The 57,671-nt window shown below is 74.0% G+C and carries 41 protein-coding genes and 1 riboswitch; of the genes, 9 read left to right on the forward strand and 32 right to left on the reverse strand.

Translation table 11 applies throughout. The annotated features are described in order from the left end of the window. Positions 1 to 198: 198 nt before the first annotated feature. The 4 genes from ACH4PU_RS28930 to ACH4PU_RS28945 all read right to left on the reverse strand — a co-directional run bounded on the left by ACH4PU_RS28930 (position 199) and on the right by ACH4PU_RS28945 (position 5,250). Positions 199 to 927, reverse strand: coding sequence for a GntR family transcriptional regulator (locus tag ACH4PU_RS28930; protein ID WP_398278246.1), 729 nt, complete (start codon positions 925 to 927; stop codon positions 199 to 201). 324 nt (positions 928 to 1,251) lie between these two features. Continuing rightward, on the reverse strand, positions 1,252 to 2,058 hold the full coding sequence (locus ACH4PU_RS28935) for a M23 family metallopeptidase (RefSeq protein ID WP_398278249.1): 807 nt from the start codon (positions 2,056 to 2,058) through the stop codon (positions 1,252 to 1,254). A gap of 13 nt (positions 2,059 to 2,071) precedes the next feature. Beyond that, a riboswitch (cyclic di-AMP (ydaO/yuaA leader) is annotated at positions 2,072 to 2,228 on the reverse strand. 224 nt (positions 2,229 to 2,452) lie between these two features. Further along, positions 2,453 to 3,820 carry a M16 family metallopeptidase gene (locus ACH4PU_RS28940; protein WP_398278401.1) on the reverse strand — a complete coding sequence of 456 codons (1,368 nt, stop codon included), beginning with the start codon at positions 3,818 to 3,820 and terminating at the stop codon, positions 2,453 to 2,455. A 44-nt stretch (positions 3,821 to 3,864) separates the two neighbouring features. Beyond that, positions 3,865 to 5,250 (reverse strand): M16 family metallopeptidase, encoded by a 1,386-nt coding sequence (locus ACH4PU_RS28945; RefSeq protein ID WP_398278404.1) that lies wholly within the window; start codon positions 5,248 to 5,250, stop codon positions 3,865 to 3,867. A gap of 262 nt (positions 5,251 to 5,512) precedes the next feature. On the opposite strand from ACH4PU_RS28945, the gene ACH4PU_RS28950 reads away from it, so the two are divergent. Beyond that, the gene (locus tag ACH4PU_RS28950; protein ID WP_398278252.1) at positions 5,513 to 7,972 is read left to right on the forward strand and encodes a DNA topoisomerase (ATP-hydrolyzing) subunit A; all 2,460 of its coding nucleotides are present in this window, start codon (positions 5,513 to 5,515) and stop codon (positions 7,970 to 7,972) included. 34 nt (positions 7,973 to 8,006) lie between these two features. Here the strand turns inward: ACH4PU_RS28950 and ACH4PU_RS28955 are convergent, their stop codons facing one another. After that, complete coding sequence (locus ACH4PU_RS28955; RefSeq protein ID WP_398278255.1) at positions 8,007 to 9,041, reverse strand: CobW family GTP-binding protein; 1,035 nt, start codon at positions 9,039 to 9,041, stop codon at positions 8,007 to 8,009. Positions 9,042 to 9,196: 155 nt separating this feature from the next. Between ACH4PU_RS28955 and ACH4PU_RS28960 the strand changes: the two genes are divergently transcribed. Next, positions 9,197 to 10,102, forward strand: coding sequence for a sucrase ferredoxin (locus ACH4PU_RS28960; protein WP_398278258.1), 906 nt, complete (start codon positions 9,197 to 9,199; stop codon positions 10,100 to 10,102). A gap of 157 nt (positions 10,103 to 10,259) precedes the next feature. Further along, positions 10,260 to 10,937, forward strand: a complete 678-nt coding sequence (locus tag ACH4PU_RS28965; protein WP_398278261.1) for a response regulator — start codon at positions 10,260 to 10,262, stop codon at positions 10,935 to 10,937. 38 nt (positions 10,938 to 10,975) lie between these two features. On the opposite strand, the gene ACH4PU_RS28970 is transcribed toward ACH4PU_RS28965, so the two are convergent. From ACH4PU_RS28970 to ACH4PU_RS28985, 4 genes are all read right to left on the reverse strand, one after another. Beyond that, on the reverse strand, positions 10,976 to 11,746 hold the full coding sequence (locus tag ACH4PU_RS28970) for a response regulator (RefSeq protein WP_398278264.1): 771 nt from the start codon (positions 11,744 to 11,746) through the stop codon (positions 10,976 to 10,978). Positions 11,747 to 11,807: 61 nt separating this feature from the next. After that, positions 11,808 to 12,971: a sensor histidine kinase gene (locus tag ACH4PU_RS28975; protein WP_398278407.1), complete on the reverse strand. Its 1,164-nt coding sequence runs from the start codon at positions 12,969 to 12,971 to the stop codon at positions 11,808 to 11,810. Positions 12,972 to 13,044: 73 nt separating this feature from the next. Then, positions 13,045 to 13,533, reverse strand: a complete 489-nt coding sequence (locus ACH4PU_RS28980) for a DUF1453 domain-containing protein (RefSeq protein WP_398278267.1) — start codon at positions 13,531 to 13,533, stop codon at positions 13,045 to 13,047. A gap of 165 nt (positions 13,534 to 13,698) precedes the next feature. Next, the gene (locus ACH4PU_RS28985) at positions 13,699 to 15,819 is read right to left on the reverse strand and encodes a type IIA DNA topoisomerase subunit B (RefSeq protein ID WP_398278270.1); all 2,121 of its coding nucleotides are present in this window, start codon (positions 15,817 to 15,819) and stop codon (positions 13,699 to 13,701) included. Positions 15,820 to 16,265: 446 nt separating this feature from the next. On the opposite strand from ACH4PU_RS28985, the gene ACH4PU_RS28990 reads away from it, so the two are divergent. Then, positions 16,266 to 16,496, forward strand: coding sequence for a hypothetical protein (locus ACH4PU_RS28990; RefSeq protein ID WP_004949045.1), 231 nt, complete (start codon positions 16,266 to 16,268; stop codon positions 16,494 to 16,496). Between the two features lie 148 nt (positions 16,497 to 16,644). On the opposite strand, the gene ACH4PU_RS28995 is transcribed toward ACH4PU_RS28990, so the two are convergent. The 7 genes from ACH4PU_RS28995 to ACH4PU_RS29025 form a co-directional block, all read right to left on the reverse strand. Continuing rightward, entirely contained in the window at positions 16,645 to 17,517 is an 873-nt protein-coding gene (locus tag ACH4PU_RS28995; RefSeq protein WP_398278274.1) for a S1 family peptidase, read from the reverse strand. Positions 17,518 to 17,697: 180 nt separating this feature from the next. After that, positions 17,698 to 19,248 carry an RNA polymerase sigma factor gene (locus ACH4PU_RS29000; RefSeq protein ID WP_398278277.1) on the reverse strand — a complete coding sequence of 517 codons (1,551 nt, stop codon included), beginning with the start codon at positions 19,246 to 19,248 and terminating at the stop codon, positions 17,698 to 17,700. Between the two features lie 423 nt (positions 19,249 to 19,671). Next, positions 19,672 to 20,610 carry a FadR/GntR family transcriptional regulator gene (locus tag ACH4PU_RS29005; protein WP_398278280.1) on the reverse strand — a complete coding sequence of 313 codons (939 nt, stop codon included), beginning with the start codon at positions 20,608 to 20,610 and terminating at the stop codon, positions 19,672 to 19,674. Between the two features lie 264 nt (positions 20,611 to 20,874). Beyond that, positions 20,875 to 22,668, reverse strand: coding sequence for an ATP-binding cassette domain-containing protein (locus ACH4PU_RS29010; RefSeq protein WP_398278283.1), 1,794 nt, complete (start codon positions 22,666 to 22,668; stop codon positions 20,875 to 20,877). Between the two features lie 162 nt (positions 22,669 to 22,830). Then, the gene (locus tag ACH4PU_RS29015) at positions 22,831 to 23,592 is read right to left on the reverse strand and encodes an NUDIX domain-containing protein (protein WP_004949054.1); all 762 of its coding nucleotides are present in this window, start codon (positions 23,590 to 23,592) and stop codon (positions 22,831 to 22,833) included. Positions 23,593 to 23,702: 110 nt separating this feature from the next. After that, positions 23,703 to 25,742 carry a glycogen debranching N-terminal domain-containing protein gene (locus ACH4PU_RS29020; RefSeq protein WP_398278288.1) on the reverse strand — a complete coding sequence of 680 codons (2,040 nt, stop codon included), beginning with the start codon at positions 25,740 to 25,742 and terminating at the stop codon, positions 23,703 to 23,705. Between the two features lie 121 nt (positions 25,743 to 25,863). Continuing rightward, positions 25,864 to 27,264 carry a DUF4192 domain-containing protein gene (locus tag ACH4PU_RS29025; protein ID WP_398278291.1) on the reverse strand — a complete coding sequence of 467 codons (1,401 nt, stop codon included), beginning with the start codon at positions 27,262 to 27,264 and terminating at the stop codon, positions 25,864 to 25,866. 140 nt (positions 27,265 to 27,404) lie between these two features. On the opposite strand from ACH4PU_RS29025, the gene ACH4PU_RS29030 reads away from it, so the two are divergent. Further along, on the forward strand, positions 27,405 to 29,570 hold the full coding sequence (locus tag ACH4PU_RS29030) for a RecQ family ATP-dependent DNA helicase (protein WP_398278294.1): 2,166 nt from the start codon (positions 27,405 to 27,407) through the stop codon (positions 29,568 to 29,570). A 212-nt stretch (positions 29,571 to 29,782) separates the two neighbouring features. Continuing rightward, a complete protein-coding gene (locus tag ACH4PU_RS29035) occupies positions 29,783 to 30,361 on the forward strand; it encodes a hypothetical protein (protein WP_398278297.1) in 579 nt (192 codons plus the stop codon). 66 nt (positions 30,362 to 30,427) lie between these two features. On the opposite strand, the gene ACH4PU_RS29040 is transcribed toward ACH4PU_RS29035, so the two are convergent. The 5 genes from ACH4PU_RS29040 to abc-f all read right to left on the reverse strand — a co-directional run bounded on the left by ACH4PU_RS29040 (position 30,428) and on the right by abc-f (position 35,138). After that, a complete protein-coding gene (locus ACH4PU_RS29040; RefSeq protein ID WP_398278300.1) occupies positions 30,428 to 31,009 on the reverse strand; it encodes a hypothetical protein in 582 nt (193 codons plus the stop codon). A 57-nt stretch (positions 31,010 to 31,066) separates the two neighbouring features. Next, complete coding sequence (locus ACH4PU_RS29045) at positions 31,067 to 31,795, reverse strand: ribonuclease HII (RefSeq protein ID WP_398278303.1); 729 nt, start codon at positions 31,793 to 31,795, stop codon at positions 31,067 to 31,069. 112 nt (positions 31,796 to 31,907) lie between these two features. Then, entirely contained in the window at positions 31,908 to 32,804 is an 897-nt protein-coding gene (locus tag ACH4PU_RS29050) for an ADP-ribosylglycohydrolase family protein (protein WP_398278306.1), read from the reverse strand. A gap of 11 nt (positions 32,805 to 32,815) precedes the next feature. After that, positions 32,816 to 33,475: a histidine phosphatase family protein gene (locus tag ACH4PU_RS29055; RefSeq protein ID WP_398278309.1), complete on the reverse strand. Its 660-nt coding sequence runs from the start codon at positions 33,473 to 33,475 to the stop codon at positions 32,816 to 32,818. Positions 33,476 to 33,521: 46 nt separating this feature from the next. Then, positions 33,522 to 35,138 carry a ribosomal protection-like ABC-F family protein gene (gene abc-f, locus ACH4PU_RS29060; protein ID WP_398278312.1) on the reverse strand — a complete coding sequence of 539 codons (1,617 nt, stop codon included), beginning with the start codon at positions 35,136 to 35,138 and terminating at the stop codon, positions 33,522 to 33,524. Between the two features lie 101 nt (positions 35,139 to 35,239). Between abc-f and ACH4PU_RS29065 the strand changes: the two genes are divergently transcribed. Continuing rightward, positions 35,240 to 35,926 (forward strand): TetR/AcrR family transcriptional regulator, encoded by a 687-nt coding sequence (locus tag ACH4PU_RS29065; RefSeq protein WP_398278315.1) that lies wholly within the window; start codon positions 35,240 to 35,242, stop codon positions 35,924 to 35,926. A gap of 22 nt (positions 35,927 to 35,948) precedes the next feature. Here ACH4PU_RS29065 and ACH4PU_RS29070 read toward each other — a convergent pair whose 3' ends face one another. The 4 genes from ACH4PU_RS29070 to nrdR all read right to left on the reverse strand — a co-directional run bounded on the left by ACH4PU_RS29070 (position 35,949) and on the right by nrdR (position 41,750). Continuing rightward, positions 35,949 to 36,554 carry a YdbC family protein gene (locus ACH4PU_RS29070; RefSeq protein WP_398278318.1) on the reverse strand — a complete coding sequence of 202 codons (606 nt, stop codon included), beginning with the start codon at positions 36,552 to 36,554 and terminating at the stop codon, positions 35,949 to 35,951. 368 nt (positions 36,555 to 36,922) lie between these two features. Then, entirely contained in the window at positions 36,923 to 37,531 is a 609-nt protein-coding gene (locus tag ACH4PU_RS29075; protein ID WP_398278410.1) for a DNA-binding response regulator, read from the reverse strand. Between the two features lie 675 nt (positions 37,532 to 38,206). Beyond that, complete coding sequence (locus tag ACH4PU_RS29080) at positions 38,207 to 41,077, reverse strand: vitamin B12-dependent ribonucleotide reductase (RefSeq protein ID WP_398278321.1); 2,871 nt, start codon at positions 41,075 to 41,077, stop codon at positions 38,207 to 38,209. 118 nt (positions 41,078 to 41,195) lie between these two features. Further along, on the reverse strand, positions 41,196 to 41,750 hold the full coding sequence (gene nrdR / locus ACH4PU_RS29085) for a transcriptional regulator NrdR (protein WP_185943331.1): 555 nt from the start codon (positions 41,748 to 41,750) through the stop codon (positions 41,196 to 41,198). 923 nt (positions 41,751 to 42,673) lie between these two features. On the opposite strand from nrdR, the gene lexA reads away from it, so the two are divergent. After that, the gene (gene lexA, locus ACH4PU_RS29090) at positions 42,674 to 43,459 is read left to right on the forward strand and encodes a transcriptional repressor LexA (protein ID WP_398278325.1); all 786 of its coding nucleotides are present in this window, start codon (positions 42,674 to 42,676) and stop codon (positions 43,457 to 43,459) included. 183 nt (positions 43,460 to 43,642) lie between these two features. Here lexA and ACH4PU_RS29095 read toward each other — a convergent pair whose 3' ends face one another. The 3 genes from ACH4PU_RS29095 to ACH4PU_RS29105 all read right to left on the reverse strand — a co-directional run bounded on the left by ACH4PU_RS29095 (position 43,643) and on the right by ACH4PU_RS29105 (position 49,616). Then, positions 43,643 to 45,655, reverse strand: a complete 2,013-nt coding sequence (locus ACH4PU_RS29095; RefSeq protein ID WP_398278328.1) for an ATP-dependent DNA helicase — start codon at positions 45,653 to 45,655, stop codon at positions 43,643 to 43,645. 97 nt (positions 45,656 to 45,752) lie between these two features. Continuing rightward, positions 45,753 to 47,747, reverse strand: a complete 1,995-nt coding sequence (locus ACH4PU_RS29100; protein WP_398278331.1) for an IucA/IucC family protein — start codon at positions 47,745 to 47,747, stop codon at positions 45,753 to 45,755. Positions 47,748 to 47,768: 21 nt separating this feature from the next. Then, the gene (locus ACH4PU_RS29105) at positions 47,769 to 49,616 is read right to left on the reverse strand and encodes an aminotransferase class III-fold pyridoxal phosphate-dependent enzyme (protein ID WP_398278334.1); all 1,848 of its coding nucleotides are present in this window, start codon (positions 49,614 to 49,616) and stop codon (positions 47,769 to 47,771) included. A gap of 287 nt (positions 49,617 to 49,903) precedes the next feature. Between ACH4PU_RS29105 and ACH4PU_RS29110 the strand changes: the two genes are divergently transcribed. Beyond that, the gene (locus ACH4PU_RS29110) at positions 49,904 to 51,112 is read left to right on the forward strand and encodes a trypsin-like serine peptidase (protein WP_398278337.1); all 1,209 of its coding nucleotides are present in this window, start codon (positions 49,904 to 49,906) and stop codon (positions 51,110 to 51,112) included. 69 nt (positions 51,113 to 51,181) lie between these two features. On the opposite strand, the gene hflX is transcribed toward ACH4PU_RS29110, so the two are convergent. The 4 genes from hflX to dapF form a co-directional block, all read right to left on the reverse strand. Further along, positions 51,182 to 52,678 (reverse strand): GTPase HflX, encoded by a 1,497-nt coding sequence (gene hflX, locus ACH4PU_RS29115; RefSeq protein WP_398278340.1) that lies wholly within the window; start codon positions 52,676 to 52,678, stop codon positions 51,182 to 51,184. Positions 52,679 to 52,829: 151 nt separating this feature from the next. Further along, positions 52,830 to 54,296: a M1 family metallopeptidase gene (locus tag ACH4PU_RS29120; protein WP_398278343.1), complete on the reverse strand. Its 1,467-nt coding sequence runs from the start codon at positions 54,294 to 54,296 to the stop codon at positions 52,830 to 52,832. A 105-nt stretch (positions 54,297 to 54,401) separates the two neighbouring features. Beyond that, entirely contained in the window at positions 54,402 to 56,549 is a 2,148-nt protein-coding gene (locus tag ACH4PU_RS29125; protein ID WP_398278346.1) for a RelA/SpoT family protein, read from the reverse strand. A 180-nt stretch (positions 56,550 to 56,729) separates the two neighbouring features. Continuing rightward, on the reverse strand, positions 56,730 to 57,614 hold the full coding sequence (gene dapF, locus ACH4PU_RS29130) for a diaminopimelate epimerase (protein ID WP_398278349.1): 885 nt from the start codon (positions 57,612 to 57,614) through the stop codon (positions 56,730 to 56,732). Between the last annotated feature and the right edge of the window lie 57 nt (positions 57,615 to 57,671).

A 57,671-nucleotide genomic window follows, 5' to 3' on the forward strand; every position in this document is an offset into this window, starting at 1 on the left:
TCCCCCTGCTGCCCCGGCGGCGGGGGGGGGGGGGCGGGGGGCCCGGCGCGGGGGGGGGGGCGCGGGGGGGGGGGGGGGGCCGCCCCCCCCCCCCCACGGCCCCGTTCGCGCGTTTCACCTCGCGCGCATTCCGGCCGGAAAGCACCGGGCGTTCCGCGCGGGGGAATTCACCGCCGGCTCCGGAATACCGGACGGCCGTCACATTCCGGCGCCCGCCGTGTGAACGGCGCGTTTCCGAACGCCGGCCGAGGGCGCGGAAGAAGCCGGCACCGGCCGCCAGAACCGGAATTCCCCGGGGGCCCGTCCGGCCCGTCCGGCGGCGATGTCCCGGGCACGCCCCGCGTCCCTCCTGACCACCGCGTCGACCAGCGCGGCGTGCGTCTCCCAGGTCTCCACGGGCCGGGCGGGCGGCTCGGGCGCGTACATCCAGGCGATCTTGCGCCGCACCTGGGTGAGCAGCGCGCCCAGGCTGGGGCTGCCGGACGCCTGGGCGAGCGTCTCGTCGAACCAGTCGCCCAGCGGGCACAGCTCGCCCGGCTGCCCGGCGCGGGCGCGCTCCCGGCCCAGCCGGACCAGTCCGCGCAGCACCTTCAGGTGCGCCTCGGTCCGCCGCTGCGCGGCCCGGGCGGCCCCCAGCGGCTCCAGCAGCGCCCGCACCTCCAGCAGGTCGGCCGCCTCCTGCTCGGTCGGCTCGGCGACGCAGGCGCCCGCGTGCCGGCGCGTGGTCACGAAGCCCTCGGAGGCCAGGGTGCGGAGCGCCTCCCGGACCGGGACGCGCGAGACGCCGTACCGGCGGGCGAGCAGTTCCTCGATGAGCCGGCTGCCGGGCGGGAAGGCGCCGGAGACGATGTCGTCGCGGATGGCCGTGCACACCGCCTGCGCGGAAACGCGGCGGCTCTCGGGAACCGCTTCGGTCCCGCCGTTCACAAACGTCCCCGCATTGGACGGACCTCCGGATCGACCCCGACGCGGCCTCGCGTAAAAGCGACGGTCCGCGGGCGAGGGACGCTTCTTCAGGATTCGCTCGACTCTATGGCAATCCCGCGCGGATTCCGATGGCCGCCGGAAGACCATGGAAATGATTTGGCCAAGCGGAGCGCACGGAGCCGAGTGGAGCGCACGGAGCCGAGTGAAGAGAGCGGGGCCGAGTGGAGAGAGCGGGAAAGCTTCGCCGCCTCCGGACGGCCGAAAGCCCCGCCGCGGACGCGTGGTCCGGGCGGGGCTCGGCGGAAGAAAAGGGGACGGCCGCGGTCAGATGGCGACGCCGTGGGCGCGCAGGTACGCGACCGGGTCGATGTCCGAGCCGTAGGTGGGCGCCGTGCGGGCCTCGAAGTGCAGGTGCGGGCCGGTGACGTTGCCGGTGGAGCCGGAGAGGCCGATCTGCTGGCCGGGGGTGACGGTCTGGCCCACGCTGACGCCGATCGACGAGAGGTGGCCGTACTGGGTGTACGTGCCGTCGTTGTGCTTGATGACGATGTTGTTGCCGTAGGCGCCGCCGTTGCCGGCCTCGACGACGGTGCCGGCACCCACGGCGTGAACGCTGGTGCCCTCCTCGGCGTGGAAGTCGACGCCGGTGTGGCTGCCGGAGGACCACAGGCCGCTGGAGGCGTGGTACTGGGTGGAGACGAAGGAACCGTCGATCGGCATCACGAAGGTGTTGAGGCGCTTGCGCTCCTCCTCGCGGGCCGCGCGCGCCTTCTCGGCACGCTCGGCCTCGGCCTTGCGCTTGGCCTCGTCGGCGCGCTTCTTGACCAGGGCGGCCTGCGCCTTGGCGGCGTCCTCGGCCTTCTGGGTGGCGGCGTCCTGCTCGGCGACGCCGCGCTGCATCTGGGCCTGCTCGTCCACGCTGTCGGCCACGTGGTCGGAGATGACGACGGCCTGGGTGAGGCCGGTGTCCTGCACGCGGGGCGCCTCCTCCGGAGAGGCGGCGAAGGCCGGAGCGGCGACACCGGCGACGACGCCCGCGGCGCTCAGGGTGGCTATGCCGGCGACGTTGGCGCCGACTCGCACGGCACGGCTCGGACGACGGTGCTTCCCGGTGGCACGGGTGAACGCCATGGTTGCGGCTGTTCCTTTCCTTCCCTCTCGCCTACCGGGTTAGCTGACGGGTTCGGAGCAGGAAGGTCTCCTACGGTTCCCTCCGGAGAGGGACCCGATTCACCCCAGGGAACATGTGGTTCCCCGGCTCCCCTGGCTCGCGCCGTACGGGGACTCGGCGATGGCTGCCCGGGGCCGCGGTTGCGGCTCCGATCCGACGGGCTGCCGCCATGAAGCTAATCGTCGTCAGATTCGAACGGCAAACGGAACCCCGTTTTAGTGACGCACGCCACAGAAGGATGGTGCAACCGCTCCTATAAATCGGGCATAACGGAGGCGCGTGGCCCCCGAAGGGCCCACGCGCCTCTCCGCCCCCGCGCGTGCGCCGGGGCGCATGCGGAGGCTTGAGCTTCCGTCAGGCGGAAACGACCGTCACCTCGCCGATGCCAAGCGCCCGGACGGGCTCGGCGATCTCCGCGGCGTCCCCGACCAGCACGGTGACCAGGCGGTCGGCCGGGAAGGCGTTCACGACGGCCGCGGTGGCCTCCACCGTCCCGGTCTGCGCGAGGCGTTCGTACATCCGGGCCTGGAAGTCGTCCGGGAGGTACTGCTCGACCTGGTCGGCCAGCGTGCCCGCGACGGCCGCCGCCGTCTCGTACTTGAGCGGCGCGACACCCACCAGGTTCTGCACGGCGACGTCGCGCTCGGCGTCCGTCAGCCCCTCGGCGGCGAGGGTGCGCAGCACCGTCCACAGGTCCGCCAGCGCCGGACCGGTGTTGGGGGTGTCCACGGAGCCGCTGATGGCGAGCATCGCGATGCCGGTGCCGTCGGGGGCGGAGCGCAGCACCTGGCCGAACGAGCGGACGCCGTAGGTGTAGCCCTTTTCCTCGCGCAGCACGCGGTCCAGACGGGAGGTCAGCGTGCCGCCGAGGCAGTACGTGCCGAGCACCTGGGCGGGCCAGACGCTGTCGTGCCGGTCGGCGCCGACGCGGCCGATGAGCAGCTGCGTCTGGACGGCGCCCGGGCGGTCCACGATGACGACGCGGCCGGTGTCGTCGGCGGAGACGGGCGGGACGGGCCGGGGCTCGGCCGGGGAGCCCGTCCAGGCGCCGAGAGTGTCGGCCAGGGCCTGGTCCAGGTCGACGCCGGTCAGGTCGCCCACGATCACCGCAGTGGCGGTGGCCGGGCGGACGTGCGCCTCGTAGAAGGCCCGTACGGAGGCGGCGTCGATGCGCTCGACGGTCTCCTCCGTGCCCTGCCGGGGCCGGGACATCCGCGAGTCGGCCGGGAAGAGCTCGGCGGAGAGCGCCATGGCGGCCCGGCGGGCCGGGTTGGCGAGCTCGTGCGGGATCTCGTCCAGGCGGTTGCGGACGAGGCGCTCGACCTCGTTGTCGGGGAAGGCCGGGGCGCGCAGGGCGTCGGCGAGCAGGCCCAGCGCCTTGACCAGCCGGGAGGCGGGGACCTCCAGGGAGAGCCGTACGCCGGGGTGGTCGGCGTGGGCGTCCAGGGTGGCGCCGCAGCGCTCCAGTTCGGCCGTGAAGTCCTCGGCGCTGAGCTTGTCCGTGCCCTCGGAGAAGGCGCGGGCCATGATCGTGGCCACGCCCTCCAGGCCGGCCGGCTCGGCCTCCAGCGGCGCGGCGAGGCTGACCTCGACGGCGACGACCTGCTGGCCGGGGCGGTGGCAGCGCAGCACGGTCAGGCCGTTGGGCAGCCGGTCGCGGCCGGGGGCCGGGAAGTTCCACGGGGTGGCCGTGCCCGGCAGGGGCTGCGGGTGGAACTGCATGGTGGGTCCGGCGGTGCCGGTGGCGCCCACGACTGCGGCTTCGCTCACTGGGCCGTCTCCTCTTCCTGTACGTCGGCTTCCTGCGCCATGGCGCCCTCGGTGGCGCCTGTCTCGTCGGCGCCCGCGGTCTGGGGCCCGGTCGGCTCGTAGACGAGCACCGCGCGGTTGTCGGGGCGCAGCCGCGCCTGGGCGACGGCCCGCACCTCCTCCGGCGTGACCTCCAGGACCCGCTGGACCGCGGTCAGGGCGAGCTGCGGGTCGCCGAAGAGGACGGCGAAGCGGCAGAGTTCGTCGGCGCGTCCGCTGACCGTGGCCAGCCGGTCCAGCCATTCGCGCTCCAGCTGGGCCTGGGCGCGCTCCATCTCCTGGGCGGTGGGCCCCTCCAGCGCGAAGCGGGCCAGCTCCTCGTCGACGGCCGTCTCGATGTCCGCGACCTCGGCGCCGGCGGACGCCTTGACGTCCAGCCAGCCCAGTGAGGGGGCGCCCGCGAGGCGCAGCATGCCGAAGCCCGCCGCGACCGCGGTGCGGTCGTGCCGGACGAGGCGGTTGTGCAGCCGCGAGGACTCACCGCCGCCGAGTACGGTCAGTGCCAGGTCGGCGGCGTCCGCCTCCCGGGTGCCGTCGTGCGGGAGCCGGTAGGCGGCCATCAGGGCACGCGAGGGCACCTCCTCGCGGACCACCTGGCGGAGCTGCTCGCCGACGACGTCGGGCAGGGCGCCGTCGCGCGGCGGCTGCTTGCGGTCGTGGGCGGGGATGGACCCGAAGTACTTCTCGATCCAGGCCAGCGTCCGCTCGGAATCGATGTCGCCGACCACGGCGAGGACGGCGTTGCCGGGCGCGTAGTACGTGCGGAAGAACTCCCGCGCGTCCTCCAGGGAGGTGGCGTCCAGGTCGGCCATCGAGCCGATGGGCGTGTGGTGGTAGGGGTGGCCCTCGGGGTAGACCATCGCCGTCAGCCGCTCGAACGCGGTGCCGTAGGGCACGTTGTCGTACCGCTGGCGGCGCTCGTTCTTGACGACGTCGCGCTGGTTCTCCATGGACTCGTCGTCGAGCGCGGTGAGCAGCGAGCCCATCCGGTCGGCTTCCAGCCACAGCGCCAGCTCCAGCTGGTGGGCGGGCATGGTCTCGAAGTAGTTGGTCCGCTCGAAGCTGGTGGTGCCGTTGAGCGAGCCGCCGGCGCCCTGCACCAGCTCGAAATGGCCGTTGCCCTTCACCTGCGCCGAGCCCTGGAACATCAGGTGCTCGAAGAGGTGGGCGAGGCCGGTGCGGCCCTTGACCTCGTGGCGCGAGCCGACGTCGTACCAGAGGCAGACTGCCGCGACCGGGGTCAGGTGGTCCTCCGAGAGCACCACTCGCAAGCCGTTGGCCAGGCGGTGCTCGGTCGCTGTCAGGCCGCCGGTGCCGGCCTGTTGCGCGGCCGTGTGACCCATGGGCATGTACGTCCCTTCGATCGCTCGATATCTCGCTGCATCCCGCGCCGCGGTTACCCGCCCGCGGCGCCCGCGACGACTCGCGTGATGAACACTGCTGTCACTGTATGCAAGCGCACCGACATCCGGCGAAGTTCCCGGGGCCTCCCCAACGACAACGCGGTGCTCGCGGACGGGTCGCGGTCGGCGTTGTCAGTGGGGAGGTCCACAATGGTCGGCGTCAGTCCGCCCCCGGCAATCGACCGAAGGAGCCGCAGCCGCGATGGCCCGCCGCAGCACGAAGACCCCGCCGCCGGAAGAGTTCGAGGAGCGCATCCTCGACATCGACGTCGTCGACGAGATGCAGGGCTCCTTCCTCGAGTACGCCTACTCCGTCATCTACTCCCGCGCCCTGCCCGACGCCCGCGACGGCCTGAAGCCGGTGCAGCGCCGCATCCTCTTCCAGATGAACGAGATGGGCCTCCGGCCGGAGCGCGGCTACGTGAAGTGCGCGCGCGTGGTCGGCGAGGTGATGGGCAAGCTGCACCCGCACGGTGACGCCTCCATCTACGACGCGCTGGTGCGCATGGCGCAGCCGTTCTCCATGCGCGTGCCGTTGGTCGACGGGCACGGCAACTTCGGCTCGCTGGGCAACGACGACCCGCCGGCCGCCATGCGGTACACCGAGGCCCGGATGGCGTCCGCGACCTCGCTGATGACGGAGTCGATCGACGAGGACACCGTCGACTTCGCGGCCAACTACGACGGCAGCGAGCAGGAGCCGGCCGCGCTGCCGGCCGCCTACCCGAACCTGCTGGTCAACGGCGCCACGGGCATCGCGGTCGGCATGGCGACGAACATGCCGCCGCACAACCTGGGCGAGGTGATCGCCGCCGCCCGGCACCTGATCCGGCATCCGAACGCCGACCTCGACACCCTGATGAGGTACGTCCCCGGCCCCGATCTGCCCACGGGCGGCCGGATCGTCGGGCTGAGCGGCATCCGGGACGCGTACGAGACGGGCCGCGGCACCTTCAAGATCCGCGCCACCGTCTCCGTCGAGAACGTGACGGCCCGCCGCAAGGGCCTGGTGGTGACCGAGCTGCCGTTCGCGGTCGGCCCGGAGAAGGTCATCTCCAAGATCAAGGATCTGGTCGGCGCGAAGAAGCTCCAGGGCATCGCCGATGTGAAGGACCTCACGGACCGGGCGCACGGCCTGCGGCTGGTCATCGAGATCAAGAACGGCTTCAACCCCGAGGCCGTGCTGGAGCAGCTCTACAAGCTGACCCCGATGGAGGAGTCCTTCGGCATCAACAACGTCGCGCTGGTGGACGGCCAGCCGCTGACGCTGGGCCTGAAGGAGCTGCTGGAGGTCTACGTCGACCACCGCTTCGAGGTGGTCCGGCGGCGCAGCGAGTTCCGGCGCGGCAAGCGGCGCGACCGGCTTCACCTGGTCGAGGGTCTGCTGGTGGCGCTCGTTGACATCGACGAGGTCATCAGAATCATCCGATCGAGCGACAACGCCGCGGCGGCGAAGGCGTCACTCGTCGAGCGCTTCTCCCTCTCCGAGGTGCAGACGCAGTACATCCTCGACACCCCGTTGCGCCGGCTGACCAAGTTCGACCGGATCGAGCTGGAGGACGAGCGGACCAGGCTGACCTCGGAGATCGAGGAGCTGACGAAGATCCTCGAGTCCGACGCCGAGCTGCGCAAGCTCGTCTCCTCAGAACTGGCTGACGTCGCCAAGAAGTTCGCCACCGACCGGCGCACGGTCCTGCTGGAGTCGGCGGGCGCCACGGCGTCGGCGGTGCCGCTCCAGGTCGCCGACGACCCGTGCCGGGTGCTGCTCTCCTCGACCGGCCTGATGGCCCGCACCGCCACCGGCGAGCCGTTCGCGCCGGGCGCGGGCGAGACCAAGCGCGTGAAGCACGACGTGATCGTCTCGGCGGTGCCCGCCACCGCGCTGGGCGAGGTCGGCGTGGTGACCTCGGCCGGGCGGCTGCTGCGGGTGCGGGTGATCGACCTGCCGCAGCTGCCGGAGACGGCCGCGGCGCCCAACCTGGCCGGCGGCGCGCCCCTGTCGGAGTTCCTGTCGCTGGCGGACGACGAGCGGGTGGTCTGCCTGACCACGCTGGACGAGTCCTCGCCCGGCCTCGCCATCGGCACGGAGCAGGGCGTCGTCAAGCGCGTGGTCCCCGACTACCCGGCCAACAAGGACGAGCTGGAGGTCATCTCCCTCAAGGCCGGCGACCGCGTCGTGGGCGCGGCCGAGCTGCGGACCGGCGACGAGGACCTGGTCTTCATCACCGACGACGCCCAGCTGCTGCGCTACCAGGCCGGGCAGGTGCGTCCGCAGGGCCGCCCCGCGGGCGGCATGGCGGGCGTCAAGCTGTCCTCCGGGGCCAAGGTGATCTCCTTCACCGCCGTCGACCCGGCGGAGGACGCCGCGGTCTTCACGGTGGCCGGGGCCGCGGGCGGCCTGCCCGGCGCGGCCTCCGAGGGGACGGCGAAGCTGACGCCGTTCGACCAGTACCCGCGCAAGGGCCGGGCCACCGGCGGCGTGCGCTGCCAGCGGTTCCTCAAGGGCGAGGACTGCCTGGTCCTGGCCTGGGCGGGCGCCGCTCCGGCCCGCGCCGCCACGGCCAACGGCACGCCCGCGGCCCTGCCGGAGCCCGACCCGCGCCGCGACGGGTCGGGCACGCCGCTGGCCAAGCCGGTGGCGGTGGTGGCCGGACCGGTGTGATCCGGCCGGGCGCCCGGGGCCGACCCTCGCGGGATCAGCCCTGGGTGTACCGCAGGACGCCCCACATGCTGTGGTCATCGGCGTCCTGCGGTGCCGTGTGCCGGCAGGCGTCCAGCCCGGCCCGGAGGACGCCGCCGTCGACACCCCTGCCGATCATGACGAGTTGAGTGAGGCGGGGCTCCGACCGCGCCCAGGGCGACCGGTACATCCGCAGGAAGTCCCCGACCGCGTGCAGGGCGAACTTCTGCCGGTGCCCGGGCACCCCGAAGTACACGAACCCCTTGATCCGGTAGAGCCCTTCCGGCCTGCGGTCCAGGAACTCCATGAAACGGCGGGGGTGCAGGGGGTCCTCGGAGACGAACTCGACGCTCTCGTACGCCGCGTGCAGGTGCCCGTCGTGCCCGTGGTCGTGCTCCTCGTGGGCCAGGTCCTCGAAGGAGAGCTGCCGGATGGACTCCAGGCGGTCCTCGCGCGGCTTGCGGTCGAAGAGCAGCTCGGGATCGACCCGGCCGTGCGAGGAGGCGACGACGGGGGTGCCGGGCGCCAGCCCGGCGAGGACCGCTTCGAGCTCCTCCCGCTCGGCGTCGGTCACCCGGTCCGTCTTGTTGAGCACCACCAGGTCCGCGATGCCCAGGTGCCGGTCGAGCTCGGGGTGCCGCGCCCGGGTCCGGCCGAACTCGGCGGCGTCCACCACTTCGACCAGACCGCCGTAGACGATGCTCTCGTTGTCGCTGGCCAGGATCATCCGGACCAGCTCCTCCGGCTCGGCCAGCCCGCTGGCCTCGATGACGATGACGTCGATCCGGGCCGCCGGGCGGGCCAGGCGTTCCAGGAAGCCGTCCAGCTCGCTGGTGTCGACCGCGCAGCACAGGCAGCCGTTGCCGAGCGAGACCATGGAGTCCACCTGGCCGGCCACGCTCAGGGCGTCGATCTCGATGCTGCCGAAGTCGTTGACCACCACACCGATCCGGCTGCCGCCACTGTGTGCGAGCAGATGGTTGAGCAGCGTGGTCTTGCCCGAGCCGAGGAAACCCGCGAGCACGATGACGGGGATCTGTCGTCTGGCCACCCGAGCGCCTTTCCGTCGTCTTTCCGTCGTCTCCCCGTCGCCGGCCGGAGAACACGGCGGGCCCCTGCGCCCCGCCCGCCCCAGGATATGGTCGTACCGGACGCCGGGGCCGACCGGGCGCGCAGTGCCCTCCGGCCCAGGTTAGGCTCACCTATGTGAGCACGTGCGCCACCGCCTCCCGACTGCTGACCGAGCCCCTGGCCGGTACCGCCGTCACCGCCCCTACCTGGCTGCTGATCGAACAGCCCGGCCCCTGGGGAGCCAAGGCCCTCACCGCCAGTCGCCTCGACCCCGCCGTCGGCCGGGTCCTGGAGGAGGCGGCCGCGGGTACGGGCGTCCGGGTCGCCCTGATCCGCCGCCCCGGGCGGCACGCCGACTGCCGCCCGCCGGCCGGCCGACGGATCTTCGTCGCGCACACGGCCCCCGGCCGCTCCTGGATCCGCACCACGGAACTCGACGACCCGGCCCGCCTCCTGGACCTGGACTTCGCCGCACTCGGCGCCGGGCACCACGGCGGACTGTGGGAGCCGTACACCGGTGATCCGCTCGCCCTGGTGTGCACCAACGGCAAGCGCGACCGCTGCTGCGCCCTGCTGGGCCGCCCGCTGGCGGCGGAGCTGACGGCCGCCGGGGACACCGGGGTCTGGGAGGTCACCCACATCGGCGGCCACCGCTTCGCGCCGACCCTCTTCGTGCTGCCCTTCGGTTACGCGTACGGCCGGGCCACCGCGCACGGCGTCAAGGAAGTGCTGGAAGCCGCGCGCGAGGGCCATGTGGTGACCGCGAACTGCCGCGGCCGGTCCGCCTGGGACCGCCCCGCCCAGGCCGCCGAACTGGCCGTACGCGCCCTGACCGGCGAGACGGGCGCGAACGCCCTGGACGTGGCCGCGGCCACCGGCTCCGCCCCTCGCCACGAGGTGACCGTGGCCCACACCGACGGCCGCTCCTGGCGGGTCGTCGTCGAACAGGGCGCCGCCGAGCCGCCCCGCCCCGAGAGCTGCGGCCGGGCCCTCGGCTCACCAACCCGCATGGACGTCGTCGCCGTCGTCCCGCTCACCTGAGGCGCCCCGGAAGCCGGGCCTGTCGCGCATGGTGCCGCTTGCGCACACGAACCCTGTTCTGCTCGTTCTGCGCACGCTAGAACAGGTGACGGCACGACGGGGCCGCGAGACGGCGGAGCCGAGGGCCGTCCGGCCACACCGCTCGAAGGGGTGCACCATGTTCGAAGTCCTCGTCGTGGACGACGACTTCCGTGTGGCGGAGGTCAACGCGGCGTACGTGGCACGGGTTCCGGGCTTCCGCGTACGGGCCACCGCCCACAACGCGGCCCAGGCCATGGCCGTTCTGGAACGCGAGCACGTCGACCTGATGCTGCTCGATCACTCCCTGCCGGACGAGACCGGCCTGTCACTCATGGGCCGCGTCCGGCAGTCGGGGCATCCGACGGACGTCATCATGGTGACTGCGGCCCGGGACATCGCCACCGTCCGCACGGCCATCCGCTACGGGGCCCTGCAGTATCTCGTCAAACCGTTCTCCTTCCCCGGTCTGCGGGCGAAGCTGGAGGCGTACGCCCGGCTGCGACTGGCCCTCGACGACACGGAGGAGGCCGAGCAGGAACAAGTGGACCGGATCTTCTCCACCCTGCGGACGGCCGCCGTCTCACCGCCGTTGCCCAAGGGCCACTCCGCCCCGACGGCGGAACTGATCCGCCGGGTGCTCCGCGACGCCGCACATCCCCTGTCCGCCCACGAGGTGGCGGCCCGCGCCGGACTGAGCCGCTCCACCGCCCAGCGCTACCTCAAGCGCCTGGAGACGTCCGGCCGGCTGGACCTGACCCTGCGCTACGGCTCCACGGGCCGCCCCGAACACCGGTACACCTGGTCCGGCCGCTGACCGGGCCACCCCGAACGACGAGCCCCCGGCCCCCGCTCTCAGTCCCGTGCGCCCCGCCCGAGAGGCCCCGCGATGCCGTGGTGGAACGCGTACCGGACGGCCTGCGCCCGGTCCCGTACCCCGGTCTTGGCGAAGAGGTTGTTGATGTGCGTCTTCACCGTGGCCGTGCTGACGTGCAGCCGCCGGGCGATCTCCGTGTTCGACAGCCCCTCGGCGACGAGCGCCAGGACCTCCGCCTCCCGCGCGGTCAGCCCGTCGGGCAGCGCCTCCGGCCCTCCCCCGGAACCCGCCGCCCGGCGACCGGCGGACGGACCGGACGACGCCAACGCGCCGTACGGCCCCGGCGCCTGGGCGGGCGCCGCCGTCGCCAGCCGCTCCAGCAGCCTCCGCTGCACCTGCGGGGAGAGCCCCGCCTCCCCCGACCTCACGTCCTCGATCGCCCGGACGATCTCCTCCCCTCCGGCGTCCTTGGTGAGATACCCCCGCGCCCCGGCCTGCAGCGCGGGGAAGAGTGAGTCGTCGTCACCGAAGGTGGTGAGCACCACGACCTGGGTGTCCGGATGGTTCTCGCGGATACGCCGGGTGGCCTCGACGCCGTCGCAGCGCGGCATGCGCAGATCCATCAGCACCACGTCCGGGGCGTGCTCCGCGACGAGCCGCACGGCCTCCAGCCCGTCGCCCGCCGATCCGACGACCTCGATGCCGGGCAACAGCCCCAACAGCATCACGATCCCCTCACGGACCACGGTCTGGTCGTCCACCACCAGGACCCGCGCCGGCGACCGCTCCACCTCACCCGCTCCGCTCACACCACTCCCGCCTCCCGGAACCACTCCCGCTCCCCCCACCTGACATTCCCCACGCTTCTCATCACGCCGGCACCCTCAGGCGCACCACGAAGCCCTCGCGCCCCTCGGCCACCGGACCGGCCTCCAGACTGCCCCCCAGCAGCTCGGCCCGCTCCCGCATGCCGAGCAGTCCGTACCCGGCGCCGGATCCGGCCAGCTCGGTGTTCTTCCCCCGCGCCCCACCATCATGAACCGCCAGCTCCACTTCTCCCTCCAAATAGGAGAACTCCATGTCCACCCGCGCCCCCGGAGCGTGCTTGCGCACATTGGTGAGCGCCTCCTGCGCGACCCGGCGCACCGCCAGCCCGGCCTCCGCCGGGAGCCGGCGCGGCTCACCGGTCACCCGCAGACCGGCCCCCTGCGCGGCCGCGAGGTCCCGCAGGAACTCCTCCGGACGTGTCATCTCCCCCCGCAGCGCGGACAGCGCCTGCCGGGTCTCGGCCAGCCCCTCCCGGGCCATCCCCCGCGCGGACACGATCCGTTCGAGGACCCGGTCCTGTTCCGCACCGCTCTCGACCAGCAGCCGCGCGGCCTCCAGGTGCACCAGCTGGGCCGACAGGCTGTGCGCGAGGACGTCATGGATCTCGCGTGCGATCCGCGCCCGCTCGTTCAGCGCCGCCGTCTCCGCCTCCGCCCGGCGCGCGGCCCGCTCCTGGGCCAGCATCCGGAACCCGGCCCCCCGCGCCTCCTCGTCCAGCCGCAGCGAGTACCCGATGAGCAGCACCATGGCCACCGTCCCGGCCGTCCCCGCCCATGAGCCCCGCGTCGTCAGCACGTAGGCCGTGAGAGGGACCGCCGCCAGCCCCAGACCCGGCCCGAGCGGCAGCCGCTCCACCGCGACGACCGCGGTGATGCACCACAGCCCGGCGGCGGCGACGTGCGCCCCCGCCCCCTCGGCGAGGGCTCCCGCCGCGACCGGCACCGCCAGCAGTCCGACCGAGGCCCGCAGCCGCCGGTCGAGCGTCGTGGTGTAGCACCGCCAGATCGCGGCGCCGCACACCGCGAACCCCGCGGCCACCACGGCGTACTCCCACCCGCGGAGCACGTCCTCCCGCACCACACTGGCGAAGAACGCCCCGACCAGCACGGCGCGCACGATCCATGTCAGCACCTGGCGACGGCGCGGCACCCCGGCCTGGGAGAGCGCCTCCCGGGCGGGCCACGCGGTCCAGCTCTCCCTGGGCACGTCCGGCTCCTCCACCCGTGCTCCGGTCTCACACGCCGCGGTCTCACGCGCGGCGGTCTCGGCCACCGCGGTCTCAGCCACCGGCAACGACACCGTACGCCGGAAGCGACCGTTGGGCCCGCAGCACCACGATCCCGGTCCTGGCCAGCAGCATCGCCGCGAGCGTGACCAGAGTGGCCGCCGTCCCCTGGTGGACCCCGATCAGCGCACCGATCCCGGACAGCCCCAGCCGCAGCACCAGCCCGCCGGCCCAGATCGCCACCGCGGCCTTCGTGCCCCGCGCCCAGACCGCTCCCGACTCGTCGGTCCATATTCGAGTGGTCCAGGCCCAGGCCGCACCGGTGGCGAGCCCGGCCGCCACCCCCGCCACCAGCAGCCCCACGGACGCCACCCGATGGCCGGCGTCCACCATCCCCGGCTCCCTGGCCGCGACGACGACCAGCACCGCGGGCACGATCCACCACCGCCGCTCGCCCGAGACCACCTTCTGCGGCTTGAACTGCCGGACGACGACGAGCGCGACGACGGCGACGATCACCCCTGCGTCGATCACAGCGGACATGGAAAGCCCCTCCGTTGAGCGTGGACACGGCGGCCGACCGCAGGTGAACACGCTGTCGGCCGACACATCCGACGCTACGGAGCCGGCGCCCGGCACGGATCGGAGCAGGGGTGGATCACGGGTGGAGCCCGGGTGGAGATCCTCTCTCCACCCGGGGGTGGAGACTCAGGCGTCGATGCGCGAGCGGTCGAGCGTCGCCGCCGAGTTGGTGATGAACTCCTTGCGCGGCGCGACCTCGTTGCCCATCAGCAGGTCGAAGGTGCGCTCGGCGGCCTCCAGGTCGCTGATGTTGATCCGGCGCAGGGTGCGGTGACGCGGGTCCATCGTGGTCTCCGCGAGCTGGTCGGCGTCCATCTCGCCCAGACCCTTGTAGCGCTGGACGGAGTCCTTGTACGGGATGCCCTTGCGCTCCAGTTCCAGCAGCGTCTGCCGCAGCTCGTTGTCGGAGTAGGTGTAGATGTACTTGTCCTGCCCCTTCTTGGGGCGGGTCAGCTCCACCCGGTGCAGCGGCGGCACCGCGGAGAACACCCGTCCCTCCTCCACCATCGGCCGCATGTAGCGCTGGAAGAGGGTGAGCAGCAGGATGCGGATGTGTGCTCCGTCGACATCGGCGTCGGCGAGGAAGATGACCTTGCCGTAGCGCGCGGCGTCGATGTCGAAGGTCCGGCCGGACCCCGCTCCTATCACCTGGATGATCGCCCCGCACTCGGCGTTCTTGAGCATGTCCGAGACCGAGGCCTTCTGCACGTTCAGGATCTTGCCGCGGATCGGCAGCAGCGCCTGGAACTCCGAGTTCCGCGCCAGCTTGGCGGTGCCCAGGGCCGAGTCGCCCTCGACGATGAACAGCTCGCTGCGCTCCACGTCGTCGCTGCGGCAGTCGGCCAGCTTGGCCGGCAGCGACGAGGACTCCAGTGCCGTCTTGCGGCGCTGGGCCTCCTTGTGCTGCCGGGCGGCGATCCGCGTCCTGGCCGCCGCGACGATCTTCTCCAGCACGGCTCGCGCCTGCTGCTTCGCGTCGCGCTTGGTCGACGTCAGGAACGCCTTGAGCTCCTTGGCCACGACGTTCGCGACGATCCGGGAGGCGGCCGAGGTGCCCAGCACCTCCTTCGTCTGCCCCTCGAACTGCGGCTCCGCCAGCCGCACGGTCACCACCGCCGTGAGGCCCTCCAGGGCGTCGTCCTTGACCACGTCGTCCTCGGCGACACGCAGCAGCTTGCTCGCGCGCAACGCGTCGTTGACGGTCTTGGTGACGGACCGCTCGAAGCCCGCGACGTGCGTGCCGCCCTTCGGGGTGGCGATGATGTTGACGAACGGCTTGATCGTGGTGTCGTAACCGGTCCCCCAGCGCAGCGCGATGTCCACCCCGAGCTCCCGGGTGACCTCGGTGGGCATCATGTGCCCGCGCTCGTCGAGGACGGGCACGGTCTCCTTGAACGTGCCCTGCCCGCTCAGCCGCAACACGTCGCAGACGCCCTTGTCCTGCGCGAGGAACTCGCAGAACTCGCTGATCCCGCCGTCGTAGCGGAACGTCTCCTCGGTGACGTCCGCGCCGTCCAGGCCGCGCTCGTCCCGCACCACGATGGTCAGTCCGGGCACCAGGAAGGCCGTCTGCCGGGCGCGCCCGTAGAGTGTCTCCAGGGACAGCTTGGCGTCCTTGAGGAAGATCTGGCGGTCCGCCCAGTAGCGGACCCGGGTGCCGGTCCGGTTCTTGGGCACCTTCTTGCCCTTGAGCAGCCCGCTGGCCGGATCGAAGGGCGCGTCGGGACCGGACTCGGTGAAGATGCCCGGCACACCGCGCCGGAAGCTGATCGTGTGGGTCCTGCTGTGGAGGTCCACCTCGACGTCCAGCCGCGCGGAGAGCGCGTTGACGACGGAGGCGCCGACACCGTGGAGGCCGCCGGAGGCCGCGTACGCGCCGCCGCCGAACTTGCCGCCCGCGTGCAGCTTGGTCATGACGACCTCGACGCCCGACAGCCCCGTCTTGGGCTCGATGTCCACCGGGATGCCCCGGCCGTTGTCGCGGACCTCCACGGAGCCGTCGTCGTGCAGGATCACGTCGATGCGGTCGCAGTAGCCGCCCAGGGCCTCGTCGACGGAGTTGTCGATGATCTCCCAGAGGCAGTGCATCAGGCCGCGGCTGTCCGTCGACCCGATGTACATGCCGGGACGCTTCCGGACGGCTTCCAGTCCTTCGAGGACGAGCAGGTGCCGCGCGGTGTAGTTGGATCCGTCCCGGTCTGCCCCGGTCAGCAATGCGGTGGACGGCACGGACGTATCGGCGGTCACGCGGTTCGCTCCTCGCTGAATTTCTCTGTCACCCGTCTGCGGGCGCATGGCTGGCTCATTCGCCGTTCAGAGGGTACCGAGGCCCGGTAGAGCCTTTGTGCCGCCACCCGCGGCGCCGACCATGCTAGTCGAATTTCGAATGCCTGTTCGATGACTCGATGGGGTGACGTGCACATCACGTTCCCTTGGAGGCATGAACCATTTAGGCTCCGGGCACGTCCTGAAGAACAACCCGGCAAGCCGGCCGGGTGGACGGACCCCCCGATGATGTGAACCTCAGCGATGTGAAACCGTAGACCCACGCAATACGGCTCATTCGCCGCCAAACGTCAAGATCCGGCTCACTCGGAAGGAAGTTTCGAGGAAAAGCCACGAGCGGGAACGTTTTCGGCCTGGTTGGATGTTGACCCTGGTACGACAGCTCGTCGAGCTAGAGAAGAGGCGACGTGACTACTGTTCTGACCCCCGCGAGCCCGCTGACGGCCGCTGACCGCTGCGACCGGTGCGGCGCTCAGGCTTACCTGCGCGTCGTTCTCCTGAGCGGCGGTGAGCTGCTGTTCTGCGCCCACCACGGGCGCAAGTTCGAGCCGGAGCTCAAGAAGATCGCCGCGGAGATACAGGACGAGACCGAGCGACTGACGGCCGTCCCGGCCTCCGCGTCCGACGAGGACCGCTGAGGTCCTCCCGAGGACCGCTGAGTCCACCGCTGGAACGCTGGCACATCGCATCCACGACGAGCGAGGTCCGACCCCTGTGGGCTGGGCAGCGACGGGCGGCGCCCCCACCGGGGGCGGCCGCCCGTCCTCGTCGGGCCCGGACCCGCTCTCACGAGGGGACCGCCGGGCGCGCGAGCTGTGCGGGCCCCTGAGAGGTGTGCGGCCTCGCGTCGACACTGTGCGCCGTGACCATCGCGGAAACAGCGGAGATGCGCGTATAGACCCCCGGACGGCCGGGCTGGGCGCATCCGCTCCCCCATGACACCAGCCCCACCAGCCGTCCGTCCGCCACCAGAGGGCCTCCGCTGTCCCCCTGACAGGCGTCCTTCCCGCCCTCCGGCCAGCCGGCGCAGAGCATGGTCTTCCGGTCGTAGGCCCCTTCCAGGCCGCCCGGATACGCCTTCTCGCAGAGCTCGTCGCCGAGCACCAGCACCGAGGCGGCACGCAGCGTGTCCGAGTACGACCCGTTGCCCAGGGTGTCACCCCAGCCGTACACCATGGCCGGCGTATTCGCCGCGTAGACCGCTTCGCCCTGCTGCGCCATCGCGATCGCACGGCCGTCGGGAAGCGGCTCCGCCAACGTGACGACCCCGACGTCCCCGGCGTTGGTCTCCGCGTTGAAGGCCGGGTTGACCCACGTCTCCTTCACGGCCAGCTCGGATCCGGCCTTCCCCTTCAGATCGTCGCGGCCGACGATGACCCGCAGGTCGGACGCCGCGCTCGGTTCCGTACCGAGCACCTCGCGGGTGAGGCAGTGGGCGGCGGTCACGACGGTGCTGCGCCCCACGACGACGCCGCCGCAGAACTGCCCCGAGCGCGTCCCGCCGAAGCGCTCCCGGCTCGCCAGGGCCACCACCCACGGCGCGTCCGCGGTCTTCACCTCCTGCCCGCCCACGACCAGCCGCTCATCGGCCGCCACCGGGTTCGGCACCGCGAGCAGCAGCGCGAAGGCGGCGGTCAGCGAACAGCCCAGGGCGCGCATACGGTCTCCTGACGCAGCGGAAGCACTTGCCTTCCCAGAGTCAACCCCGGCACCGTCCGCCGCATCCGGAGTCCGCCGTCCGCCACGTCCCGCCGGGCGGCCCGTCCGCCGCACCCGCCGAACGACGAGGGCCCGGCCCCTCCGAAGAGGAACCGGGCCCTGTGGTCGGGAACCCGAGGATCAGTCCAGGTAGTCGCGCAGCACCTGCGAACGCGAGGGGTGGCGCAGCTTGGACATGGTCTTCGACTCGATCTGCCGGATGCGCTCACGCGTCACCCCGTAGACCTTGCCGATCTCGTCGAGCGTCTTCGGCTGACCGTCGGTGAGACCGAAGCGCATGGACACCACGCCGGCCTCGCGCTCGCTGAGCGTGTCCAGAACCGAGTGCAGCTGCTCCTGCAGAAGCGTGAAGCTCACGGCGTCGGCGGGGACGACCGCCTCGGAGTCCTCGATGAGGTCACCGAACTCGCTGTCTCCGTCCTCACCCAGCGGGGTGTGGAGGGAGATCGGCTCACGGCCGTACTTCTGGACCTCGATGACCTTCTCGGGGGTCATGTCGAGCTCCTTGGCCAGCTCCTCCGGGGTGGGCTCACGGCCCAGGTCCTGGAGCATCTGGCGCTGCACGCGCGCGAGCTTGTTGATGACCTCGACCATGTGCACCGGGATACGGATGGTGCGGGCCTGGTCGGCCATGGCTCGCGTGATCGCCTGGCGAATCCACCAGGTGGCGTAGGTCGAGAACTTGTAGCCCTTCGTGTAGTCGAACTTCTCGACCGCACGGATCAGACCGAGGTTGCCCTCCTGGATCAGGTCCAGGAAGAGCATGCCGCGGCCGGTGTAGCGCTTGGCCAGGGAGACCACCAGACGGAGGTTGGCCTCCAGCAGGTGGTTCTTGGCGCGCCGGCCGTCCTCGGCGATGATCTCCAGCTCACGCTTGAGCTTGGGGGCGAGCTTGTCCGCGTTGGCCAGCTTGTCCTCGGCGAACAGACCGGCCTCGATCCGCTTGGCGAGCTCCACCTCCTGCTCGGCGTTGAGGAGGGGCACCTTGCCGATCTGCTTGAGGTAGTCCTTGACCGGGTCGGCGGTGGCACCGGCCACCGCGACCTGCTGCGCCGGGGCGTCGTCCTCGTCCTCGTCGGACAGGACGAAGCCCTTGTTCTCGCCGGTCTCCTCCTCCTCGTCGGCCTTGCCGGGGGTGGGGGTCTCGTCGACGAGCTCGTCCTCGAGGAGCTCGTCGGCGTCCTTCTTGGCGGTGGCCTTCTTGGCCGTCGTCTTCTTGGCGGTGGCCTTCTTGGCCACCGTCTTCTTGGCGGCCGTCTTCTTCGCGGCGGCCTTCTTGGCGGGCGTCACGGCCTCGTCACCCGCTTCGTCGCCGTAGCCCGCGGCGGACGTGGCGGCGGCCGTGGACGACGGGCGGGACGTGACCGTCTTGGACGAGACGGCCTTGGTGGCGGTGCGCTTCGCCGGGCTCTTCGCTGCGACGCTCTTGCGGGTGCGCTTGGGCGCCTCTGCCGCACTGACCATCAGCGTCACACCTTCCTCATCGAGGACCTGGTTGAGGCTGCGCAGAACGTTCTTCCACTGGGTTGGCGGAATCTGGTCAGCCTCGAAGGCCCGACGCACGTCGTCGCCGGCGATCTGCCCCTCGGCCTTTCCCTGCTCGATGAGCGCCATCAGAGACTCGGATTCGGCGATCTCCGGCGGGAGCGTACGGGATGTGCTGGCCGACACGAACAACCTCTCGGAACGATGGAAACGGCTTCCGGCTCCATCCGCTGGGGATCGGAGCCGACGACCGTCGGCAAGGATGAACCGACGGCGCGGGCGATAGTGCGGTAGCAACACAGCGCCTCGTTCGAGGCCTGTATTCCCTCCACGGCCACCACCTCTTAAGTCATCGCGCTGCCTCAGGGAGCGTTACGCCCAATCCCCGTGGCCCGAGTCACACCTCATAAGGGTGCGAAATACCACTGAACGGGACAGAGTGATGCGCTCCTCCGCAGCTCGACCCAAGACCGGCGGCGCGTTTCCTCTCGCACGCGCCTGCACGGATCGCCCCGCGCGGTTCTGCGACTCCCCGCGCGGCCGTACGCGCGGGGCGGACGAACAGTCCCGCGCGCACCTCTCCTTGCCCGTACGGCCCGTTCCCGCGGATCAGTGCTCGCGCGGCGCGGGCACGGCCCGCTCGACCTCGGGGTGCGAGACGAGCAGCTGACGCATGGCGGATTCCGCGGCGCCCGCGTCACCCGCCCCGACGGCGTCGACGATCCGGAGGTGGTGGCCGACGCCCGCGTCCGTGGGGCGGTCGCACCCGCCGGCCGAGGCGCCGGAGACGTGCAGGGCCGCCGAGACGATGCCCGACAGGTGCTCCAGCATGCGGTTGCCCGCGACCTGGAGCAGCAGGGCGTGGAACTCGGCGTCGGCCCGGGAAAAGGTGAGCGAGTCACCCTGGGCCAGGGCGTGCCCCATGATCTCCGCCATGTCGGCGAGGCGCTGCTGGACGTCTTCGCGGCCGTGCCCGGCGGCGAGCCGTGCGGCCAGCGGCTCGATGATCCAGCGGAGCTCGCAGAGCTCCCGGCGCTGGTCGTCGCGCTGGGGCCCGAAGGCCCGCCACTCGATGATGTCCGGGTCGAGGAGGTTCCAGTCGCTGACCGGACGGACCCTGGTGCCGACGTTGGGGCGGGCGCTGACCAGACCTTTGGCCTCGAGAACGCGCAGCGACTCCCGGACGACGGTGCGGGAGACTTCGAAGCGCTGGCCGATCTCCTCGGGGACGAGCGGCCGGTCGGCACCGAGATCGCCGGAGACGATCATCTGCCCCAGCTGCTGGACGAGCTGTCCGTGCAGCCCCCGGCCGCGGCTGCCGGCCGCCCGGCGGCCGGCGCGGCCCAGCTCCGCGTCACCGTCCCAGGCGTGCGCGGAGCCGCGGTCGGCCCCGGGGGCCTCCGCGTAGGAGTAGCGGTCGAGCTCGCCCGGGCCCGTCAGGCCGGAGTCGGCGGGGCGAGCCGCGGTCATCATGGTGTGCGCAAGGGTACTCACGCTTCCTTTGTCGGCGACGGGCCGACGGGCCTTGAGGTCTTTGGTGAAAAGCACACGAAAGGGTGATCGCCCATTACCTCACAATTGACGACCAAACGGACAGTTTTGGGCACTCTTCGAGGCCGAGCGCGTACGGACAGCTGTAGAGGGCCGGTTCCGGAGCGTGTCGTAGAGCGTCTCCCCTCGGGTACCGGCCGACGCGGAGCCCTCCGATGACGTCCGCGTTCTCCGCGACCCCGGCAGGCCGCCGGCTACGCTCCGTGTCCGCCGCGACCGGCGGCCGGCGAGCGCCGGGCCGGTGACGCCCTAGCACAGACCTCACCGCGGTCTCCCCCGGAACACCGTGAGGACGTAGGCCCCCAGCAGCCCCGTCAGGGACAGCACGAGCGCCCAGCCGACGGGCTGGGACACCAGCCGCAGCGCCGTCGAGACGCCCTCGTCCATGCCGGCCGGCCACTGGAGCGGCGCCGAGGAGCGGAGCCGTCCGGGCAGTCCGGCCAGCGACCGGGCCGCGGGGCGGGCGAGCACGGCGTTCACGACCGGGACCACCAGCGTCGGGACCACCAGCACGGCGACGAGCCCCAGGAGGGTGGACCGGAACAGGCCCGCGGCCAGCAGCCCGGCCCACGCGCAGCCGAGGGCGAGGGCGATCCATCCGGCGAGGGCGCCGGGCCAGGCGTCGGGGAAGAGGGTCACCGACCGCCCGAAGAGGAGCCGCACCACCACGGCGTCCAGGACCACCGAGGAGAGGGCGAGCAGCAGCGCGGCGACGGCCGTGACCGTGAGCTTGCCGCCGAGGAGTGCCAGCCGCCGGGGGACGCCCCCCGCGTCCGGCGCCAGCGCCGGATAGCGGTACTCCTGTCCGAAGGCCAGCGCTCCCAGCACCCCCGCGCCGAGCGCGGCCGGGGGCAGCGGGAGCGGCGCGGGCCACCCGGCGAGCAGGCCGGGCTCCGGCGCCCCGGACCGGGCCAGCAGGACCGAGGCGAGCAGGGAGAGCAGCAGAGCGGTGGCCGCCACGACCCAGCCGGTGCGCACCCCGGCGATGCGGTGGAACTCGTACCGCAGCGGCCAGGCCGGGCCGGGCGCCGGGAGGGGCGGCTGCACGCGGGAGAGCGGCCCCTCGGGCGCGTCGCGCCCGTGTGCGGCGGGTACGCCCGCCGGGGCGTCGGGGGCGGTCGCGGCGTCGGCCGGACGGCGGCCGTCGGCGCGCTGGAGCGGGGGGACCGGCCCGGCCTCGACCTCCTCGGCGAGCCGGTGCACGAGGATGCCGTGCCGGTAGGCGGTCTCCCCCACGGCGGCGCAGCTGCTGCCGTAGACGGCGAGGGTGCTGCCGCCCTCGTGGACGACCTCCACGGGCGGGGCCTCGGACGGCGGACAGGCCGCCTCCGCCTCCGCGGAGATGATGTGCGCGAGCCGCGCCGCCGAGGGCGAGCGGACGGCGACCCGCGGCCGGAGGCGGGCCCGGGCGAAGACCGCGGTCTCCTGGTCGGCGACGAGGCGTCCGCGGTGGATGGTGACGACCTGGTCGCCCACGCGTGCCGCCTCTCCCGGCGAGGACGAGGTGACGAGCACGGCCCCGCCCTGGGCCGCGTAGCCGCGCAGGAGCCCGTGCAGCCAGGAGGTCTCCCGGGGGGAGAGGCCGGCGGTCGGCTCGTCCAGGACAAGGGTGTGCGGGTCGCCGAGGAGGGCGGCGGCGATGCCCAGCCGGCGGTCCATGCCGCGGGAGAAGTCCCCGATGCGCTGGTCGGCCAGCCCGCTGAGGCCCACGACGTCGAGCACCTCGTCGGCCCGGGCGGCGGGCACTCCGGCCGCCGCGCCGAGCATGCGCAGATGGCCGCGGGCCGTGCGGCCGGGGTGGCCCGGAACGTCCCCGAGGAGCACACCGACCTCGCGCACGGGGTGGGCGACGCGGTCGAGGCTGCGCCCGCGGAACAGGGCGACGCCACGGCCGGGGTCGAGCCGCAGCATGAGGCGAAGGGTGCTGGTCTTGCCGGCACCGTCCTCCCCGAGCAGGACGGTGACGCGCCCGGGGCGGGCCTCGAAGGTCAGGTCGTCGACGACGGGTGGCCGGTTGCGGCGGGGGACGCTGGTCAGTCCGATGGCCTGGATCATGACTTCCCTCGCGGGGGCGTGAGACGGTCCCGCGCGGAAGGGGAAGGCGGCGCGGGAGCACGGGACGTACCGCAGCACCGTAACCCGATATGTCCTATTTGCTACGCAGCGGAGCGAGCGGCGTGTCCCGTACCGCGCCGGAGAAGGCCACGTGCGCCGGTGCTACGCCTCCGGGCGGAGCATGGGCGGGTTGAGAAGGGTGGCGCCACCCGCGCGGAAGAGCTGTGCGGGACGTCCGCCCTGCCGGGTCGTCGTGCCGCCGGTGGGGACCAGGAAGCCGGGGGTGCCGGTGACCTTGCGGTGGAAGTTGCGGGGGTCGAGGGCCACGCCCCAGACGGCCTCGTAGACCCGGCGCAGCTCCCCGACGGTGAACTCCTGAGGGCAGAAGGCGGTCGCGAGGGACGAGTACTCGATCTTGGAACGGGCGCGTTCGACCCCGTCGGCGAGGATGCGGGCGTGGTCGAAGGCCAGCGGGGCGGCCTGTTCGCCGTCCCGGGCGTGGCCGTCCTGGTCGAGCAGGTCCTCGACGGGGGCCCAGCGCACACTGTGCGCGTCACCGCCGGCGCGGGGCGCGGGCAGGTCGGGGGCGAGCGCCAGGTGCGCGACACTGACGACGCGCATACGGGGATCGCGCTTGGGGTCGCCGTAGGTGGCGAGCTGTTCGAGGTGGGCCGCGTGGGCGGTGGCGGGGCAGGCGGGATCGTGCAGGACGTGCAGCCCCGTCTCCTCGGCCAGCTCGCGGGCCGCGGCCGTCGCCAGGTCCTCGTCGGACCGGACGAATCCCCCGGGCAGCGCCCATCGGCCCTGGAAGGGCGGCTCTCCGCGGCGCACCGCCAGCGCGCACAGGGAGTGCCGCCGCACGGTGAGCACGACCAGGTCGACGGTGACGGCGAAGGGCGGGAAGGCCGACGGGTCGTAGGGCATGACGCGATCATAGTCGTCTGCTTGACGATAAACAGGTTCTTGTCCCACGTGGGCCGGGCCGGAAATCACGGCGCCACGGGGGCTCTCGACGGGAACGGCGCGCACGGAGTTCACACTCCCAGCTGCAGCCCGTCGGCGGCTTCCTCGACCATGCCCAGGCCGAGCCGGCTGACGCGTACGGCGAACGGCCGCTCGGCCACCCGCAGCCCGGTGAACCGCAGCGCTCCCAGGGGCGCCGAACCGGGCGGGCGGACCGTCACCCCGCCCGCCGGGACGTCGGGCCGCACCCCGGCGAACGCCGTCAGCAGATGGACGGCGCCCGCCGCCGCGACGGCCGCGGGGCGGCAGGCCGCCGGGTGGGGCAGCGGGGCGCTCCCGGCGGTGCGCTGCTCCCCCGCGTACATCTCCGGCAGCCGGTGGCCGAAGGCCTCGGCGGCGTCCAGTACGCCGCGGGCGAGGGAGCCCGCCTCCTTCTCGAAGCCGGCCGCGGCCAGACCCGCGACGGCGACGGCCGTCTCGTGGACGCGCACGGCCCCGCCGCGGTGGCCGAAGGGGTTGTGCCCGCCTTCCCTGGCCCCCAGGCTGCGCAGGCCCCAGCCGGAGTCGAGGGCGGGGCTGCCCAACAGCCTGGCCAGTTGCTCGGTGCGGGCCCGGTCCAGCAGGCCGGGGGCGTACTCGCCCTCACCCAGCAGGCCGGTGTCGAGGAGATGGGCGGCGGCGCAGCCCAGGTGCGGAACGGGTTCGCCGCCCGGCACCAGGGCGGCCACCGGCCGGCCGCCGCCACGGTCGTCGGCCCAGAAGTCCTCGCGGAAGCGGCGCCGCAGGCCGACCGCCCAGGCGTGCCACTCGTCCGCTCCCGGGCGGCCGTGGGCCGCGAGGAGGTCGGCGCCCAGCAGGGCGGCCCGGTGGGCGTGGGCCTGCACCTCGCAGCGGTACGGGCCGCCGGGCACCGGGTCCGCCAGGTAGCCGCGATCGTCGGCGGCCGAGCGCAGCCAGGCCAGACAGCGTTCGGCCGCCGGGAGCAGCGGCTCGATCTCCTGGGACGGCAGTCCCCAACGCCTGGCCTCCGCGAGGACGGTGGGGAACAGCAGGGTGGCCTCGATCCCGGTGCACCCGGGCGGGAGGTGCGCACCGGTGTGCCGGAGGGCGCCGGGGATGCGGCCCCGTTCCGGCCCGGGGCCGGGGAGCTGGGTGCGGGCGAGGGTGCGCAGTGTCCCGGCGGCGAGCCGGACGCCCAGCGGGAGGGTCATCCGGGCGGCCCACAGGGCCTCGGCCGGGGCGAGGCCGCCGCAGCGCCAGGGGGCGCCGGCGGCGACGTGCACGTCCCCGGGGATCTTGGGGTCGCGGACCAGCAGGGCCCTGAGGTCGTCGAGGCTGCCGACCAGCAGGGCGGCTGCCCGCGGGTCGTCGCCCTCCGCCTGGGCGTCACCCCAGGGCGCCGCGGCGCGCGTCCGGGTGCGGGGCCCCTCGGGCTGGCGGGGCCTGCCGGGGATCTCGGGGCGGACGCGCAGTTCGACACCGCGCGTGCCGCCGGGCGGCAGCCGTATCTCCCAGCAGAGCAGTCCGGCCGAGGCCAGGGCGTCGTCCGGCGGCGGGTCGGCGGTCACCACGGCGTGCAGGCCGGGTGCCGTCCAGCGGAGGCCGGAACCGTGGACGGCGGCGGGCAGTTCGGGTGCCGCCGTGCCGTGGGCGATCAGGCCGAGGTCCGCGAGGTCCGTGCCGAGCGACATCTCCACCCGGAGCCGGGCCTCGCGCGGCGCCGCGCTGCGCAGGGTGACCCGCTCGACGCCCTCGGCGTCCCGGACGCGCTCCACCGTGACGGCGGGGTCGGGACCCTCGTCCGCGGCGGTGCGGAGGGCGGCCACGAACCGCGCGCGTCCGGCGTCGACCAGCCGGCCCTGGAGGGGGACCGGCTCGGCCCCGTCCACCCGGAGCACGCAACGCGCCAGCAGGCGGCGGCCGTTGCGGTAGAACCCGTCAAGGCCGTGGCCGGTGAGCTGCCCGTGCTCCTCGGAGATCGCGAGGGCGGGCAGGGCGACGCAGATCAGCGCCGTGTGGACCGGGCGCGGCCCCTGGGGGCGGGCGTCGCCGGGGCGCCGGGGCACGGCCGGGCGGGGGGCGGGCTGGGCATGGGCGGCGGTGCCGTGCACGGGTCTGCGCTCCCTGGGAGGTCACGGGCCTGACGTCGGACGGGGTCGGACGGGAAGGAGGGCCACATAGGTGAACGGCGGTGGCGCCGCCGAGGTCACGGCGGTGTGCGCGTGATCACCGTCACCGACGGTCGCGGGTGGCGCCGCGGGCCGGTTGCCGCCGCGCCCGGGGCTTGCCCGTGGGCCCGCCGGCGGCGGTGCCGCCGGTCGCCCGCTTCGGGCGCGTGGCATCGTCGGCGGGTTTGCGCCGGCGTGCCCGGGGCACGGTCGCCTGCCCTCCGGAAGGCGCGGCGGGCCGGGTCGCGTCCGTGTCCGTCTCCCCGGTGGGCGGCCGCGGGTCGTCGGCGGCGCGGGCGGCCTGGCAGACGGCGCGGTCCGCGCGCTCCCGTCGGAGGCAGTCGCGCAGGGTTTCCGGATCCAGCCCTTCGTTGCAGGCGTGGTGGAGGAGTTGCGCGAAGAGGTAGTCGGGGTCGGCGGTCAGGGCGCGGCCGAGGGCGACCCTCGCCTCGGCCTGCTCGCCGCTGGACCAGGCCACCCAGCCGGCAAGGGTCAGCGGTGCGGCGGCGTGCTCGGTGTACGGCGGGACGCAGCGCCGGGCGAGGGCCCGCCAGAGGCGGAGCACCGCCTGGGTGCGCGGGCCTTCCATCCACTCGGCGGCGCGGTCCCGGGCTACGCGGTCCTGGAGGCCGATGACGAGGGTGGCGGTCTCCTCGGTCGTCAGGAGCGCGTCGTCCCGGGCGTCGGACTCCGCGCCGTCCGCTCCGGCCGGGGTTTCGTGGAGGCGGTCGACCAGCCGTTCCGCCAGGTCCAGGGTCTCCTGGCGGGTCGCCCAGCATTCCCCGGCGATCACGCGCGGGAGCAGGCGGGAGGTGGCGGTGTCCAGGGCGCGCCGCTGTTCCTCGTGCCACGGGCCGGTGCGCGGGCTCAGGCGGGCCTCCATCTCGCGCAGGGTCCCGCGCACGCGGATGCCCACGTAGGCGGCGGCCGCGGCCATGACCGTGGTGCCGGGTAGCGCCAGGGGCGTGCCCTCGGGCGGGCAGCAGCGGGGGGCGGAGCAGCAGTAGGACCAGAAACGGCCGTCGGAGAGGCAGAGCGCCTCGACGACCGGCACGTCCAGGGCCCCGCAGGCGATCCGCAGGCGCTGGGCGAGCGGGCGCAGCCGTTCCATCACGGCCTCGGACGTCTCGCCGTCCGCGGGGTCCTGGCAGAGGTAGAGGACGATCCCGTCGGGTCGGGTGCCGCGCTTGAGGCAGCCGGTGACGAGGGTCTCCGCGAGCTGGTCGGAGACGTCGGGCCAGTCCTCCGGTACGGGGATGCCCAGGCGGAGCCGGCCGCCGAAGCGCCTGCCCTCGCCGTGCAGCGCCATGAGGACGATGCTGTCGTTCGGGTGGAAGCCCAGCAGGTAGGGCAGCGCGTCGGCCAGCTCCGCCGGGCTGCGGAGGGTGACGTGCGTGGGAGCCGACAGCTCCCGGTCGGAGGCGGGCGGCCGCGGAGGGCCGGCCGATGCGTCGTGGTCGGTCATGCGCCGAGCGTCCCGCAGGGCGGTACGGGCCCACCAGGCCTGTGGACAAGCGCGGCGGATCATCGTACGAACGCCTGTGGATATCGGCCGTCGACGGACCTCGGTCGCGCGATGTCAGTGGCCTCGTGTTGCATGGGTCCATGACCAACGAAGCCCTCCGTACCGCCGCCGACGCCGTCCTCGCCCGGCTGGTGGGTGATGCCACCGGCGGAGCCCGGTTGCGCGAGGACCAGTGGCGGGCGATCGAGGCGCTGGTCGCCGACCACCGCAGAGCCCTCGTCGTCCAGCGCACCGGCTGGGGCAAGTCAGCGGTGTACTTCGTCGCCACGGCCCTGCTGCGCGAGCGCGGCAGCGGTCCGACGGTGATCGTCTCCCCACTGCTGGCGCTGATGCGCAACCAGGTGGAGGCCGCGGCGCGGGCCGGCATCCACGCCCGCACGATCAACTCGGCCAACCCGGAGGAGTGGGACACCATCCAGGCGGAGGTCGCCGCCGGTGAGGTGGATGTGCTCCTCGTGAGCCCCGAGCGCCTCAACAACCCCGATTTCCGGGACCAGGTGCTGCCCAAGCTGGCCGCCGCGACCGGGCTGCTGGTCGTCGACGAGGCGCACTGCATCTCCGACTGGGGCCATGACTTCCGGCCGGACTACCGGCGGCTGCGCACGATGCTGGCCGAACTGCCGCCCGGCGTCCCGGTGCTGGCGACCACCGCGACGGCCAACGCCCGGGTCACCGCCGACGTCGCCGAGCAGCTGGGGACGGGCGAGGGCGCGGAGCGTGCGCTGGTGCTGCGGGGGCCGCTCGACCGGGAGAGCCTGAGCCTCGGTGTCCTGCGCCTGCCCGACGCCGCGCACCGACTCGCCTGGCTCGCCGATCACTTGGACGAGCTGCCGGGTTCGGGCATCGTCTACACGCTGACCGTCGCGGCGGCGGAGGAGGTGACGGCGTTCCTGCGCCGGCGCGGGCACGTGGTGACCGCGTACACCGGCAAGACGGAGAACGCCGACCGGCAGCAGGCGGAGGAGGACCTGCTGGCCAACCGGGTGAAGGCCCTCGTCGCCACGTCCGCCCTCGGCATGGGCTTCGACAAGCCCGACCTCGGCTTCGTCGTCCACCTCGGCTCGCCCTCCTCCCCCATCGCCTACTACCAGCAGGTGGGCCGCGCGGGCCGCGGGGTCGAGCACGCGGAGGTGCTGCTGCTGCCGGGCCGGGAGGATGAGGCGATCTGGCAGTACTTCGCCTCGCTGGCGTTCCCGCCCGAGGAACAGGTCCGGCGCACCCTGGACGTCCTGGCGGCGGCGGACCGGCCGCTGTCGCTGCCTGCCCTGGAGCCGCTGGTGGAGCTGCGCCGGTCGCGGCTGGAGACCATGCTCAAGGTCCTAGACGTGGACGGGGCCGTGCACCGGGTGCGCGGCGGCTGGACGGCGACCGGCCGGCCGTGGACGTACGACGCGGAGCGCTACGCCTGGGTGGCCCGGCAGCGGAAGGCCGAACAGGACGCCATGCGGGCCTACGCGACGACGACGGAGTGCCGGATGGAGTTCCTGCGCCGTCAGCTGGACGACGAGCAGGCGGCTCCCTGTGGGCGCTGCGACAACTGCGCGGGGGCCCGGTTCTCCGTGGAGGTGTCGGTGCAGGCGCTCGACGCCTCGCGGGGCGAGTTGGGGCGGCCCGGGGTCGAGGTGGAGCCGCGCAGGATGTGGCCGACCGGCATGCCGGCGGTGGGGGTGGACCTCAAGGGCCGCATCCCGGCGGGCGAGCAGGCGACTCCCGGCCGGGCGCTGGGGCGGCTCTCCGACATCGGGTGGGGCAACCGGCTGCGTCCGCTGCTGGCCGCGCAGGCTCCGGACGGCCCCGTTCCGGACGATGTGGCGGGCGCCGTGGTGACAGTGCTCGCCGACTGGGCCAAGGGGCCGGGCGGCTGGGCCTCCGGCGCGCCGGACGCTCCGGGCCGGCCGGCGGGCGTCGTGGTCGTGGACTCGCGCACGAGGCCGAAGTTGATCGGCTCGCTGGGCGAACACATCGCGGCGGTCGGCCGGATGCCGTTCCTGGGTGCCGTCTCCTACCGCGCGGACGCGGAGGAGTCGCGGGTGCCGCGCACCAACAGCGCGCAGCGGCTGCGGGCGCTGGACGGGGCGTTGACCGTTCCGCCGGAGCTCGCGGCACGGCTGGCGGAGGCGCGCGGTCCGGTTCTGCTCGTCGACGATCTGTCGGACACCGGCTGGACGCTGGCGGTGGCGGCGCGGCTGCTGCGCCGGGCGGGGGCGTCCCAGGTGTTCCCCTTGGTGCTGGCCGTACAGGGCTGACGGAAGAGGGTGGTGTCTCCGTGCGCGAAGCGGAAGGAGCACCGCCCGGTTCCGGCCGGTGACGTCAATTGATCGTTGCCGTGCGGCGGGTGGGGCCACGAGAATGGGACCGGCTCCCCGCTCCCGTCCCCCACGGCCCGCTGGGCTGCCGTCCGCTGTTCCTCGTTGCCGACGCCCGCGGCCGCCGCGGACGCGCAGGCGAAGGGAGAGTCATGGCCTTCGGCCCGGTCCCGTCCCCGTCCCGGCTCGCCCCCGGGCGGCCGGTCCGCGTGGTGGAGCCCGCCGAGTGGGCCGCCGCCGGAATTCCCCTGCTGCGCAGCCCCCGTGAGGTCGTCACCGGGCTCCACGCCCGGCATCTGCCGACGCCGCGCACGGCCGTGATCGCCGTCCTCGATCCGGACGAACGGCTGGTGGCCAGCGCGTCCTTCACCCGCCGGGCGGCGGTCCGGGACGGCTGGGAGCTGCGCAACGCGCTGCTGGCGCGGCTGCGCCGGGTGATCCCGCACGACCTGCGCAGACGCTCGCCGGTGCGCACGGCGGTGCTGCTCTACTGCCGTGCGGGGGACGGCCGTTGGACCGTGGAGGACGGCGCGTGGATGTGGGCCCTGCGCGACGCCTGCGTGCTCCACGGGCTGCGCTGCGGGGCGTACATCACGCTGACGGACGGCGGTTGGCGGATCCTCGGCGAGGGCAGGAGCGGGCGCAGCCCCCGCTCCGCCGAGCACCGCGCCGCGGCGGCCGGCTCCGTCCGTCCGGTGCCGGCGGCGCTGCGGCACGCCGCGGCCGGGTGACGCGCGCGCGGGTCACCCGGCACCGGGCCCGTACGGCCGGTACCGGTGCCTCGGAGAGGCACCGGGTCAGACGGCCGCCGACAGAACGGAGTTGACACGGGCGCTGTCCCCGCAGACAACCAGCAGGGCACCGGCGCGGCGCAGGGCCGCGGGCAGCGCCCGCTGCACCGCCGCGTCGGAGCCGCCGTTGACGGCGACGACCACGACGGGGCGTCCCTTCGCGCGGTCGGCGCCGGCGTCGGCGTAGAACACGTCGTCCGCGGCGTCGTGCTGGGCCCAGTAGGAGGCCTCGCCGAAGGACAGCTCGTGGGCGGCCCAGGGGTGCGCCTCCCCGGTGGTGAGCACCAGGACGTCACCGGGCGCGCGGCCGCTGTCGAGCAGCAGGTCGACGGCCTCGTCGGCGGCGTCCAGGGCACCCTCCGCCGGAACGGGGATCAGCTGGACCTGGGGGGCGGCGGGTGCCGCCGGGGGCGGGGTGCGCGGGCCGGGGGGCGCGGGCACCGGGCGTGCGGCGCGGGGGCCGGGCCGGGGGGCCGGGCGGGGGCCGGGAACGGGGCGGGGGGTCGACGCGGTGTGGCCGGCGGCCGGAACAGCGCGGGGACCCGGGACACTCTCGTGAATCTGAGGCTCCTCGGGGATGAGAGGCATAGGTCGATGTCTATCAAACGCCGGTGCGAGTCGCATCGGCGGGTGGCACTTCCGCGGTCAGAACTCGAACCCGAGTTGACCGCCGGCTTCCAGAGCGGCCGTTCCGCGGCCGGCGGGACCCTCCGGGCCCCCGGCCACGAGCCGCGTCCGCTTCAGATGCTGCCACCGGGGCAGCGCGTCCAGATAGGCCCAGGACAGCCGGTGGTGCGGCGTGGGTCCGAGCCGTTCCAGGGCGTCCCGGTGGACGGGCGAGGGGTACCCCGCGTTGTCGGGGAACCCGAAGTCCGCGTGGTCCGCGTCCAGTTCGGCCATCATCGCGTCCCGCCGCACTTTGGCGAGCACGGACGCGGCCGCGACGGCCACACAGGACTGGTCTCCCTTGACGACCGTGCGGACCCGCCACGGCTCGCCGAGGTAGTCGTGCTTGCCGTCGAGGATGACGGCGTCGGGCCGCACCGGGAGGCCGTCGAGGGCCCGCCCGGCCGCCAGCCGGAGCGCCGCCGTCATCCCCAGTTCGTCGATCTCCTCGGGGGAGGCGTGACCGAGGGCGTAGGCGGTGACCCACGACTCCAGCTGTCCGGCGAGCGCGCGGCGGCGCTTGGGGGTCAGCAGTTTGGAGTCGGTGAGCCCTTCCGGCGGGCGGCGCAGGCCGGTGACGGCCGCGCAGATGGTGACCGGTCCGGCCCAGGCGCCCCGGCCGACCTCGTCGACGCCGGCGACGATCTTGGCTCCGGTCGTCGCCCGGAGGGAGCGCTCGACGCTGTGGGTAGGCGGTTCGTAGGGCATGGCGCCAGCAAGGGTACGCCCCGGAGGCGCTCCGTGCCGCCCCGGCCCCCTCACTCCCCCTTCGCGGCGGGCGGCGGGCGGGCCGGGAGCGGTCGACCCACCGGTCCGGCGGTCAGTCCGGGGCGGCCGGCAGCCAGCCGGGAAGGGCCTCGGTGGCCTCGCACCAAGCGGCGGGCGGCGCGCCGCGGCCGGCCGCCGCGATCACCCCGCCGACGATGGCGCAGGTGGTGTCGACGTCCCCGCCGACCGACGCCGTCGCCCAGAAACCGCCCGCGTAGTCGCCCAGATGGCGGGCCGCGGACCACAGGGCGAACGGCACGGTGTCGTGCGCGCTGGTCCGGCGCCCGCAGCCGAGCACGGCCGCGACCGTCGTCGCGTCGTCGTAGTCGAGCATGTCGCGCGCCCTGCGCAGCCCGGCGTGCACGGCGCTGCGCGGGACGAGGGCGATCACCTCGTCGAGCAGCCGCTCGCCGGTGACCGCCGTACCGTCGGCCTCCGCCGCGACGGCGGCAGCGGCGGCCACGGCCATGGCGCCCGCCACCGCCTCACGGTGCTGGTGGGTCGTGTAGGCCGAGATCTCCGCCTGGTGCGTGGCCTGCTCGGGGTCGCCCGCGTACCAGGCGCCGAGGGGGGCGATGCGCATGGCCGCGCCGTTGCCCCAGGAGCCCTGCCCCTTGAACAGCGCCGCCGCGAGCTCGCGCCAGTCGCCGCCCTCCCTGACCAGCCGGAGCATCCGGTTGACGGCCGGGCCGTAGCCGCGGTCGAAGTCGTGGTGGTCGGCGAAGGACCGGGCCAGGGCGTCCTGGTCGACGCGGCCGTGGGCGGCGAGGACCGCCACGACCGAGCAGGCCATCTCGGTGTCGTCGGTCCACCGCCAGGGGGCGGGCGGCGGTTCGCGGCGCTTGAGGGAGGGGTAGTGGGCGGGGACGAAGAACTGGGAGCCGAGGGCGTCGCCCACGGCCAGCCCGCGCAGGCTGGCGAGGGCCCGGGGGAATCGGTCAGCGGTCATCGCAGCGAACTCTAATCGGTGAAGCCGTACGATTCAGGGGTACACCAGCGCTCGAACGGCCGGTCCAGGTGGTACCGCCCGTCGGCACCCAGGAGGAGCATCCGGCTCTCCCCGTTGCCCGGGTTCGACAGGCTCTCGAACTCCGCGACGGTCCAGTGCAGCCACCGCATGCAGAACAGCCGCATGGTCAGCCCGTGGGTGACCAGGAGGACGTTGGGCGGGTGCCGGGGGTCCTCGAAACTGCGCCAGAGACTCTCCAGGAAGCTGCCCACCCGGTCGTAGACGTCGGCCCCGGACTCCCCCTGGGCGAAGCGGTAGAAGAAGTGGCCGTAGGCGTCGCGGTACGCCTTCTGCCGGCGCACGTCCTCCCTGTCCTGCCAGTTCCCCCAGTCCTGCTCGCGCAGCCTGGGCTCCTCGCGGACCCGGACCCGGGCGGGGTCGAGCCCCAGCGCGCGGAAGGTCTGGTGCGCCCGGCGGTAGGGGGAGACGTAGGCGGAGACCCGCTCGTCCCCGAAGAGCTCCCGCAGCCGGACCCCGGCCTCCTGCGCCTGCCGGCGGCCGAGGGCCGTCAGGGCGAGGGCGTGATCGGGCTCGCGCTCGTAGACCGTGTCGTCGATGTTGCCCTCCGACTCGCCGTGGCGGAGGAGGACGATGCGCCGGGGCCGTGCCATGACGCCACCCTATGGGGAGACGCGGCGCCCGGGCGCCCGCCCCGGCTCACCGGGCGTCCAGCAGCCGGCCGTCCCGTATCTCGCAGCGCCGGCCGGCGAAGCGGTCCCGCAGGGTCCGGTCGTGGGAGACGACGACCAGGGCCCCGGTCCACTGGGCGAGCGCCTCCTCCAACTGCTCGACCAGGGCGAGCGCCAGGTGGTTGGTGGGCTCGTCGAGCAGCAGCAGGTCGGCGGGCCGGGCCAGCAGGCGGGCGAGTGCGAGCCGGCGGCGCTGGCCGTCCGAGAGGGAGCCCACCGCCACGTGCAGGTCGCGCTGCCGGAAGAGGCCGGTGGACAGCAGGGCCTCGCGCTGCTCGTCGGGCGTTCCGGGCAGGCCGCGCGCGTAGGCGGTGAAGAGCCGGTCGGCGGGCCGGCCCACCGGAATCTCCTGCGGCAGGTGGGCGATCCGGCCGCGCCGGGTCACCGTCCCCGCGTCCGGGTCTGTCTCACCGGCGAGCACCCGCAGCAGCGTGGACTTTCCGGCCCCGTTGGCGCCGGTCACCAGCAGCCGGCCGCCGGCCTCGAGGCGGAGCGAGTCGACCCGCAGCCGGTCGCCGACCCGGACGTCGTCGAGGGTCGCCAGAAGTCCGTCCGCCTCCGCCCGTACCGGGCGGGCGGTGAAGCGCAGGGGCTCCGGCGGCCGGGGGACGGGGTCGGCCTGGAGTCTGCGCAGCCGCTCCCGCGCATTGCGGACCCGGCCGGCGACCGACGCCTGGACCCGGCCCGCGGCCCGGTCGTACGCCATCTTGTTGCCGTCCTTCATGGCGCGGCCGGGGGCGACGCGGCGGGCGGTGTCCGACGCCGCCGCCGCGAGCGCCTCGGTCTCGGCGCACCACCGCTCGTACTCCTGCTCCCAGCGGCGGCGGGCCGCCAGCCGTTCGGCGACGTAGCCGGCGTAGCCGCCGCCGTAGCGGACGACGGTGTGCCGGTCCGCGTCGACCTCCAGAATGGCGGTGGCGACCCGCTCGAGGAAGGCCCGGTCGTGCGAGATGACGACAACGGTGCCGCGGTGGGCGCGGAGGGTGTCCTCCAGCCAGGTGAGGGCCGTCTCGTCGAGGTGGTTGGTCGGTTCGTCCAGGAGCATGGTCTCGGGCGCGGCGGCGAGCAGGCAGGCCAGGCCGAGGCGGGCCTGCTGGCCCCCGGACAGCGTGTCCAGCCGCCGGTCGCGGCCGGTACCGGCCAGGCCGAGGGCGTGCAGCGCCTTGTCCACCCGGGCGTCCGCCTCGTAGCCGCCGCGCGCCTCGAAGGCGGTGAGCAGCCGCCCGTACTCCTCCAGTGCCCCGGCGTCCCCGGCGCCCAGGGTCGGCTCCAGGTCGCGCAACGCGCGTTCGATCGCCCGGAGTTCGGACAGTGCCTCGTCGACGGCGTCCGCCACCGTCCCGCCGGGCGGGAACCGGGGTGTCTGCGGGAGGTAGCCGATCCCGCCGTCCGCCTCGGTCACGACCGAGCCGTCGTCGGGCGGTTCGGCGCCCGCGAGGACCTTGAGGAGCGTGGACTTCCCCGCCCCGTTCTCACCGACGAGGCCGACGCGTTCTCCCGGCCGCACGGTGATGGACACGCGCTCCAGCAGGGGCCGGTCGCCCCGGGACACGGTCACCTCACGCAAGGAAAGCTGAGCAGGCATGCGAATTCCCCCTTCGGCGGCGAACACCGCCAAACGCAACTTCGATGGCGTTACGATGACAGCATGACACGACTCACCGCCTAATACAACTGGAGTTGCACTTGCCTGCGGATCAGCATGCCCCCGGGACGCCGGCGCCGGCTTCGCCCCCCGCCCAGTCCCCGACCCCGGGCACCGTCCGGCCCGGCGGCCGCACCGCGCGCACCCGCGCCGCCGTCCGGGACGCCCTGCTCGCCGGCCTGGTCGAACACGGCTATCCGGGTCTCACCGTCGAGTACGTCGCCGAGCGGTCGGGTGTCCACAAGACCACGCTCTACCGGCGCTGGGGCGGCGTGGAGGGCATGCTCGCGGACGCCCTCGACCTCGCGGGCGAGGACACCTGGACGCCGCCGGACACGGGTTCCCTCGACGGCGACCTGCGCGCCCTCGCCCAGGAGATCCTGGACACCTTCACCGACCCGGCGACGGCGGCCGCCCCGGCCGCCTTCATCGCCGCCGCGTTCCAGTCGGACCGTGCCGCGCAGGCCCTCCGCGGCTTCTACGACGAGCGCTTCCGGCGCTGCGCCCCGCTCGTCGCCCGCGCCGCGGACCGCGGCGAGGTCCCGGTCGGCACCGATCCCGGGGCGCTCGTCCGGGCGGTCGGCGCTCCCCTGTTCCTCCGCCTCTTCATCACCCGGGAGCCCGTGGACGCGGCCGCCGCGGACCAGGCCGCGGCGGCGGCCCTCGCCGCCGCCCGGGCGGGCGTGTACACCGCCACCCCGGACACCACGGGCGGACGGATGGCGTGACCCCCCGGGCGAGCGGCCCCCGTCACACGGTCCAGGACGGCTCCACCCCGACGACGTCACCGTCGACGGCCTCCACGTCCGCCTCCATCTGAGCGCGCAGCGCCAGCCGTTCCACGCGCTCCGCGCGGTACTTCCCGTGCTCGGCCTCGGAGTTCCACATCGAGAGGATCAGGAACTCCGGGCCCGGCGCGGCGCCGAGCATGCCGCGTAGCATCCCGGGCGAGCCGGCCATCGCCGGGTTCCACACCTTCTCCTGCACGGTGCGGAAGTGCTCCTCCCGCTCCTCCCGGACCCGGCAGTGCGCGATCCGCACCACGTCCGCGTCCGTGAACTCCGGGCGGAATCCCACCTTCACGTCCAGGCGGTGCTCGAACAGCCGCACCCGGAGGTCCTTGTACGTGCCCGCCTGGGCCACCGCCGGTCTGTCGTGCGATCGCGCCACGAAGGAGTCGTAGAACGCCCTGCTCTCCCAGAAGGAGAAGAGGTGCACCACGTCGGGACGGCTCCGGCTCCACCCGCCGCCCTGGCTCAGGAATCCCGGCTCCCCCAGCAGCCCCGCCCACTTCCGCTGCGCCCGGTCGAAGCCCCGGCGGTCCACCACGACGCAGCGAATCCACTTGATCAGCACCGGGTCATCGTACGGCGCCCGAAGTGGCCCGCGTCACGCCGCGAACGAGCCCCACCGGGCGGCCCGCGCGACGTACCGGAGCCCGTCCGTGCCCCATCGCACGGCCCCGGCCCCGGAGTCAACTCCCGTCCCGTCCCGCACCGTTCGCCGACGGCGCCACCGGAGCGGCCTCCCGGCCCCGCCGCCCTCCCACGCGACTCCGCATCCGCCCGCTGCACCAAGTCCCCGTAGACACCCGGGCGACGCGAATGCGCCGATGACGAGAGGCCGTCCCCTGCGGCGGACGGAGCGCGCCCCGCGCGGCGAAGGGGCGCGCGTCGCTTCCCGCCCTACGGCCCTCCCCGCCCGGCGAGTCGGGCGCGGGAAGGTCACAGCCAGCCCCGCTCGTCGGCGACGCGCACCGCCTCCATCCGGTTGTGCGTGCCGGTCTTCGCGATCGCGGCCGACAGGTAGATCCGCACGGTCCCCTCGGAGAGGTAGAGCTTGGCGGCGATCTCGGCGACGGTGGGGCCGGAGCGGGCCGCCTCCAGTACGTGGCGTTCCCGCGCGGTCAGCGGGGATTCGCCCGCCGCGAGGGTCGCCGCCGCGAGCGCGGGGTCGATGACGCGCTCGCCCCGCATGACGCGGCGGATGGCGTCCACGAGGGCTTCGGGCGGGGCGTCCTTGACGACGAAGCCGACGGCGCCGGCCGTCATCGCCCGGCGCAGGTATCCGGCGCGGCCGACGGTGGTGAGGATCACCACGCGGCACTCGGGCACCTGCGCGGCGAGGACCGACGCGGCGGCGAGGCCGTCGAGGCCCGGCATTTCGATGTCGAGCAGGGCCACGTCCGCCCGGTGCGCGCGGGCGGCCTCGACGACCTTGTCGCCCCGGTCCACGGAGGCGACGACCTCGAAGTCCTCCTCCAGCCCGAGCAGCGCGGACAGGGCGCCCCGGATCAGGTCCTGATCGTCAGCGAGCAGCAGCCTGATCGTCACGAGGAAGTGCCCTTCACCGCGCCCTTGGTGGTGCCCTTCGTGGTGTCCGTCATGGTTCGGCGGGGTCCCGGTGGTCCGGGACGGCCGAGGGTGGCGCGGAGCCGCCCAGCCGCGCGGGCCGGCCGGGCCCGCCTCCACCGTGCCCCCGGCCGCGGCGACCCGCTCCCGCAGCCCGGTCAGACCGTTGCCACCGGGGGCCGGGGCGCCGGTCCCGTCGTCGCGGACCTCCACCCGGTCCGCCGACAGGCGCACGGTGCACCGGGTGGCCCGCGCGTGGCGTACGACGTTGGTGATGCCCTCCCGGACCACCCAGCCGAACAACTCCTGGTGCGCCGCGTCGACGACGTCGGTGGCCGTGGGCAGGTCGGCCGTGACCCCCGCCGCGCGCAACAGCTCCCTGCCGCGGGCGAGTTCGCCGGCGAGCGTCACCTCGCGGTAGCCGGACACGGCCGCCCGCACATCGGTGAGCATCCGCCGGGCCAGGCCCACCATCGTCTTCGCGGGCACCGGTACCCCAGCAGTGAGATCGCCCCTTGTTCGCCCATGACACTTGTCAACGCGCCCGGCGCTCCTCTGCCAGAGGGGGAACGCCGGAAGGGGAACGCCGGAAGGGGACCGGCCGCGTGGCCGGTCCCCTCCGTCTGACTACGCGTCAGCTGTCCCCCGCACCGGGTGTCAGCTGCAGCCGCTCGTCGAGCCGCAGCCCTCGCACAGGTAGCAGCTGCCCGCGCGGCGCATCTTGGTGCCGCAGGAGAAGCAGAGCGGTGCGTCCGCGTTCAGGCCGAGCTGCATCTCCATCAGTTCGGTGGAGTTGTGCGGCTGCTTCGGCGCCGGGACGGCGGCCGTGGCGGGGGCGGCCTCGGTCTTCGGGGCCTCCACCTGGCGCGGGGCGGACTGGGCCAGGCCCTCGACGTCCATGTCCTCGTCGGCCGGCTCGTAGGAGCCGGTGTCGAGGTGGCGCTGGCGCTCCTCGGCCGAGTGGATGCCGAGCGCCGAACGGGTCTCGAACGGCAGGAAGTCGAGCGCCAGGCGGCGGAAGATGTAGTCGACGATCGACTGCGCCATCCGCACGTCCGGGTCGTCCGTCATGCCGGCCGGCTCGAAGCGCATGTTGGTGAACTTCGAGACGTAGGTCTCCAGCGGCACGCCGTACTGGAGGCCGACGGAGACGGCGATGGAGAAGGCGTCCATCATGCCCGCGAGGGTCGAGCCCTGCTTGGACATCTTGAGGAAGACCTCGCCCAGGCCGTCGTCCGGGTACGAGTTGGCCGTCATGTAGCCCTCGGCGCCGCCGACCGTGAAGGAGGTGGTGATCCCCGGGCGGCCCTTCGGGAGGCGCTTGCGGACCGGGCGGTACTCGACGACCTTCTCGGCCACCGCGGGAACGACCTCGGCCTTCTTCTCCTCCTCCTTCTTCTTGGCGGAGAGCGGCTGGCCGACCTTGCAGTTGTCGCGGTAGATCGCGAGGGCCTTCAGGCCCATCTTCCAGCCCTCGAAGTAGACCTCCTCGACCTCCTCGACGGTGGCCGACTCGGGCAGGTTGACGGTCTTGGAGATCGCGCCGGAGAGGAACGGCTGCGCGGCGGCCATCATGCGCACGTGGCCCATGGCGGAGATCGCGCGCTCGCCCATGGCGCAGTCGAAGACCTCGTAGTGCTCGGTCTTCAGGCCCGGGGCGTCGATCACGTTGCCGTGCTCGGCGATGTGGGCGACGATCGCCTCGACCTGCTCGGGCAGGTAGCCCAGGCGCTTGAGGGCCTTGGGGACCGTGTTGTTCACGATCTGCATCGAGCCGCCGCCGACGAGCTTCTTGAACTTGACCAGGGCCAGGTCCGGCTCGACGCCCGTGGTGTCGCAGTCCATCATCAGGCCGATGGTGCCGGTGGGGGCCAGCACGGACGCCTGGGCGTTGCGGAAGCCGTTCTTCTCGCCGAGGCGGAGCACGTCCTGCCAGGCCTCGGTGGCCGCGGCCCAGACCGGGGTGTCCAGGTCGTCCATGCGGGTGGCGACCGTGTTGGCGTCCGCGTGCTGCTTCATGACGCGCTGGTGGGCGTCGGCGTTGCGGGCGTAACCGTCGTACGGGCCGACGATCGCGGCCAGCTCGGCGGAGCGGCGGTAGGAGGTGCCGGTCATCAGCGAGGTGATGGCGCCGGCCAGGGCGCGGCCGCCGTCGCTGTCGTAGGCGTGGCCGGTGGCCATCAGCAGGGCGCCGAGGTTGGCGTAGCCGATGCCCAGCTGGCGGAAGGCGCGGGTGGTCTCGCCGATCTTCTCGGTCGGGAAGTCGGCGAAGCAGATGGAGATGTCCATCGCCGTGATGACCAGCTCGACGACCTTGGCGAAGCGCTCGGCGTCGAACGACTGGTTGCCGTTGTCGTCGTCGCGGAGGAACTTCATCAGGTTGAGCGAGGCGAGGTTGCACGAGGAGTTGTCCAGGTGCATGTACTCGCTGCACGGGTTGGACGCGGTGATGCGGCCCGACTCCGGCGAGGTGTGCCAGTGGTTGATGGTGTCGTCGTACTGGATGCCCGGGTCGGCGCAGGCCCAGGCGGCCTCGGCCATCTTGCGGAACAGCGCCTTGGCGTCGACCTCCTCGATGACCTCACCGGTCATGCGGGAGCGCAGGCCGAACTTCGACGCGGTCTCGACGGCCTTCATGAACTCGTCGTTGACGCGGACGGAGTTGTTGGCGTTCTGGTACTGGACGGAGGTGATGTCGTCGCCGCCCAGGTCCATGTCGAACCCGGCGTCGCGCAGGGCGCGGACCTTCTCCTCCTCCTTCACCTTGGTGTCGATGAAGGCCTCGACGTCCGGGTGGTCGACGTCGAGGACGACCATCTTGGCCGCACGGCGGGTGGCGCCACCGGACTTGATGGTTCCGGCGGAGGCGTCGGCGCCGCGCATGAACGACACCGGGCCGGAGGCGTTGCCGCCGGAGGAGAGGAGCTCCTTGGAGGAGCGGATGCGGGAGAGGTTCAGGCCGGCGCCGGAGCCGCCCTTGAAGATCATCCCCTCTTCCTTGTACCAGTCGAGGATCGACTCCATGGAGTCATCGACGGAGAGGATGAAGCAGGCGGAGACCTGCTGCGGCTGGGCGGTGCCGACGTTGAACCAGACCGGCGAGTTGAAGCTGAACACCTGGTGGAGCAGGGCGTAGGTCAGCTCGTGCTCGAAGATCTCGGCGTCCGCGGGGGACGCGAAGTACCCGTGCTCCTCACCGGCCTTGCGGTAGGTGAGCACCACGCGGTCGATGAGCTGCCGGAGGCTCGCCTCGCGCTCGGGGGAGCCGACCGCGCCGCGGAAGTACTTGCTCGTGACGATGTTGACCGCGTTCACCGACCAGAAGTCGGGGAACTCCACACCGCGCTGCTCGAAGTTGATGGAGCCGTCGCGCCAGTTGGTCATGACGACGTCACGACGCTCCCAGACCACCTCGTCGTAGGGGTGCACGCCGGGGGTGGTGTGGATGCGTTCGATGCGCAGGCCCTTGCCGCCCTTGTTCCCCTTGGAGCGGGAACCTCGTGCCGGGCCGCTCGTCGTCTCTGTCATGCCACGCCTCCCTCTACCGGGCGAAAACGCCCTTGTGCGCACATTTCTTCCATGGCGCGATGTGTGTCGTTCGCCCGGGTGCGCGGGAGCGCACCGGGCAGGTCTCGTATGGGGCCGCTCAGTCGGCGGCCGTGGCGGGCGCGGGGACGCCGACGTCCCCGCCGCGCCCGCCGGCATCCTTCGCGGGGCCGTCCCGGCCCTCCTGGCCGGCGCCGTCGGGGGCGCCGGGAATGCCGCCGCGCAGTTCGGCGACGGCCGCCTCGAAGTCCTCGAGCGAGTCGAACGCCTGGTACACGGACGCGAACCGCAGGTAGGCCACGAGGTCGAGGTCCTTGAGCGGACCGAGTATGGCGAGGCCGACGTCGTGCGTGGTGAGCTCGGCGCTGCCGGTGGCGCGCACGGCCTCCTCGACCCGCTGGCCGAGCTTGGCCAGGGCGTCCTCGGTGACGGGGCGGCCCTGGCACGCCTTCCGCACACCGGAGATCACCTTGGTGCGGCTGAACGGCTCGGTCACGCCGCTCCGCTTGATCACCATCAGGGACGCGGTCTCGACCGTCGTGAACCTGCGGGAGCAGTCGGGGCACTGGCGGCGCCTGCGGATCGAGCAGCCGTCGTCCGTGGTCCGGCTGTCGACGACTCGGCTGTCGGGGTGCCTGCAGAAGGGGCAGTGCATGGCTCTCCACCTTCCTTCACCCTCGACGACAACCCCGGGAGACCCGGGGGACGTGCACGATCCACGGCTCCGGCCGGCCCTGGCGACAGGGCCCCGCGAAGCAGCCCCCAGCATAGGCGATGGCCATGGGTGGGGATGACCGGGATCGGCCACCGACCACAACTTGTGGGCGACTGACGCCATCAAACCACTAGATCTGGTGTCCGGTCGCCAAGCGGGCCCAGCGCGTGTCGCGGCGCGCGGCCGGGGGCGGGGGCCGGGAAAGGGCCCCCGGAGGGGCGTCGGCGGGCCGCCTGAGGGCCGTCGGGACGCGGCGGACGGAGTGGCGCGCGCGGCGCGCCGCGAGGCTGCTGGAGAGCCGTCCGCGAGGCCGGCCGGAGGCGCTCGAACGGCCGTCGGCGAGGCCGCCGACGAGGGCGGCCCGAGGTCGCGGCACGGCCGGACGCGGGCCTCGTGAGGCCGACATCGAGGGTACGCGAGCGGCGCGGCGGCGGACCCTCGGGGGCGCCGGCGTCCGGGCGGATGCCACACTGGTGCCACCGCGCACCACGCGTCGCCCCGGGAAGGCGGCGTCGCCTCGGGCGCGCGGTGGGAACCGTCCCGCCCCGCCCGCCCCGTCGCACGCGGGCTCTCCGGAGCCGTGAATTGCGGGAATTCCCGCGCGGCCGGGAACGATGGGGCGAGTGGAGCCATGGAAGGACCGGCTCCGGGAAACCCCGGAATTCCCCGGAATCGCACGCGCTCCACGGACGCGGCGAAGCCGGCCGGGGACGGTCGCGAGCGGAATTGATCTTCGCTCGTACACCCTCACGCCTGATCAAGTCAGCGAATCGGCGATATTTCACTCGAACGTGTGTTTGGCGCAACCTTTCGAAAGCAACTACCGTTGTCCAGCTAGGGAGAACATTTCGAGAGGGGCCGACGTGACCACCACCGCAAACAGCGCCACCATCACCGCCCAGGACCGCTCCCAGAACCGACTCGACCAGACACATCAGATGAACGACACCGGCATGAACAACGACGGGCAGAAGCCGGCCCGCTCGCTCCCCGGGCGGCCACCCGGAATCCGCGCGGACAGCTCCGGCCTCACGGACCGGCAGCGGCGCGTCATCGAGGTCATCCGGGACTCGGTGCAGCGGCGCGGCTACCCACCGTCCATGCGCGAGATCGGCCAGGCGGTGGGGCTGTCCAGCACCTCCTCGGTCGCGCACCAGCTGATGGCGCTGGAGCGCAAGGGCTTCCTGCGCAGGGACCCGCACCGCCCCCGCGCCTACGAGGTGCGCGGCTCCGACCAGCCCAGCTCCCAGCCGACGGACACCACCGGCAAACCCGCCGCATCCTACGTGCCGCTCGTCGGCCGGATCGCTGCGGGCGGCCCGATCCTCGCGGAGGAGTCGGTCGAGGACGTCTTCCCCCTCCCCCGGCAGCTGGTGGGCGACGGCGAGCTGTTCGTCCTCAAGGTGGTCGGCGACTCCATGATCGAGGCCGCGATCTGTGACGGGGACTGGGTGACGGTCCGCCGCCAGCCGGTCGCGGAGAACGGTGACATCGTGGCCGCGATGCTCGACGGGGAGGCGACGGTCAAGCGCTTCCGGCGCGAGGACGGCCATGTGTGGCTGCTGCCGCACAACGCCGCCTACCAGCCCATCCCCGGCGACGAGGCCACGATCCTGGGCAAGGTCGTGGCCGTCCTGCGGCGGGTCTGAGCGGGCCGAGACCGGGCCCCGGAATCACTGCGCCGGTTCCGGGGCTCTTCTCTGTCCACGACCGGCGCGGTGTTCGCCGCGCCCTTTCCCCCGGGGTGTCGCGAGCGAAACGGGGGAACGGATCACACCCGAATTCCCCGCCACCGCATTGCGAACGCCCGCATTGCGAACGGAAATACCCGCTCAGCGATTCTCCGCCTTCGCCGCCGCGTCGATGGCCGCCAGCGAGCGGCGGACCTGATTGCGGTTGGTCGTGTACCAGAAATCCGGCAGGGAAGCGCGCAGGAACGACCCATAGCGTGCCGTCTCCAGCCGCGGGTCGAGCACCGCCACCACGCCCCGGTCGCCCGTGGCCCGTACGAGGCGCCCGGCGCCCTGGGCCATCAGCAGGGCGGCGTGCGTCGCGGCGACGGACATGAAGCCGTTGCCGCCCGCCTGCTCGACCGCCCGCTGCCGGGCGCTCATCAGCGGGTCGTCCGGGCGCGGGAAGGGCACCCGGTCCATCACGACGAGCTGGCAACTCGGCCCCGGCACGTCGACGCCCTGCCAGAGCGACAGCGTGCCGAACAGGCACGTCGCCGGATCCGCCGAGAAGTTCTTGATCAGCTCGCCGAGGGTGTCCTCGCCCTGGAGCAGGATCGGGGTGTCGAGCCGGCCGCGCAGCGCCTCGGCCGCGGCCTGCGCGGCGCGCATCGACGAGAAGAGGCCGAGCGTCCGCCCGCCCGCGGCCTCGATGAGCTCGGCCAGCTCGTCCAGCATGTCGGCCCGGCCGCCCTCCCGGCCGGGCTGGGAGAGGTGCTTGGCCACGTAGAGGATGCCCTGCTTGGGGTAGTCGAACGGCGAGCCGACGTCCACGCCCTTCCACGCCGGCAGGTCCTCCCCGGTGACGCCCTCGGGCGCGAGGCCGAGCGAGGCGCCGACCCCGTTGAAGTCGCCGCCGAGCTTGAGCGTGGCGGAGGTGAGCACCACGGACCGCTCGCTGAACAGCTTCTCCCGCAGCAGCCCGGAGACCGAGAGCGGGGCCACCCGCAGGGACGCGCCGTAGCGGTCGTGCCGCTCGAACCAGACGACGTCGTGCTCGGAGCCCGCCACGATGCGCTCGGCGACGGCGTGCACGTTCTCCACCGCGGCGAGCGCCTGCTTGCGGACGGCGTCCTCATCCTGGACGGACTTGTCGCGCGTCGTACCGAGCGCCGAGACCACCGTCCGCGCCGCGTCCCGCAGCGACACCAGGACGTAGCCGAGGTCCTCGGGGATCTCCTCGAGCCGCCCGGGCAGGGCCAGCTCCATCAGCCGCTCGAAGCTCTCGGCCGCCGTCTGGAGCGCGTCGGCGACCTTCTCGTCGACGAGCTTGGCCGCGCGCCGGACGGCCTGGTTGACGCGGCCCGGGGTGAGCTCGCCGGTGGCCACGCCGGTGACGCGGGAGACCAGCTCGTGCGCCTCGTCGACGATCAGCACCTCGTGCTGGGGCAGCACCGGGGCGCCCTCGATGGCGTCGATGGCGAGCAGGGCGTGGTTGGTGACGACGACGTCGGCGAGCTTGGCCCGCTCCCGGGCGGCCTCCGCGAAGCACTCGGCGCCGTAGGCGCACTTCGAGGCGGACAGGCACTCCCGTGAGGTGACCGAGACCTGGGACCAGGCGCGGTCGGAGACGCCCGGGGTGAGGTCGTCCCGGTCGCCGGTCTCCGTCTCGTCCGACCAGTCGCGCAGGCGGAGCAGGTCCTTGCCGAGCTTGCTGGTGGGGGCCGCCGCCTCGAAGGGGTCGAAGAGGCCGTCTTCCTCCTCCTGCGGCACGCCCTCGTGCAGCCGGTGGAGACACAGATAGTTGGACCGGCCCTTGAGCATGGCGAACTCGGGGCGCCTGCGCAGCACCGGGTGCAGCGCCTCGACCGTCCGCGGCAGATCGCGCTCGACGAGCTGGCGCTGGAGCGCGAGCGTCGCGGTGGCGACCACCACCCGCTCCCCGTGCGCCAGGGCGGGCACGAGGTAGCCGAGGGACTTTCCGGTGCCCGTCCCCGCCTGGACCAGCAGGTGCGAGGTGCCGTCGATGGCCTCGGCGACCGCCTCGGCCATGGCGACCTGGCCGGGGCGCTCGGTGCCGCCGACCGCGGTGACGGCCGCGTGCAGCAGGGCGGTGAGGTCGGGCCGGGACCCGGACGGGGCAGGAGACGCGGAGGGCGCGGGGGTGGCAGTCATAGCCTCTCCAGCCTACGGGGCGGCACCGACATCGCGGGCCCCGTCCGCGACAACCGCCCCGCTCCGCCGCCCGGCACCACCGCTTCCACCGGCCTCATCACCCCGGCCCCGCAAGGGGGTTGGCGATCGTGACGTACGGCGGCCCGGCGCCGTCCCCGGCCAGCTCGCCCAGCAGGTGGGCCGGGCAGCGCAGGGTGGGCGCGTCGAGCAGGCGGCGGGGCAGGGACGAGCGGGTGGCGCCCGGACCGGTGGCGGCGTGGGCGAGGAACCGGCGGAAGGCCGCCAGCAGGATCCGTTCGTCGGCGAGCCGCCGGGAGCCGAACGCGCCGATCAGCCCGAGGACGTTGTCGCAGCCCAGGTGGTGGGCGAACCGCTCGTCCGCCGTCCCGTCCGGCAGGAACGCCTCCTCGTCGTCCGCGGCGAGGGCCGGCAGCCGGGCGGTGAGCGCGTCCCGCGCGGACTCCCGGAATCCGGCGTGCTGCCCGCCCCGGTACCGGCCGCCGACCGGCCAGCCGTCCCGGTCCAGCAGAACGAGGGTGTTCTGCTGGTGCGCCGCGAGGACGACGCCCGCCTCGCCGTCGAGCCAGAGGAGCGGGCGGACGACGGCCCCGAGGTAGCGCAGGAACCATTCGACGGCGATCACCGGGACCGGCCGGCCGGTGCGCCGGGCGAGCCCGTGAACGGTCTCGGCGAGCCGGGACGAGACGGCCGGATGCCCGGCCGGTGCCGTACGGCCCGGCCAGGGGCGGAGGGAGGTCAGACCGGCGAGGCAGACGGCGTCGTCGCCGGGGCCGAAGGGGTTGTGCCGGAGGACGGCGGCGAGGCCGGGCACCGGGCCGCCGCCCGGGGCGTCGACGGCGAGCCAGGCGGGGTCGCGCACCACGTCGGAGCCCAGGCCGCCGGGGCAGGCCGCGCGCCAGCGCTCGGCGAGGCCGCCGCGCAGCAGCCGGTGCAGGGCGACGCCGCGGCGCAGCTCCGCCCGGCTCGGCTCGCGGGTGCGGCCGGCGAGGCGTACGCCCAGCGCGAGCTTGATCATCACCGGGGCGTCGGGCCGGTGCACGGTGCGGACCGAGGAGGTCGCGTACCAGGGCGCGCCGTGCGGCCCCAGGTCGTGCAGCAGCCCGGCGTCGAGGAGTTCGGCGACGGCGGGACGGCAGCGGACGTCGCGTGCCTGCCAGGGGTGGAGGGGCAGCGGCACGGTGTCGGGCGGGAGGCGCGGCCCGGGCTCCGCGGGAAGGAGGCGGGCGGCCAGGGTCGCCGCCTCGACGGGCCGGCCGCGTTCCGTCCAGGCGGAGTCGGCGGCCAGGACGGACCGATGGACGGCCAGCCAGTGCAGCGGGAAGCCGCCGCGGCACTCGGGCGCGTACCGCGGGGACTCGGCGGCGGAGAAGCCCTCGCGGCTCTGCGGCGCGGGGTGCCAGGGGTGGCCCAGGAACGACGCCTGCTCCCCGTGCAGGAAGAGGGCGTCGTCGGCGGGGTCGGCCGGGCGGGCCCGGCGGTCCTCGACGAAGACCGCCGTCCTGCGTACGGAGTCGGCGACCCGGCCGACCAGCCCGGCGAGGCCGGCCGCGCTCCCCCGGCCCCCGCTGTGCGCCGCCTCCCGGCCGAGCAGCGCGGCCAGGGTGACGGCGTCCAGGGCGGGGGCGCCGTCCGGGGCGTTGAGCAGCGTCGGAGCACCGAACCGGTGCCGCCCGGTGGCCGACCAGTAGCGGACGGGGACGTGGAGGACGTTCCCGTCGGTGGCGAGCGGCAGTTGGAGGCAGGGGCCCGGCGGCCGGTCGACGTCGTGCTCGCGCACCCAGCAGCGCAGGAGGGCGTCGACGGCGGCGCTGTCGGCGGCGGTCGCGGGGTCGGGGTGGTCGAGGGGGTCGGGGTGGCCGAAGGGACCGAGGGTGTCGCCGGAGGCACAGGGGTCGGCGGGTGCGTCGAGAGCCGTCCGCGACCGGCCGCCGTTGCGCGGCACCGGCGGCATGGGCGGTACAGGCGGTACTAGAGGTACGGAACGGGGTGCGACCGACACGGCGCTCGGACGGAGCGGGGCCTCGGGTGCGCGAGGTGCGGGGGTCGTCGGCGTGGCGGGGCGTGCGTTCATACGGTGCGGCGGGCCGGGCCGTCAGGCCGGGGCCGCGCCTGCCTCCTTCCGTGGGGTGGCGGGCTTCCGTGAGCCGGCGGACGGCCCCGGGGCGGCGGCCCGCCGGGCGGATCCCGGCGGCACCGCGTCCTTCTCGGGCCCCGGGACGCCCCGGCCCCCGGCCGCGGCGGCGGGGCCATCGTGCGCGTCGGGCACTGTGCCTGCCGGGCCGGGGGCCACGGGGGCCTCGGCCGCTCCCCTGCGCGGCGCCTCGTGCTCCCCGGACGCCTCACCCGGCTCCGACGTACCGCCGGCCATCGGGCCGGCGACCGTCGTCGTCACCGGGCGTGGACCACGGCGTTCGGATGCTCCCGGCGCCGGCGTGGTGGCTCCGGCTGCCGCCACGCCGGCGGCCGTCGGTGCCACCGCGGTGAGTCCGCGCCGTTCGGACGCCCCCGGCGTGCGTTCCCGGCCGGCGGCTCCGGCGGGAGCCGGGGGCGCGGCGGGCACGGCCGGCAGGCCGGAGCGCGCGGCGGCGACCGCCACCGGTCCGCCCGCCCGCGAGCCTCCGCTCACGGCGCCGACCGCGTCGGTGAAGCGGTCGAGTACGGCTTCCGCCTGTTCGTCGGTGAGGGTGAGAGGGGGCAGGAGGCGCAGCAGGCGCGGGTCGTCGTCCGTTCCGACGAGGAGGCCGCGGCGGAGGCAGGCGCGGCGGACCGCCTCGGCCGCGGTGGCGTCGGCGCAGGTGACGCCCAGCAGCAGGCCGCGGCCGTGGACGCCGGCGACCGGGCCGTGGCCGGCGGCGGCCCGGCGGAGCCGGGAGAGCATCCGCGCGCCCAGGGCCGCGGCCCGTGGGGCCAGGCCGTTCTCCCGGATGTGGCGCAGGGTGGCCGCGCCGGCCGCCATGGCGAGCCGGTTGCCGTGGGCGTCCCGCTCCGGGAGGGCGGCGGGCACGTCGCCGCCGTGGACGAGGAGGGCGAGCGGCAGTCCGCCGCCGATGGCGCCGGCCAGGACCATGACGTCGGGGACGCGGCCGGTGTGCTCCACGTCCCAGAAGGCGCCGGTGCGGCCGGGGCCGGTGCGCGTCTCGTCGGCGACGAGGAGCGTACGGTCGCTGGCCCCGGGGACGGTTTCGGCCGGGCCCGGGCCCTCCGCGTGGGCGGAGGCCGGGTCGCAGGTCGGCGCGCCGGCTCCACTGCCGGGCACCGCCCCGGCAAGGCCGCCGCTGCCGAGCACTCGGGCCGCGGCGGCGGCGCGGGCCGGGTGGTCCCCTCCCCCGTCCCCGCCGGGCCCGGATCCCGGGCGACCGGCGATCACCCGGGCCACGGCTGGGTCACCGTCCGCGCCGGGCCCGGCCCCCGGGCCGCCGGCGGCCGCCCGGCCCGCCGCGAGGTCGCGAGCCCGGAAGAAGCCCTCGCCGCCCGCGTCTTCGCATGTCCCGCCATCCCCTGTGCCCGTCCGGCGCGAACCGCCGGCTCCCTCCCCGTCGCGAACGATCTCGACGAGCCCCCGGGCGCCCGCCGCCAGCGCCAGCGCCGCCGCGAGCGCCGCCGCGCGGGTCGGCGGGCAGAAGTGGAGGCGGGCGTGGTCGGCCAGCCGGCCGGGGAGGGTGGCGCGCAGTTCGTCGGCGAAGACCTCGGCCGGCGGGAGGCCGCGGGCGAGCGCGGAGCGGACGGCCTCGCGGACCACCGGGTGGTGGTGGCCGAGGACGAGCGCGCCGCCGCCGGGGAAGCAGTCGAGGTAGCGGCGGCCGTCGGCCGTCTCGACCGTCAGGCCCCGGGCGCGCGCGGGGACGACGGGCAGCGGGCAGGCGTACGCGCGGGCGGGCGGCTCCGGGCGCGGGGCGCCGCGGCCCGCCGAGAGCACCGCCGGTGGCTGGGTCAAGGCCACGACCTGTGTCCTCCTCCTGTTGAACGCCGGACGTCCCCCGTACGTACCAACGACGCCGGGCCGTCCGGATCACGGGTGCCCGGAAGAGAAGCAGAAGGGAAGCGGGAGCGGGAGTGCGGCGCGTGCCGCACCGGTCCCAGGCGCGCCACCCCGGCCCGTCCCCCGCGGCGGCGGCGTAGGGTGTCCCTGCCCCGCCACCGGGGCGGTGCATGACAAGTCCGCGCGGACAGGTACGCGGACGCGGACACGCACCCGCACATGTGTCACCGAACGGGGGAGAACACTCCATGTCATCCCAACGCCCGCCCGTCGCCCGCCGGCGGGGGCCGCGCACCCTGGCCGCGGTCGCCGTCGCGTCCGTGCTGGCGCTGACCGCCGCCTGCGGCCCGTCCGACGACGACGCGGCCGGTGGCGACAAGCCCACCGCGTCGGCGAGCGCCCAGGGCCTGGACGGCTTCAAGCTCCCCAAGGGGCTCACCCTCCAGGACCTGGAGAAGTGGAAGGGCGGCGCCTGGAAGAAGTGGGACAAGGACCGGTGGCTGCGGGAGGCCCGGGACTTCATCAACCCGATCATCGAGGGGCACTGGAAGCCCGACTCGATGAAGGACGCCCGATCCAGTGACAAGACCGTCAAGGACGCTCCCGGGACTCCCCCGGGCGGTTCGTCCCAGGGCGACCAGGGGGTCACCGACCCGGAGCCGCGGGCGGTGAAGGCCCGTGAGGTGAAGCGGCCGTACAGCGACAACGCCGCCCCGGTCGGCAAGGTCTTCTTCGACAGCCCCCAGGGCCACATGGTCTGCTCGGCGACGGTCGTCAAGGACCCGGCACACCCGGGCAAGTCCAACCTGGTGTGGACGGCGGGCCACTGCGTGCACGCGGGCCAGAAGGGCGGCTGGTACCGCAACATCGCCTTCGTGCCGTCCTACAACAACCGGGGCCTGCCCGCCTCGCAGGTCAACAGCGCGCCGGTGGAGCAGGTCGCGCCGTACGGCGTGTGGTGGGCGGACTGGGCGCAGACCTCCGGCCAGTGGATCGCGCAGGGCGCGTCCAGCGGCGGCGCGGGCGCCCCGTACGACTTCGCCGTGCTGCACGTGAAGCCGGAGCAGGGCTCGGGCAAGTCGCTGGAGGAGACCGTCGGCACCGCGCTGGCCGTGGACTTCGACGCCCCGCAGGTGAAGTCCATCTCCTCGATGGGCGCCTGGGGCTACCCGGCCGCGCCGCCCTTCGACGGGCAGCGGATGTACGACTGCGTCGACCGCCCCGGGCGGCTCACCCTGGACAGCGCGCAGCCGACGATGTACCGCATCGGCTGCACGATGACCGGCGGTTCCTCGGGCGGCGGCTGGTTCCGCGTCGGCCCGGGCGGCAAGGCGGTGCTGGTGTCCAACACCTCCGTCGGCCCGTCCGACAGCCGCTGGCTCGCCGGGCCGCACCTGGGCCCGGAGGCCAAGGGCATCTACCAGGCCGTCAGCAAGAAGTTCGCGGCCAGGCGCTGACGACGGGCGCAACGGTGAAGGGCCCGTCCCCCGAGGGGGGCGGGCCCTTCACCTCATGCACGTACCGGGTCAGGCGGCCTGGACGAACGGCCGCAGCTCCGCGGCCAGTTCCTCGTGCACCCGGGCCTTGACCAGGGTGCCCTCCGCCGTGTGCTCCTCGGACAGGATCTCGCCCTCGGAGTGGATCCGGGCGGTCAGCGCGCCCTGGGTGTACGGCACCAGCGCCTCGACCTCGATCGCCGGGCGCGGCAACTGCTCGTCGATCAGCGCGAGCAGCTCGTCGATGCCCTCGCCGGAGCGGGCGGAGACCGCGATCGCGTTCCGCTCGACGCGCAGCAGGCGCTGCAGGACGAGCGGGTCGGCCGCGTCCGCCTTGTTGACGACGACGATCTCGGGCACGTCGAGCGCGCCCACGTCGCGGATCACCTCGCGGACCGCCGCCAGCTGCTCCTCCGGCGCCGGGTGCGAGCCGTCCACCACGTGCAGGATGAGGTCGGAGTCGCCGACCTCCTCCATGGTGGAGCGGAACGCCTCGACGAGGTGGTGCGGCAGGTGGCGGACGAAACCGACGGTGTCGGCCAGCGTGTAGAGCCGGCCGCCGGGCGTCTCGGCCCGTCGGACGGTCGGGTCCAGGGTGGCGAACAGCGAGTTCTCCACCAGGACACCGGCGCCGGTGAGGCGGTTGAGCAGCGAGGACTTTCCGGCGTTGGTGTAGCCGGCGATGGCGACCGAGGGCACCTTGTTGCGACGGCGCTCCTGGCGCTTGAGGTCGCGCCCGGTCTTCATCTCCGCGATCTCCCGGCGCATCCGCGCCATCTTCTCGCGGATCCGCCGCCGGTCCGTCTCGATCTTCGTCTCACCGGGACCACGGGTGGCCATGCCGCCGCCCGAGGAACCGGAACCGCCGCCACCCATCTGCCGGGACAGCGACTGACCCCAGCCGCGCAGCCGGGGCAGCATGTACTGCATCTGCGCGAGGGAGACCTGCGCCTTGCCCTCACGGGACTTGGCGTGCTGGGCGAAGATGTCGAGGATCAGGGCGGTGCGGTCGACCACCTTGACCTTGACGACGTCCTCGAGGTGGATGAGCTGGCCGGGGCTGAGCTCACCGTCGCAGACGACGGTGTCGGCGCCGGACTCCAGGACGATGTCCCGCAGCTCCTGGGCCTTGCCGGAGCCGATGTACGTGGCCGGGTCCGGCTTGTCGCGGCGCTGGACCACGCCGTCCAGGACCTGGGCGCCCGCGGTCTCCGCGAGCGCGGCGAGCTCCGCCAGGGAGTTCTCGGCGTCCCGCACCGTGCCGGACGTCCAGACGCCCACCAGCACCACGCGCTCCAGGCGCAGCTGCCGGTACTCGACCTCGGTGACGTCCTCCAGCTCGGTGGACAGGCCCGCGACGCGGCGCAGCGCCGCGCGCTCGGAGCGGTCGTACTGGTCCCCGTCCCGCTCCCCGTCGATCTCGTGGCTCCAGGCGACGTCCTCTTCCATCAGGGCGTCGGCCCGAAGGCTCTCCGGGAGGCTCTGCCGGTCCTGCCGGTCCTGGGGAAGGGAAGAAGTGGAGGTCATGTGATCCTTTGCTTCGTCGGGTCGTGCTGGGCGCACGGTGGTGTCCCCGGGTGGGGACCCACATGTCGACAACGCCGGACGCTCCCCGGTGATTCCCGGGCCCGCGCCGCGCCGGCCGACCCCAAGATGGTCCCATGCCGCGCGGGGGCCGTCACGCGGGTTTCCCGGTGACCTTCCAGTCGGGGTGGCCGGGCATGGGCGGGGTGGCGGTGTCGTAGAGCCAGGGGTGCAGGAAGCCCGAGAGGTCGCGGTGGGCGGTCTTCGAGGCGAGGGCCACGAAGTCGGCGGTGGTCACCGTCCGGTCCGCGTACCGGTCGACCCAGGCGCGCTCCAGCTCCTCGAAGGCGCGGGCGCCGATCTTCTCCCGGAGGGCGTAGAGCACCAGGGCGCCGCCGTCGTAGACGACCGGCCGGAAGATGGCGACCTTCTTGCCGGGGGCGGGCTGCTTGAGGGCGGCGGGCGGGCCGGCGTCGGCCCGCATCAGGTCGGAGTACTCGTACGCCCGGCGCATCCGGTCGACCAGCTTGCGGCCGCCCTTGGACTCGGCGTACTCGGACTCGTACCAGGTGGCGTGGGCCTCGTTGAGCCAGAGGTCGCCCCAGGTGCGGGGGGTGACGCTGTCGCCGAACCACTGGTGCGCCAGCTCGTGGACCATGACCGACTCCAGGTACCAGGCGGGGAAGGAGCGCTTGGTGAACAGGTCGGCCTCGAAGAGGGAGAGGGTCTGGGTCTCCAGCTCGAATCCGGTCGTCGCCTCGGCCAGGAGCACGCCGTAGTTCTCGAAGGGGTACCGGCCGAGCCGGTGTTCCAGCCAGGCCAGGTGCTCCGGGGTCTTGGCGACCCAGGGCGCCAGCCCGTCCCGCCGGCCGGCCGGCACGACGCTGCGCAGCGGGAGGTCGTGCGGTCCGGTGGACTTCAGGATCGCGGAGCGGCCGATGGACACCTGGGCGAGCTCGGTGGCCATGGGGTGGCGGGTGCGGTACGTCCAGGTGGTGGTGGCGCCCCGGGTGGTGTGCCCGGCGGCGACGCCGTTGGCGACGACGGTGAGGTCCTTGGGGGCGCGGATCCGGAAGGTGAAGTCCGCCTTCTCGGAGGGGTGGTCGCTGCTCGGGAAGACGCGGTGCGCCGCGTCCGCCTGATTGGCCATGACCAGCCCGTCCTTGGTGGTGACCCAGCCGCCGTCCCCGCCCCGGGGGTCACTGGTGTGGTGGACGGTGACGGTGAACGGCGTGTGGCGGGGCACCGGGTGGGCCGGGGTGACGACGAGGTCCTCCTCGACGGGGGTGAACTCCGCGCGCGCCCCGTTCACCTCGACCGAGCGCACGGTGCCCCGGGCGAAGTCGAGGTTGAACCGCTCCAGCCGCTCGGTGGACCGCGCCTCGATGGTGGTCACGGCGTCCAGCGGCCTGTCGTTCCCCCGGTAGTCGAAGGCGAGGGCGTAGTCGGTGACGTGGTAGCCCGGATTGCCGAGGTAGGGGAAGAGCCGGTCGCCGATGCCCAGCGGGGCGGGCGGCGGCGCGGCGGCGGTCAGGAGCAGCAGCGGCACGGCGGCGGCGAGGGCGGCGCGGCGGAGCCTGCGGCGGTGCTGCGGGGGGCGTGCCCCGGGAGAGTGCGGCATGCGTCCACCGCTATCAGCGCGCCGTCGTCTCCGGGGCGCGGCGCGCGCGGTCCCACCCGTACGGGCGGTACGCCGGGGGCGCGTACGCCTCCGGGCTCACTACGGTCACAGGGGCGCGGCGGCGGGCCGGCCGGCGCGCCCCACGTCGTACACGCCGGGCACCCGGCGCATGGCGCGCATCAGGTCCGGGAGGTGGGAGGCGTCCGGGAGTTGGAGCGTGTACGTGTGGCGGACGCGCTGCTCGTGGGGTGGTTCGACGGCCGCCGAGATGACGGCGACGCCCTCTGCCGCGATGGCCTCGGTGAGGTCGGCGAGCAGGTGCGGGCGGCTGAACGACTCGGCGCGCAGGGTGACGCGGAAGTCCCCGGGCCCGGAGCCGTCGGGCCGGCGCCAGCGCACGGCGATCCGCCGCCGGCCGGCCGCGGTCATCCGCGCCACCGCCGGGCACTCGGCGCGGTGCACCGTCACGGCGCCGCCGCGGACGGCGAAGCCGGTGACCTCGTCCGGGGGCACGGGGGTGCAGCAGCCGGCCAGCCGCGCGCCGGCGTCGGCGAGGCCCGCCTCGGCGCAGCCGAGCACGACCGGTTCCCGGGCCGCGGGGGCCGGGCCGCGGGCGCCGGGCCGGGCGGCGGGGGGCAGGGACGGCGCGGGGCCGACGGGACCGGCGGGGCCGTGGTCCGCCGCGGGGTCGGGCGCCGGGTGGGTGGCGAACCAGCGGCCGATGGCGATCCGGGCCGCGGGCGTACGGGCGTGCTCGCGCCAGTCGGGGGACGGCCCGGAGGCGGTGTCCGGGGACATCAGCAGCTGGAGGGTGTCGCCGTCGCGCAGGACCGTCCCGAGGGCGACCAGCCGCCCGTTGACCCGGGCGCCGATACAGGTGTGGCCGCCCTGCCCGTACTGCGCGTAGGCGGCGTCGACGCAGCTGGAGCCGGCGGGGAGGCCGATGGTGCCGCCGTCGGCGCGGAAGACGGTGATCTCCCGGTCCTGGGCGAGCTCGTCGCGGAGCGAGGTCCAGAAGGTGTCCGGGTCGGGGGCGGACCGCTGCCACTCCAGGAGGCGGGAGAGCCAGCCGGGGCGGGTGGGGTCGGCGCGCTCGCCCTCGGCCGCGTCGGGGGCCTCGGCGGCGGCGTAGGGGTTGCCGAGGGCGATCACCCCGGCCTCGGCGACCCGGTGCATCTGGTGGGTGCGGATGAGGACTTCGGCCACCTGGCCGCCCTCGCCGGCGATGGCGGTGTGCAGCGACTGGTAGAGGTTGAACTTGGGGACGGCGATGAAGTCCTTGAACTCCGAGATGTACGGGGTGAAGCAGGTGTGCAGCTCGCCCAGGACCGCGTAGCAGTCCGCGTCCTCCCCGACGAGGACGAGCAGCCGCCCCAGGTCCGAGGCCGTCACCTCGCCGCGCTTGAGCAGCACCCGGTGCACGGAGACGAAGTGCCGGGGCCGGACGTGCACTTCGGCGGTGACGCCGGCCTCGCGGAGCACCGCGCGGACCCGTGCCGCCGTGGCCCGCAGCGGGTCCGGGCGGCCGGCGTGGGCGAGGACGGCCTCCCGGGTGGCGGCGTACTCCTCGGGGTGGAGGATGGCGAAGACCAGGTCCTCCAGTTCGGCCTTGAGCACCTGGACGCCCAGCCGCTCGGCGAGCGGGATCAGCACGTCCCGCGTCACCTTGGCGATCCGGGCCTGTTTCTCGGGGCGCATCACGCCGAGGGTGCGCATGTTGTGCAGCCGGTCGGCGAGCTTGATGGACATCACGCGGACGTCGTTGCCGGTGGCCACCAGCATCTTGCGGAACGTCTCGGGCTCGGCCGCGGCGCCGTAGTCGACCTTCTCCAGCTTGGTGACCCCGTCGACGAGGAACCGCACCTCCGCGCCGAACCGCTCGCCCACCTGATCGAGTGTCACCTCGGTGTCCTCGACGGTGTCGTGCAGCAGGGAGGCCGTCAACGTCGTGGTCTCCGCGCCGAGTTCGGCGAGGATCAGGGTGACGGCGAGCGGGTGGGTGATGAACGGGCCGCCGCTCTTGCGCGTCTGCCCCCGGTGCGAGGACTCCGCGAACAGATAGGCGCGGCGCAGGAGGTCCAGATCGGCCCCGGGGTGGTGGGCCCGGTGCGCCTTGGCGACGTGCTCCAGGGCGTCGGGGAGCCGGCCGCGGGCCCCCGAACCGCCGAGCGCCGCGCGGCCCAGCCGTCTCAGGTCGATCCGGGGGCCGCGTTTGCGGCGGCTGGGGCGTTCGTTCGTGGCCTCTGCGCTCATGGGCACCTCCGGCAGCGTCGACCGGCGGTCGGCTCACGCCGTCCGGGCCGGTGCTTGATGCTACCGAGCCCATCACGCACCGCTCACCCCCTCTCGCGCAGAGTGAACCGGATCACCCATTCGAGGGAGGTGTTCATCCGGAAACCCGACGAGACGGCCACGGCCGCGGGCTCCGGCCCGTCAGGAGGCGGTCAGCCAGGAGGTGTCGAAGTGCCCCTCGGCGACGATCACGGCGGGACCGGTCATCTCGACCGTGCCGTCCGGAAGCTCGCCGATCACCAGCCGGCCGCCGGGAACGTCCACCGTGTAGGTGACGGGCCGCCCGTCGGCGGCCGGGTCGGCCCCGTCGCGGCGGGCCGTCGCGACCATCACCGCGCAGGCGCCGGTGCCGCAGGAGCGGGTCTCGCCGGAGCCGCGCTCGTGGACGCGCAGGGCGACGTGGCGCGGGCCGCGGTCGACGACGAACTCGACGTTGACCCCGTCCGGGTAGGCGCCCGCCGGGCTCACGGCCGGGGCGTCGAGGAGCTTCCCGGCGTGGGCCAGGTCCTCGACGAAGAGGACGGCGTGCGGGTTGCCCATGTTGACGTTGCGCGCGGGCCAGCTGCGGTCGCCGACGGTCACGGTCACCTCGCCGGCGGGGAGGACCGCCCGGCCCATGGAGACGGTGACCGGGCCCGGCTCGCCGTCGGGGCCGTCCTTGGCGATGTGCGCGCGGCGCACGCCCGCCCGGGTGGCGATGGCCAGGTCGCCGGCGTCGGCGAGGCCGGCCCGCTGGAGGTAGCGGGCGAAGACGCGGACGCCGTTGCCGCACATCTCGGCGACGCTGCCGTCGCTGTTGCGGTAGTCCATGAACCACTCGGCCTCGCCGGCCATGGCCCGCGCCTCGGGGTGGGCGGCGGACCGGACGACCCGCAGCACCCCGTCGGCGCCGATGCCGGCCCGGCGGTCGCAGAGCCGCGCAACGGCGGCCGGGGAGAGGTCGATCAGCCCGTCGTGGTCCGGGATGATCACGAAGTCGTTCTCGGTGCCGTGGCCCTTGAGGAAGGCGGTCTGCGCGGTGCTCACGTGTCGATGGTACGGCGGGCGGCGGCCCTGCCGTCCGGCGGTCCCACGGGGGGCTGG

The organism is Streptomyces sp. NPDC021100 (genome assembly GCF_044333095.1).
Classification (GTDB): domain Bacteria; phylum Actinomycetota; class Actinomycetes; order Streptomycetales; family Streptomycetaceae; genus Streptomyces.

What these genes read in the sequence shown, in the direction of transcription:
- ACH4PU_RS28935 (WP_398278249.1), bottom strand. Translation starts at nt 2,058, where the DNA reads ATGGCGTTCACCCGTGCCACCGGGAAGCACCGTCGTCCGAGCCGTGCC.
- ACH4PU_RS28940 (WP_398278401.1), bottom strand. Translation starts at nt 3,820, where the DNA reads ATGCAGTTCCACCCGCAGCCCCTGCCGGGCACGGCCACCCCGTGGAAC.
- ACH4PU_RS28945 (WP_398278404.1), bottom strand. Translation starts at nt 5,250, where the DNA reads ATGGGTCACACGGCCGCGCAACAGGCCGGCACCGGCGGCCTGACAGCG.
- ACH4PU_RS28950 (WP_398278252.1), top strand. Translation starts at nt 5,513, where the DNA reads ATGGCCCGCCGCAGCACGAAGACCCCGCCGCCGGAAGAGTTCGAGGAG.
- ACH4PU_RS28965 (WP_398278261.1), top strand. Translation starts at nt 10,260, where the DNA reads ATGTTCGAAGTCCTCGTCGTGGACGACGACTTCCGTGTGGCGGAGGTC.
- ACH4PU_RS28980 (WP_398278267.1), bottom strand. Translation starts at nt 13,533, where the DNA reads ATGTCCGCTGTGATCGACGCAGGGGTGATCGTCGCCGTCGTCGCGCTC.
- ACH4PU_RS28995 (WP_398278274.1), bottom strand. Translation starts at nt 17,517, where the DNA reads ATGCGCGCCCTGGGCTGTTCGCTGACCGCCGCCTTCGCGCTGCTGCTC.
- ACH4PU_RS29010 (WP_398278283.1), bottom strand. Translation starts at nt 22,668, where the DNA reads ATGATCCAGGCCATCGGACTGACCAGCGTCCCCCGCCGCAACCGGCCA.
- ACH4PU_RS29015 (WP_004949054.1), bottom strand. Translation starts at nt 23,592, where the DNA reads ATGCCCTACGACCCGTCGGCCTTCCCGCCCTTCGCCGTCACCGTCGAC.
- ACH4PU_RS29025 (WP_398278291.1), bottom strand. Translation starts at nt 27,264, where the DNA reads ATGACCGACCACGACGCATCGGCCGGCCCTCCGCGGCCGCCCGCCTCC.
- ACH4PU_RS29030 (WP_398278294.1), top strand. Translation starts at nt 27,405, where the DNA reads ATGACCAACGAAGCCCTCCGTACCGCCGCCGACGCCGTCCTCGCCCGG.
- ACH4PU_RS29035 (WP_398278297.1), top strand. Translation starts at nt 29,783, where the DNA reads ATGGCCTTCGGCCCGGTCCCGTCCCCGTCCCGGCTCGCCCCCGGGCGG.
- ACH4PU_RS29040 (WP_398278300.1), bottom strand. Translation starts at nt 31,009, where the DNA reads ATGCCTCTCATCCCCGAGGAGCCTCAGATTCACGAGAGTGTCCCGGGT.
- ACH4PU_RS29045 (WP_398278303.1), bottom strand. Translation starts at nt 31,795, where the DNA reads ATGCCCTACGAACCGCCTACCCACAGCGTCGAGCGCTCCCTCCGGGCG.
- ACH4PU_RS29050 (WP_398278306.1), bottom strand. Translation starts at nt 32,804, where the DNA reads ATGACCGCTGACCGATTCCCCCGGGCCCTCGCCAGCCTGCGCGGGCTG.
- ACH4PU_RS29055 (WP_398278309.1), bottom strand. Translation starts at nt 33,475, where the DNA reads ATGGCACGGCCCCGGCGCATCGTCCTCCTCCGCCACGGCGAGTCGGAG.
- abc-f (WP_398278312.1), bottom strand. Translation starts at nt 35,138, where the DNA reads ATGCCTGCTCAGCTTTCCTTGCGTGAGGTGACCGTGTCCCGGGGCGAC.
- ACH4PU_RS29080 (WP_398278321.1), bottom strand. Translation starts at nt 41,077, where the DNA reads ATGACAGAGACGACGAGCGGCCCGGCACGAGGTTCCCGCTCCAAGGGG.
- nrdR (WP_185943331.1), bottom strand. Translation starts at nt 41,750, where the DNA reads ATGCACTGCCCCTTCTGCAGGCACCCCGACAGCCGAGTCGTCGACAGC.
- ACH4PU_RS29095 (WP_398278328.1), bottom strand. Translation starts at nt 45,655, where the DNA reads ATGACTGCCACCCCCGCGCCCTCCGCGTCTCCTGCCCCGTCCGGGTCC.
- ACH4PU_RS29100 (WP_398278331.1), bottom strand. Translation starts at nt 47,747, where the DNA reads ATGAACGCACGCCCCGCCACGCCGACGACCCCCGCACCTCGCGCACCC.
- ACH4PU_RS29110 (WP_398278337.1), top strand. Translation starts at nt 49,904, where the DNA reads ATGTCATCCCAACGCCCGCCCGTCGCCCGCCGGCGGGGGCCGCGCACC.
- hflX (WP_398278340.1), bottom strand. Translation starts at nt 52,678, where the DNA reads ATGACCTCCACTTCTTCCCTTCCCCAGGACCGGCAGGACCGGCAGAGC.
- ACH4PU_RS29120 (WP_398278343.1), bottom strand. Translation starts at nt 54,296, where the DNA reads ATGCCGCACTCTCCCGGGGCACGCCCCCCGCAGCACCGCCGCAGGCTC.
- ACH4PU_RS29125 (WP_398278346.1), bottom strand. Translation starts at nt 56,549, where the DNA reads ATGAGCGCAGAGGCCACGAACGAACGCCCCAGCCGCCGCAAACGCGGC.